Consider the following 53,974-nt stretch of genomic DNA (forward strand, 5'->3'; position numbering starts at 1 on the left):
GTGTCAGTGGAACTTTGGCAGCAGTGCGTGGAGCTTCTGCGTGATGAGCTGCCTGCCCAACAATTCAACACTTGGATCCGTCCGCTACAGGTCGAAGCCGAAGGCGACGAGTTGCGTGTCTACGCACCGAATCGTTTCGTTCTCGATTGGGTCAATGAAAAGTACCTGGGCCGCGTGCTCGAGTTGCTGGATGAACACGGCAACGGTATGGCGCCGGTTCTTTCCTTATTAATAGGCAGCAAGCGCAGCTCGGCTCCGCGTGCCGCGCCCAATGCGCCGTTGGCTGCAGCTGCTTCCCAGGCGTTGCAGGCAGCTGCTGCGGCCAAAGCGGCTGCCGAGCCTGTAGCGCCAGCTCCGGCACCGACTCCTGCCCCGGCCAAGAAGGCCGTCGAGCAGAAGGCCGAGGAAACCAGCGAAGAACCCTCTCGAGACAGCTTCGACCCCATGGCGGGGGCCAGTTCGCAACAGGCTCCGGTACGCACCGAACAGCGCACCGTCCAGGTGGAAGGCGCGCTCAAGCACACCAGCTACCTGAATCGCACCTTCACTTTCGAGAACTTCGTCGAGGGCAAGTCCAACCAGCTGGCCCGTGCTGCGGCCTGGCAGGTAGCGGACAACCCCAAGCATGGCTACAACCCGCTTTTCCTTTATGGGGGCGTCGGCCTGGGTAAGACCCACTTGATGCACGCTGTGGGTAACCACCTGCTGAAGAAGAACCCAAATGCCAAGGTCGTGTACCTGCATTCCGAGCGCTTCGTGGCTGATATGGTCAAGGCGTTGCAGCTCAACGCCATCAACGAATTCAAGCGCTTCTACCGTTCGGTGGACGCACTGCTGATCGACGATATCCAGTTCTTCGCGCGAAAAGAGCGTTCCCAGGAAGAGTTCTTCCACACGTTCAACGCCCTTCTTGAAGGCGGCCAGCAGGTGATTCTCACCAGCGACCGTTATCCGAAGGAGATCGAGGGCCTGGAAGAGCGCCTCAAGTCCCGCTTCGGCTGGGGCCTGACGGTGGCGGTAGAACCGCCGGAGCTGGAAACCCGGGTGGCGATCCTGATGAAGAAGGCCGACCAGGCCAAGGTCGAGCTGCCTCACGATGCGGCGTTCTTCATCGCCCAGCGGATCCGTTCCAACGTCCGTGAACTGGAAGGCGCGCTCAAGCGGGTGATTGCCCACTCGCACTTCATGGGCCGCGATATCACCATCGAGCTGATTCGCGAATCCCTGAAGGACCTGCTGGCATTGCAGGACAAGCTGGTGTCTGTGGATAACATCCAGCGTACCGTCGCCGAGTACTACAAGATCAAGATTTCCGATCTGCTGTCCAAGCGGCGTTCGCGCTCTGTCGCCCGCCCGCGCCAGGTGGCCATGGCCTTGTCCAAGGAACTGACCAACCACAGCCTGCCGGAAATCGGCGATGTGTTCGGCGGTCGCGACCACACCACGGTCCTGCACGCCTGCCGCAAGATCAATGAACTTAAGGAATCCGACGCGGACATCCGCGAGGACTACAAGAACCTGCTGCGTACCCTGACCACTTGATGATTCCAACGCAGCTTATTAAGGCAAGGGACTAGACCATGCATTTCACCATTCAACGCGAAGCCCTGTTGAAACCCCTGCAACTGGTCGCCGGCGTCGTCGAACGCCGCCAGACCTTGCCGGTGCTTTCCAACGTGCTGCTGGTTGTCGAAGGCCAGCAGTTGTCGCTGACCGGTACCGACCTGGAAGTCGAACTGGTCGGTCGCGTGCAACTTGAAGAACCAGCCGAGCAAGGGGAAATAACCGTTCCCGCGCGCAAACTGATGGACATCTGCAAGAGCCTGCCCAACGACGCCCTGATCGACATCAAGGTCGACGAGCAGAAGCTGGTGGTGAAGGCCGGCCGTAGCCGCTTCACCCTGTCGACCCTGCCGGCCAACGACTTCCCTACCGTGGAAGAAGGCCCAGGCTCCCTGACCTGCCAGCTGGAGCAGAGCAAGCTGCGCCGCTTGATCGAACGCACCAGCTTCGCCATGGCCCAGCAGGACGTGCGCTACTACCTCAATGGTATGTTGCTGGAAGTCTCCGCGGGGATCATCCGCGCGGTGGCCACCGATGGCCACCGCCTGGCCATGTGCTCGATGCAGGCCGACATCGGCCAGCAAGATCGTCACCAGGTGATCGTGCCGCGCAAAGGTATCCTGGAGCTGGCCCGCCTGCTCACCGAGCCGGATGGCAACGTCAGTATCGTCCTGGGCCAGCATCACATCCGCGCCACCACCGGTGAATTCACCTTCACCTCCAAGCTGGTGGACGGCAAGTTCCCGGACTACGAGCGCGTGCTGCCCAAAGGCGGCGACAAGCTGGTACTGGGTGACCGCCAGGTCCTGCGCGAGGCCTTCAGCCGTACCGCGATCCTCTCCAACGAGAAGTACCGCGGTATTCGCCTGCAACTGGCCAGCGGTCAGTTGAAGATCCAGGCCAACAACCCGGAACAGGAAGAAGCGGAAGAAGAAGTAGGCGTGGAGTACAACGGAGGCTCGTTGGAAATCGGCTTCAACGTCAGCTACCTGCTGGACGTGCTGGGCGTGATGACCACCGAGCAGGTTCGCCTGATCCTGTCCGACTCCAACAGCAGCGCACTGCTGCAAGAGTCCGACAATGACGACTCGGCTTACGTTGTCATGCCGATGCGCCTGTAATCATGCTCAGCAGAAGCTAGATGTCCCTCAGTCGCGTCTCGGTCACCGCGGTGCGCAATCTGCACCCGGTGACCTTCTCCCCCTCCCCCCGCATCAACCTCCTCTACGGCGCCAACGGCAGTGGCAAGACCAGCGTGCTGGAAGCCATCCACCTGCTGGGGCTCGCCCGCTCGTTTCGCAGTGCGCGCCTGTTACCGGTAATCCAGTACGAGCAGCTGGCTTGCACGGTATTCGGCCAGGTCGAGTTATCCGAGGGAGGTCACAGCAACCTGGGGATATCCCGTGACCGCCAGGGGGAATTCCAGATCCGCATCGACGGCCAGAATGCCCGCAGCGCGGCGCAGTTGGCGGAAATCCTGCCACTGCAGTTGATCAACCCCGACAGCTTCCGCCTGTTGGAAGGGGCGCCGAAGATCCGCCGACAGTTCCTGGATTGGGGAGTGTTCCATGTGGAACCTCGCTTCATGTCCACCTGGCAGCGCTTGCAGAAGGCCCTGCGGCAGCGGAACTCATGGCTGCGGCATGGTACACTTGACGCCGCTTCGCAAGCGGCCTGGGACCGGGAACTGTGCCAGGCCAGCGCTGAAATCGATGAATACCGCCGCGCTTATATCAAAGCCTTGAAACCAGTCTTTGAGCGGACCTTGAGCGAACTGCTGGAGCTCGAGGGCCTGACGCTTAGCTATTACCGTGGCTGGGACAAGGACCGCGAGCTGAGTGAAGTCCTCGCGACCGCCCTGCACCGTGATCAGCAAATGGGCCATACCCAGGCCGGCCCGCAACGCGCTGATTTGCGCTTGCGGCTAGGTGGACACAACGCCGCGGACATCTTGTCCCGGGGCCAGCAGAAGCTGGTGGTCTGCGCCTTGCGCATCGCCCAGGGGCACCTGGTCAGCCAGGCCCGCCGCGGTCAGTGTATTTATCTGGTGGACGACTTGCCGTCCGAGTTGGACGAGCAGCACCGCCGCGCACTTTGCCGCTTGTTGGAAGACTTACGCTGCCAGGTGTTCATCACCTGTGTAGACCACGAATTATTGAGGGAAGGCTGGCAGACGGAAACGCCAGTTGCTTTGTTCCACGTGGAACAAGGCCGTATCACCCAGACCCACGACCATCGGGAGTGAAGGCATGAGCGAAGAAAATACGTACGACTCGAACAGCATCAAGGTGCTGAAAGGTTTGGATGCCGTACGCAAACGTCCCGGTATGTACATTGGCGACACCGATGACGGCAGCGGTCTGCACCACATGGTGTTCGAGGTGGTCGACAACTCGATCGACGAAGCTTTGGCCGGCCATTGCGACGACATCAGCGTCATCATCCACCCGGACGAATCCATCACCGTACGCGACAATGGTCGCGGTATCCCGGTGGATGTGCACAAGGAAGAAGGCGTTTCCGCAGCCGAGGTCATCATGACCGTACTGCACGCCGGCGGTAAGTTCGACGACAACTCCTACAAGGTTTCCGGCGGCCTGCACGGCGTGGGTGTGTCGGTGGTGAACGCCCTGTCCGAGGAGCTGGTGCTCACCGTACGTCGTAGCGGCAAGATCTGGGAGCAGACCTATGTCCATGGCGTACCCCAGGAGCGGATGAAGATCGTTGGCGACAGCGAGACCACCGGTACCCAGATCCACTTCAAGCCTTCGGCCGAGACCTTCAAGAACATCCACTTCAGCTGGGATGTCCTGGCCAAGCGGATCCGTGAACTGTCCTTCCTCAACTCTGGCGTCGGCATCGTCCTCAAGGACGAGCGCACCGGCAAGGAAGAGCTGTTCAAGTACGAGGGCGGCTTGCGCGCCTTCGTCGAATACCTGAACACCAACAAGACTGCGGTGAACCAGGTATTCCACTTCAACGTCCAGCGTGACGACGGCATCGGCGTGGAAGTCGCCCTGCAGTGGAACGACAGCTTCAACGAAAGCCTGCTGTGCTTCACCAACAACATTCCCCAGCGCGACGGCGGTACCCACCTGGTGGGCTTCCGTTCAGCCCTGACCCGTAACCTGAACAACTACATCGAACAGGAAGGCCTGGCCAAGAAGCACAAGGTCGCCACCACCGGTGACGACGCCCGTGAAGGTCTGACCGCGATCATCTCGGTGAAGGTGCCGGATCCGAAGTTCAGCTCCCAGACCAAGGACAAGCTGGTGTCTTCCGAAGTGAAGACCGCGGTCGAGCAGGAGATGGGCAAGTACTTCTCCGACTTCCTGCTGGAAAACCCCAACGAAGCCAAGCTGGTGGTCGGCAAGATGATCGACGCCGCCCGGGCTCGTGAAGCCGCGCGCAAGGCTCGTGAAATGACCCGCCGCAAAGGCGCCCTGGATATCGCCGGCCTGCCAGGCAAGCTGGCTGACTGCCAGGAGAAGGATCCAGCGCTGTCCGAACTCTACCTGGTGGAGGGTGACTCCGCGGGCGGTTCTGCCAAGCAGGGCCGTAACCGCAAGACCCAGGCGATCCTGCCGCTCAAGGGCAAGATCCTCAACGTCGAGAAGGCCCGCTTCGACAAGATGATCTCTTCCCAGGAGGTCGGCACCCTGATCACCGCCCTGGGCTGTGGCATTGGGCGTGAAGAGTACAACATCGACAAGCTGCGCTATCACAACATCATCATCATGACCGATGCTGACGTCGACGGTTCGCACATCCGTACCCTGCTGCTGACCTTCTTCTTCCGCCAGCTGCCGGAGCTGATCGAGCGCGGCTACATCTATATCGCCCAGCCGCCGCTGTACAAGGTCAAGAAAGGCAAGCAAGAGCAATACATCAAAGACGACGACGCCATGGAAGACTACATGACCCAGTCGGCTCTGGAAGATGCCAGCCTGCACTTGAATGAAGACGCCCCTGGTATTTCCGGCGAAGCCCTGGAGCGCCTGGTCAACGACTTCCGCATGGTGATGAAGACCCTCAAGCGCCTGTCGCGCCTGTACCCACAGGAGCTGACCGAGCACTTCATCTACCTGCCGCCGGTGAGCCTGGAGCAACTGTCCGACCACGCCGCCATGCAGGAATGGCTGGCCAAGTACGACGCCCGCCTGCGTAACTCCGAGAAGTCTGGCCTGGTCTACAAGGCCAGCCTGCGCGAAGACCGCGAGCGTAATCTCTGGCTGCCAGAGGTCGAGCTGATTTCCCACGGCCTGTCGAGCTACGTCACCTTCAACCGCGACTTCTTCGGTAGCAATGACTACAAGACCGTCGTATCCCTTGGCGCTCAGCTGAGCACCTTGCTGGATGAAGGCGCCTACGTGCAGCGTGGCGAGCGCAAGAAGCCAGTGACCGAGTTCAAGGAAGCCCTGGACTGGCTGATGGCCGAAAGCACCAAGCGCCACACCATCCAGCGATATAAAGGTCTGGGCGAGATGAACCCTGACCAGCTGTGGGAAACCACCATGGACCCGACCATGCGCCGCATGCTCAAGGTTACTGTGGAAGACGCCATCGCCGCTGACCAGATCTTCAACACCCTGATGGGTGATGCGGTCGAACCTCGTCGCGACTTCATCGAAAGCAACGCCCTGGCGGTGTCCAACCTGGACTTCTGATCAGGGGACGCAGCTGAAAATAAAAAGGCCGACGCTTGCGTTGGCCTTTTTTATTGGCAGGTTGTTCAATCCCACATCCATTTATCCAGCCAAGGCAGGCATGGCGAATGCTCAAGAAAATCATTGAAGATGAACATGCCGGTAACCGTTGCCACTCCCATGAATGGTTAAATCCCGACTCGGCGCAGGTGCTGTCCGCGCTCAACCGCCTCGACGGAAAAGCTTTCAGCTCGACGGTTTTTTTCTTCAGCGACGAGGCCCTGATGCATATCGGGGGCGGTGCGGCCGATCGGTATGTGGTCTTCATTGCCCAGGGTGTCGACCAATCGCAGCAGACCCTACTCAGCGCAGACAGCCCCGACGACCAGTGGGTCGACTTGGTCGCGGGCGGCCAATCCGGCAGTTACCCGCGGTGTCAGTGTGTGACTAAAGAGCAGGCGAGACAGGCCCTGGTTTATTTCTCGGCTTGTGGCGCGACTGATCCCGGTCTGGCCTGGCAAGTGGAAGACTAATTGGATAATGGACGTCGACCTTGGCAGGTACTGCCTCGGCCCTTGTCACCCTTTTTTAAAACAGTAATCGCTCGGAAATTTGTTATGGATGATCAAAGCCAGGAAATATCGATCAGGGTTGTCGCGGGGCAAAACGACCGCGGCCCGGTCTATGAACCGCTGCATGTACGGCGGATTGATGAGCACAGTTACGAGATTCTCTACTCACCGGGGCTCACGCTCAACCTGGCCAAGGGCGACATTATTTCGATCAAGGACCCACAGGCCCCGGCGGTGGTACTCAAGCGTGGCGGCAACTTCTGCATCCACATTTATTCGGATTACATTCCGGAACAGCACATCAGTGCCCTGGAGGCAGATGTGGCGACCGAATTGGGCGGCATGCTCGACGGGCGCTACAAGGGCAATCTGACATTGTCGGTGCCAGCTCGAAACGGCATGGATAGGATCGCCCTGTTCTTCAACCGCTTCCGCGAGACCACGGGCATCGAGTGGTACTACGCCAACATCTATAAGAACCTCGATGACAGCGATGATGAGACGTTGCTCAATTGGTGGCTGGATAGCTGATCGCGAACGGAGTGCAGGCGAGCATGAGCTACGAATATCGGTTGGTGTTTGATGAGCCGCTGGGCGCGCGGCAGGTCATGGATAAGCTGCGCGGCAGAGCGGACTGTGTGCAGGCGGCAGAGCAGGTAGTCGAGTTCAAGGATCCTGGCCTGGGCAGCAGCGCCGACTATGATCTGCGCCTGACCTTCGAGAACGACCAGGCGCTCTGGATGGAGCTGCTGTTCCGAACCGCGGCATTGCACGAGTGTCTGGACCGGGCAATGCAGGGGCACCGTTGCAGATGTTTCGAGGACGGTGACAGCCACGACGAGGTAACACTCGAACAGGTCTTTGCGCTGGGCAGGACCTCCCCTATTTCCCCTTGATGGTTGGGCCAATGAACGAAAGACAGCAGCTTATCTGTGAACGCTACGACCTCGCTCCCCAGGCGCCGGAGCCGATGATTGCACTGGCCACCGGCTCCCTTGCGCACTCGCCCATCTATGGCACAAGGATCGAGTTGCCGCAGAACGGTACGGTCAGTTGGTTTATCCACTGCGGCGAACATTCCACCGCTGTAGATTTCTACCAACCCTTGTGTACCGAACACCTGGCCGAGCTGTTGCCGGAGGTGATCGATTATCTGTATTTGCCGAGCGGGACGTGTTTCATCATCGACCGCGCCGGTTATGAAGATGTCTGGCAGGGCCCGGAATGATATCGAGCCGCTTATGGCGGCCCGCAGTCAGTTGTCCTGCTCGCCAGGGGACGTGACGCTTTCCAGGCGGTAGCCATAACCGTAGATGGTCAACAACTGCCAGCCCCGTTCCGCAGTCAGCCCCAGCTTGTTACGCAGCCGGTAGATGTGGGTATCCAGAGGCCTGGAGGAAAGAATTTCCTCATGGGTCCAGAACCGCTCGTACAAGTATTCTCGGGACAACGGCCGGCCCAGGTTGGCGAACAGGCAACGGGCCAGGCGGTACTCGCGTTCGGTGAGGCTGATGGGCACCCCGGCGCGGGTCACCGTCAGCTCGGCGTCGTCGAATGAAAGGTCGTTGAAGTTCAGCACTTCCTCGCTGTTGCTGCGCTGCAGGCCATGGCGGCGTAGCACCGCGTTGACCCGGGCCTTGAGCTCGTTAGGACGGAAGGGCTTGCTCAGGTAGTCGTCAGCGCCGGTGTTGAGGGCCTGGACGATATCGCTCTCGGCATCGCGGCTGGTGAGCATGATGGCGGCCGGTGGCGAGTCCATGTGCTCCCGGGTCCAGCGCAAGAGCGACAGGCCGCTGAGGTCCGGTACTTGCCAGTCGAGGATCATCAGGTCGAAGGTTTCCCGCCGTAACTGGCGCAGCAGGTCTTCGCCGCGCTCGAAACGGTGCAGGGTCCAGGGCTGTTCGCCCGGCCCGGGTATATCTCGCAGTGTCTGTTCCACCCGCGCCAGTTCTGCGGGTTCGTCATCCAGTATCGCGACACGCATGCGAGGCAGGTCCTTAGGGGTGTGAATGCGGTCCGAGGCAAGCCTCGGGCTGGGGAGAAGTTTAGGCGCCGGGGGCGAATCTGAACAATTGTGGCGAATTGCTCTAGGGGCGCTGCTCCCTCGGTACGCTGATATCAAATAGCCGGTAGCTGTTGGGAGCATCCCCAGCGCCGAACTCCTTGAAGGACGATACCGGCTCGAACGAGCAAGGAAAAGGGCAATGGGCAACATGTCGGGGATGATGAATATGGGGTGGGAAAAAATCTCCAAAGGAGCGGATCTGGCGAAGTTCGTCACCCTGTCTCTTGCTGCGCTCTTGGGTTTCGAAGCTTTTTCTACAGCTGCCGTCGTTCCGCCACCCCCGCACTACACCCTTCCGGTGCAGCGTTATTTCAGTCCCTCGGTGGATCAGGTCGGCTTCAGTGACTCACGGGGCTTCGCCCCCGCGACCATTGCGCCGTCGGTGCCATCGGTGGTGTACCAGGACCAGCAACGGTGGGTGTTCTAGCCATGGGGCCGAACATTCTGAAGAAATATTGCAAAGCGACACCAGGCTGCGTCCTACCGGTAAATTCGCACTCGCTGAGTGGCACACGGGGGCAATCGGAAGTGCTCCGACACAGGGAGTGTCATCCGCCGGTTTGGCGGCTGCGGACCGAAGCTCGCTTCGATTCACTGTACAGGGGAAAACAGGGAGTGCCTCCTCAGGACGTAATGCTCGACACAAGGATGTGTCTCCCTCCTCCGCTGGTTGTCGGCGATCTCGACACTCTCCCTCTCATTTCGAACATCTGTGAAGGCCTCTGATGAAAACACTCGGCGCGGAATTCTTTGGTACGTTCTGGTTGGTGCTGGGCGGCTGCGGCAGTGCCGTACTGGCTGCCGGCGTTCCACAATTGGGTATTGGCTACCTGGGCGTCGCCCTGGCCTTTGGCCTCAGCGTCTTGACCATGGCCTATGCCGTGGGGCCGATTTCCGGCGCGCACTTCAACCCTGCAGTGTCGCTGGGCTTGTGGTTGGGCGGACGCTTCCCAGGTAACCGCCTGTTGCCGTACATCGTCGCCCAGGTGCTCGGTGGCCTGGCAGCCGGTGCGGTATTGTTCCTGATCGCTTCGGGCAAGGCTGGCTTCGACGCTTCGGCCGGTTTTGCCGCCAACGGCTATGGCGAACACTCGCCCGGTGGTTACTCGATGCTCGCGGCCCTGCTGTGTGAAGTGGTGCTGACGGCGATGTTCCTGCTGGTCATCCTGGGCGCCACCTCCAAGCGTGCCGCTCCAGATTTCGCCCCGATCGCCATTGGCCTGACCCTGACGCTGATCCACCTGATCAGCATTCCGGTCACCAATACTTCGGTCAACCCGGCTCGCAGTACCGCAGTGGCATTTTTTGCCGGCGAGTGGGCTGTGTCCCAACTCTGGCTGTTCTGGGTTGCTCCGCTGTTGGGTGCGAGCCTGGGAGCCCTGGCCTATCGTCTGATCGCTACTGGTCGGGACTGATCCGTAGCGCTGGAGGGCCCCAGGCCCGACCGGTGACCCAAGGCTATGCACGCACAACCGCTCTTGAGCGGTTGTGCCGTTCCCACAGGGATGAATGGCTATAGACCGGTTTCGGTCGAGAGCTATGGCCAGCACGCCAACAATCTAGTTCTAATGTCACGGACTTCAGCAGAGCGCGACCACGGATCCGATGATTTCATGACGTACTTATCTATTCGCCACCGGGCCATGTTCGTCCCGCTCCTGTTCGGCGTGGTGCTGGCCTTGTCCGACTCGATGGCCAATGCCGCCGTTTCTCCAGCCAAGCGCCTGCCCTATATCGACGATAACCAGCAGTGCCGTGGCCAACCGTTGCCGGCGACGGTCGAGCACCTGACCGGTGAAGCCTGGAAGCTGGACGCCAAGGGCCGCGAGACCGCCCTGGAAGAAGGCATGGATATCGACGAGAAGGAAAGCGTGAAGACTTCGCCCTCGGCGTTCGTCAGCCTGTCCCTGGGCGATGGCTCGCGGGTGGTGTTGCCATCCAGCTCCCAGGTCACCCTGCGGTTGAACGAGCAGTACGCCATTCCCCAGTTGGTATTGGAGCAGGGCCAGATCGAGTCCTACGTGATCAAGCGCAACAGCGATCACGACCGCTTCCAGATCGTGACCCCGGTGGGAGTGCTGGGTGTACGCGGAACCCACTTCCGCGTGCGCAACGACGACCAGCAATCCCTGGTGGAGGTACTCAATGGCCAGGTGGCGGTGAACCGGGACGAGGAAGCCATCACCCCGCCCTCTCCTCGTTCGCGCAAGCGGGTTGTGGATAAACCGGCCGGCCCGCAGCCGGGAGAAGTGCAGGTGATGGCGCGCCAGGGCATGCGGGTGCGCAAGGAGGGTGAGCTCAAGCCGGTGCAATTGCTGGCCGCGCCCCGGTTGCTGGGGCAGGCTGGGCAAACCGGCGCCCTACCCGCCTGGCAACTGATCCTCGAGCCATTGCCCGGTGCCCGGCGCTATCGGGCCCAGGTGGCTACCGACAAGGATTTCCTGAACATCAAGCAAGAACAGTTCTCCAGTACCCCGCAAGTCAACTTCACTGGGTTGCAAGCGTTTTTCTATCATGTACGCCTCTCGGCATTCGACGAGCATGGCCTGGAAGGAGAAACCGGGGTCTATGACATTTTCTATTACCCCAGGAGCAGCCGTGTCCAGTAACCCGCCAACGGGTTGCCGATGAGCCTGTGGAGCCGTCGTCGCGACGGTCGTGAACTGTCCCTGGCCCAGCAGCTGTTCCATCGCCTGGTGCGCGAGTGGCTGTGGGTCAGCCTGCTCTTGTTGCCGCTGACGGCGGCACTGTCCCTGAGCCATGGGCTGGCGCTGAACAACCTGTTCTATGACCAGTTGCGCCGCTTTACCCCGCTGGCGGTGGATTCGCGGATCCTCTTGGTGACCATCGACGACTACAGCCTCCAGCAGTTGGGGCGCTGGCCCTGGCCAAGGGCGATCCATGGCCAGTTGCTCGACCGACTGACGACGGCCGGAGCCAAGGGCGTGTTGTTCGACGTGATCCTCAGCGAACCTGGCAGCACCGTGGAAAACGACACCCGCCTGGCCGCGGCCCTGTGCCGTGCCGGCAACGTGTTCCTGCCGGTACTGCGCGAAGGCGTGGCCCGTTATGGCCAGGACCTGGGCGAGCTGCTGCCGGTGGCGCCGTTGCGCAACTGCGCCCGTGGCCTGGGCCATATCAACGCCGAGGCCGACCCTGACGGTACGGTGCGCAGCGTCTACCTGCGCGAAGGGCCGCAACAGGCGCCCCGGGCGCAACTGACCTGGCTGATGTACCAGCTCACCGAAGCCGACTCGCTGGTGCCACGGATGCCGGGCAGCGGCGAGCCGGAGCTGACCCGGGGCTGGTTGCGGGCCAACCCGGTGCGCATCCCTTTCATCGCCAAGGCTGCGGGGTTTCCCAGCGTGCCCTACGTCAGCGTGTTGCGCGGTGAAGTCCCGCCGGAGCTGCTGCGGGATCGGCTGATACTGGTGGGGTCCACGGCCCCGGGCCTGGGAGATCGCTACGTGACCGCGCAATCCGGCAGCCAGGGCACCACCCCGGGCGTCGAGATCCAGGCCAACCTGCTCAATGGCCTGTTGCAGCACCGCACCGTGGTGGCGCTGGGGCAGTGGTCGGGAGTGCTGCTGTCGGTGATCCTGACCGCCGCCTTGCTCGGCCTGCTGCTCTGGCGCCCGCGTCATGCCCTGTGGATAACCCTGGGCTGCATGGGCCTGGCGTTGCTGGGCTCGGTATCGATGCTGCGCCTTGGCTACTGGTGGTCGCCGGTGGCCAGCTTGCTGGGCATGTTGCTGGCGTACCTGATCTGGAACTGGCGGCGCCTGCAGGTCATCTTGAGTTACTTCGGCTGGGAGCTGCAGCGCCTGGACAGCGAACCCAAGGTGTTGCCCGAACGCCGGCGCCCCCGGGAACCGGTGGGCGATGTGCTGCAAGGCCAGATCGTCGCCCTGGAACAGGCCCTGGGCCGGACCCGGGACACCCGGCGCTTTATCGCCGACGGCCTGGAATGCCTGCCGGTGGCGACCCTGATCAGTGATCCGGAGGGGCGGATCCTGCTGGCCAACCGCAATGCCCGCGAAGTGTTCGCGCATTCGCTGGTAGGGCATTCGTTGCTGGAACAACTGGCGGCCCTGGGGTATCCGGGGCTGGCCGAGCCGGCGCAGTATCCCGGCCTGGGGCAGTTGCCCATCGTGGAGTTCCGCGATATCCAGCAACGCAGCCTGCGGGTGGAACTGGCGCCGTTGTTGCCGGTGGACAGCGAGACGCCGCTTGGCTGGCTGCTGAGCCTGACCGACCTGAGCGTCGAGCGCGATGCCGAACAGCAGCGCGGGGTGTTGTTGCGGTTCCTGTCCCATGACCTGCGTGCGCCCCACTCGGCGATCCTCGCCTTGCTGGATGTGCAGCAGCGCCAGCCGTCGCTGCCCAAGCAGGTCTACGGCCAGATCGAGCAGCAGGTGCGCCGGGCCCTGACCCTGACCGAGGCTTTCGTGCAGTTGGCCAAGGCCGAGTCGGAGGTCTATCAGTTCGAGCCGAGCATGTTCGCCATGCTGGTGCTGGATGCCTTCGACCAGGCCAATACCCTGGCCCAGCTCAAGCACATCCAGCTACGCCATAGCCTGGACGAGCAGGCCGAGAGCCTGGTGCTGGCGGACCAGTCGTTGTTAACCCGGGCGTTGTTCAACCTGCTGGAGAACGCCATCAAGTACAGCCCGGAAGGTTCCACCGTGAGCGTCGGGGTCAGTTGCGCTGAAGGCTGGCTGCGTTGTGAAGTCCGCGATGAAGGCCAGGGTATCGCTGCTGCGGACTTGCCCCAGCTGTTCGGCCAGTACCAGCGCTTTGCCTCGGCCCGGGGCATCGACGGGCTGGGCCTGGGCTTGTCGATGGTCAAGGCGGTTATGGACCGCCACCAGGGGCGGATCAGTTGCCAAAGCGTGGTGGGCCAAGGCTCCTGCTTCATCTTGGAGCTGCCTCTGCTGGAGGAATAGCACCGGAGGAAATAACGAGAAGAAAAAACCGGCACAAAAGCCGGTTTTTTTCTTTAGGCGTAAAACTTATGCACCTTTTTCCATATTTTATGAGCTTCTGAAATATGCATATAAATCAGTGATTTATATCTTTGTTTCAAGCGTCCTAGGAAAATTCGTGCACAGGTTATCCACAGTTGCTCATACAGCAAGCTTATCCGTGGCAGAGTCCAATGGTGGCAATGAGCCCATTTCCCGCTGGGCCTGCTCGTTCCAGGCTGCCACCCGGTCGTTGAGATCGGCGATGGCCCGTGGGCCGCTGCCTTCGGCGTACATGGGCGCGCCAATGGTCACGGTGATGGTTCCAGGGCGCTTGCTCCAGCCAGTCTTGGGCCAGAACTTGCCGGCATTGTGGGCCACCGGCAGGACTGGCAAGTCGGCGTTCACCGCCAGGGCGCTGCCACTGCGGGAGAACTTGCCGACCTGGCCATAGGGCACGCGGGTGCCTTCGGGGAAGATCAGCACCCAGACATTGTCCTTGAGCAGTTCATCGCCCTTGCTCGCCACTTGCTTGAGGGCGGCCTTGGGGTTGTCCCGGTCGATGGCGATGGGGCGCAGCATGGCCATGGCCCAACCGAAGAACGGCACATACAGCAGTTCACGCTTGAGTACTTGGCTCAAGGGTTGGAAGTAGGCCGAGAGGAAGAAGGTCTCCCAGGTGCTCTGGTGGTTCGAGACGATCACGCATGGGCGTTCCGGAACATTGTCCGCGCCCTTCACTTCCACGCGGATGTCGAGCAATACCTTGGTCAGCCACAGGGCACAGCGACACCAGTAGACATTGATAAAGCGATAGCGCGCCTTGAAAGGCAGGAACGGCGCGATGAAAAAGCTCAGGGAGCACCACAGCAAGGCGCTGGTGCTCAACAGCAGGTAAAAGAAGAAGGTTCTGATGGCCTGCAGGATCGACATAGCGGCATTTACCATTGCGGGCATGCCCGCTTTAAAAAGCGCTCTCCCGAACGGTCCTTGGTCAGGATGCCAGAAGGGGCCTAATTGTGGATAAGTTCAGCGGCAACGGCCGCCAAGTCGTCAAAAATCAAGGTGCCTACCGGCAGGGTTTTCCCCAGGGTCTTTTCGCCTTTTCCGGTCTTTACCAATACGGGCTGACAGTCGACGGCTCTTGCCGCCTCCAGGTCACTGAGACTGTCGCCTACGAACCATAGATGGCCGAGATCGGCCTGGTAGTGTTCGGCGATGGTCCGCAGCATTCCCGGCTTGGGCTTGCGGCAGTCGCAGCCTTCATCCGGACCATGGGGGCAATGGACGATCAGCCCGACTTCGCCGCCCTGCTCCGCCACCAGCTCGCGCAGGCGCGCGTGCATGGCGTCGAGGGTGGCCAGGTCGTAGTAGCCGCGGGCAATGCCGGACTGGTTGGTGGCCACCGCCACCGTCCAGCCGGCCTTGCTCAACTGCGCAATGGCTTCGATCGATCCGGGGATCGGTATCCACTCCTGCACCGATTTGATATAGGCATCGGAGTCGTGATTGATCACGCCGTCGCGATCGAGTATCAGCAGTTTCACAGCAGTTCCCTATCCGCTCAGCTCAGTACCGAAATGTCGGCCACGCCCAGGAACAGGCCACGCAGGCGCGCCAGCAGCGCATAGCGGTTGGCCCGTACGTTGGCGTCCTCGGCATTGACCATCACCGCCTCGAAGAAGGCGTCCACCGGCTCGCGCAGGGCGGCCAGGCGGGCCAGGGTCTCGCTGTACTGGCGGGCTGCGGCCATTGGCTGGACAGCCTGGTCCGCCTGCTGGATCGCCGAGTACAGGGAGAACTCGTTGGCATTGTCGAAGTATTTGGCTTCGATGGTGGTCGGCACGTTGCCTTCGATCTTGCTCAGCAGGTTCGACACGCGCTTGTTCACCGCTGCCAGCGCCGCGGCTTCCGGCAGCTTGCGGAAGGCCTGCACGGCCTGTACGCGCTGGTCGAAGTCCAGGGCCGAGCCCGGTTTCAGGGCCCGTACCGACAGGTAGGTGGCCACGTCCACGCCTTCGTCCTCGTAGCGTGCGCGCAGGCGGTCGAAGATGAACTCCAGCACCTGCTCGGCCAGGCCGGCGGCCTTGACCTTGCTGCCGAAGGCGCTGACGGCAGAGGCCACCGCTTCGTTCAGGTCCAGGTCGAGCTTCTTCTCGATCAGGATCCGCAGCACGCCCAGGGCCGCACGGCGCAGGGCGTAAGGGTCCTTGCTACCGGTAGGCAGCATGCCGATGCCGAAGATGCCCACCAGGGTATCGAGCTTGTCGGCGATGGCCACGGCGGCACCGGTCAGGGTGCTGGGCAGCTCGGCACCGGCGCCACGAGGCATGTATTGCTCGTTGAGGGCCAGGGCCACGTCTTGCGGCTCGCCGTCATTGAGGGCGTAGTAGTAGCCGGCGATGCCTTGCATCTCGGGGAACTCGCCGACCATCTCGGTGGCCAGGTCGCACTTGGAGAGGATGCCGGCACGGGCTGCGCGCTGGGCGTCGCCACCGATGCGCGGGGCAATGAAGGCGGCCAGCTTGGAAACGCGCTCGGCCTTGTCGTAGACGCTGCCCAGCTTCTCCTGGAAAACCACGTTCTGCAGGCGCTGGTTGAAGTCCTCGAGCTTCTGCTTCTTGTCTTGCTTGAAGAAGAACTCGGCGTCGGTCAGGCGTGGGCGCACGACTTTCTCGTTGCCCTCGATGATCTGGCGCGGGTCCTTGCTCTCGATGTTGGCCACGGTGATGAAGCGCGGCAGCAGCTTGCCATCCACGTCCAGCAGGCAGAAGTACTTCTGGTTGTCCTGCATGGTGGTGATCAGGGCTTCCTGGGGCACTTCCAGGAACCGCTCCTCGAACGAGCACACCAGCGGCACTGGCCATTCCACCAGGGCGGTGACCTCGTCCAGCAGGTCGGCCGGGACGATGGCGGTGCCTTCTTGCATGCGCGCCAGCTCTTCGGTGCGCTTGCTGATCAACTCGCGGCGCTCGTTGGCATCGGCCAGCACGTAGGCAGCACGCAGGTCGGCCAGGTAGTTGGCCGGCGCGGTGATGCGCACGTTTTCCGGGTGGTGGAAACGATGGCCACGGGAGTCGCGGCCGGCCTTCTGGGCCAGGATGGTGCAGTCGATGACTTCATCGCCCAGGAGCATGACCAGCCACTGGGTCGGACGCACGAACTCTTCCTTGCGCGCGGCCCAGCGCATGCGCTTGGGAATCGGCAGGTCGTTGAGCGAATCCTCGACTATGGTCGGCAGCAGGCTGGCGGTAGGCTTGCCCTTGATGCTCTGGCTGTAGCGCAGTTTCGGGCCGCTCTGGTCGATCTCGCTCAGGTCCACGCCGCACTTCTTGGCGAAGCCCAGGGCGGCCTGGGTCGGGTTGCCCTCGGCATCGAAGGCCGCCTGGCGTGGCGGGCCGTCGAGGTTGATGCTGCGGTCCGGCTGCTGGGTGGCCAGCTGGGTGATCAGTACCGCCAGGCGCCGTGGCGCGGCGTAGACGTGCTTGGCTTCAAAGCTCAGGCCAGCGCTCTGCAGGCCTTTTTCGATGCCGGCCAGAAAGGCTTCGGCCAGGGTCGCCAGGGCCTTGGGCGGCAGTTCTTCAGTGCCCAGTTCAACCAGAAAATCTTGCGCACTCATTGTGCCGCCTCCAACTTAGCCAACACTTCATCACGCAGGTCCGGGGTCGCCATCGGGAAGCCCAGCTTGGCCCGGGCCAGCAGGTAGGCTTGCGCGACGGAACGCGCCAGGGTGCGCACACGCAGGATGTACTGCTGGCGCGCGGTCACCGAGATGGCCCGGCGTGCATCCAGCAGGTTGAAGGTGTGCGAGGCCTTGAGGACCATTTCATAGCTCGGCAACGGCAGCGGCTGGTCCAGTTCGATCAGGCGCTTGGCTTCGCTTTCATAGAAATCGAACAGTTCGAACAGCTTGTCGACGTTGGCGTGCTCGAAGTTGTAGGTCGATTGCTCCACCTCGTTCTGGTGGAACACATCGCCATAGGTGACCTTGCCGAACGGGCCGTCGGCCCAGACCAGGTCGTAGACCGAGTCCACGCCCTGCAGGTACATGGCCAGGCGTTCCAGGCCATAGGTGATTTCGCCGGTCACCGGGTAGCACTCGATGCCGCCGGCCTGCTGGAAGTAGGTGAACTGGGTCACTTCCATGCCGTTGAGCCAGACTTCCCAGCCCAGGCCCCAGGCGCCCAGGGTCGGCGATTCCCAGTTGTCCTCGACGAAACGGATGTCGTGCACCAGTGGGTCCAGGCCCACATGCTTGAGCGAGCCCAGGTACAGCTCCTGGAAGTTTTCCGGGTTGGGCTTGAGGACCACCTGGAACTGGTAGTAGTGCTGCAGGCGGTTGGGGTTCTCGCCGTAGCGGCCGTCAGTGGGGCGGCGGCTTGGCTGCACGTAGGCGGCGTTCCAGGTTTCCGGGCCGATGGCCCGCAGGAATGTGGCGGTGTGGAAAGTGCCGGCGCCTACTTCCATATCGTAGGGCTGAAGTACCACACAACCTTGCTCGGCCCAGTACTGCTGGAGGGCGAGGATCAAGTCTTGGAAGGTACGCACGGCTGGCGTAGGCTGGCTCACGAAATTCACCTGTTACTTGGGCTGCGATTTAAGGAGCGGGAGTATACCCGATTCGGTCCTGCGCACGCCCCCTGGAGCCTTATGCCACGCTGCTTTTGGTGTACCGAAGATCCGTTGTACATGGCTTATCACGATCAGGAATGGGGCGTACCGCTGCGCGATGGGCAGCGCTTGTTCGAGTTGTTATTGCTCGAAGGGTTCCAGGCCGGGTTGTCATGGATCACCGTGCTGAAGAAGCGCGAGCGCTATCGGCAGGTGCTGTTCGGCTTCGATGTGCAGCGGGTGGCACAGATGAGCGATGCCGAGATCGACGAGCTGATGCTCGATCCGGGCATCATCCGCAACCGCCTCAAGCTCGAGGCCGCGCGGCGCAATGCCCAGGCCTGGCTGGAGCTGGACGATCCGGTGGCGTTCCTCTGGTCCTTCGTCGGCGGTGTGCCGAAGATCAACCATTTCGCCGATCGCAGCGAGGTCCCGGCGGTGACGCCCGAGGCCGAGGCCATGAGCCGTGGCCTGCGCAAGGCTGGTTTCACCTTCGTCGGCCCGACCATCTGCTACGCCCTGATGCAGGCTTCGGGCATGGTCATGGACCACACCCGCGACTGCGATCGCTACTCCAGCCTGGGCTCGCCGGCGCCATGAGCGCCACGGTAGGCGCTTTCGCACAGGCGCCGATGGCCGGTTAGAATAGCCGGCTGCGACTAGGCCATGACCAAGAGATCAGGAGTCATCTGTGGATAAGTTCAAAGGCGCCCTGCTGGTGGGAGCCCTGCGGTTGTTTGCCCTGCTGCCCTGGCGCGCGGTGCAGGCGGTCGGCGCGGCCATCGGCTGGATCATGTGGAAGACTCCCAACCGCTCCCGCGACGTGGTGCGGATCAACCTCGCCAAGTGTTTTCCCCAGATGGACCCCGCCGAGCGCGAGCGTCTGGTCGGCCAGAGCCTAAAGGACATCGGCAAGTCCCTGACCGAAAGCGCCTGTGCCTGGATCTGGCCGGCCGAACGCTCCATTGCCCTGGTGCGCGAAGTCCAGGGCCTGGAAGTGCTCCAGCAGGCCCTGGCCTCGGGCAAGGGCGTGGTGGGCATCACCAGCCACCTGGGCAACTGGGAAGTGCTCAACCACTTCTATTGCAGCCAGTGCAAACCGATCATTTTCTATCGTCCGCCCAAGCTCAAGGCGGTGGACGAACTGCTGCGCAAGCAGCGGGTGCAACTGGGCAACCGCGTGGCAGCCTCCACCAAGGAAGGCATCCTCAGCGTCATCAAGGAAGTGCGCAAGGGCGGCTCGGTGGGCATTCCCGCCGACCCGGAACCGGCCGAATCCGCCGGGATCTTCGTGCCCTTCTTCGCCACCCAGGCCCTGACCAGCAAGTTCGTGCCCAACATGCTGGCCGGCGGCAAGGCCGTTGGCGTGTTCCTGCATGCCCTGCGCCTGCCCGACGGCTCGGGCTACAAGGTGATCCTCGAGGCGGCTCCGGAGGACATGTACAGCACCGACACCGAAGTCTCCTGCGCGGCCATGAGCAAGGTGGTCGAGCGTTACGTGGCCGCCTACCCGAGCCAGTACATGTGGAGCATGAAGCGTTTCAAGAAGCGCCCTCCTGGCGAGGCGCGCTGGTACTGACAGAGCTGGCACGATCTGTGGATAACCTCGCTCGAGGATTATCCACAGGACACTGGACAAGGGCGCAGAAGATGTCCGATCACCGCAAGTCGTTCCGTATCAAGATTTCCCACGAGAGCATCGGCGAATGCCTGGGGCAGACCCGCAACCTCTCGGCCAGCGGGGTCTATGTGCAAAGCCCGCATCTGGCGCGGTTGCCCAAGGGCGCCGTGGTCTATGGCCAGGTGCAGGGCTTGCCGGTGGCCGCGCCGCGGGTGCGCATGGAAGTGGTGCAGGTGGACGCCGAGGGCATCGCCCTGCGTTATCTCTGAGCCCGGCCCTGTAGCCGCTGCCGATCCCGCGAGGCGGCGAAAAGGACCGCAGGGCCTCGCTTGGCGGTCTCTTGTCGAGCCTCGCTGGTCTTCAGAGCCTCGCGAGCGTTGCGCTCGTTCGCAGCCTGCGGCAGCGGTTACAGGGTGATGGTCAGCCTTGGGACTGGCGGTCGAGTTTTTTCAGGAACACGGTCATTTCCTTTTCCGCCTGCTTGTCGCCCTGGCTCCGGGCCGCCTCCAGGCCCTGCTCCCAGGCCTGGCGCGCCGCTTGTAGCTCGCCCTGCCCTTGCAGGGCCTTGCCCAAAAGCTTCCAGGCCGCGGAATACTTCGGGTCCAGGGTCACGCACTGTTGCAGGTGGGTGGCGGCCCGGGCGTGTTCGCCCTGGTCCAGGTAACCCTTGCCCAGGCCGAAGCGCAGCAGTGGGTTATCCACACCCTTGGCGAGCATTTTTTCCAGCGATTCCAGCATTGTCGTCACTCCTGTGGACAAGACAGCGTTCGATCAGAAGAAGCTCAGGCCCACGTGGAACAGCTTCTCCACATCGCGGATATGTTTTTTATCCACAAGGAACAGGATCACGTGGTCCCCGGCCTCGATCACCGTATCGTCGTGGGCGATCAGCACCTCTTCATCACGGATGACCGCGCCGATGGTGGTCCCCGGTGGCAGGCCGAGGTCGCCGATGGCCCGTCCGATCACCTTGCTCGACTTGGCGTCGCCATGGGCGACGGCCTCGATGGCTTCCGCCGCGCCCCGGCGCAGGGAATGCACGCTGACGATATCGCCACGGCGCACGTGGGCCAGCAGGGTGCCGATGGTGGCCAGTTGTGGGCTGATAGCGATGTCGATATCGCCACCCTGGATCAGGTCGACGTAGGCCGGGTTGTTGATGATGGTCATGACCTTCTTCGCCCCCAGGCGCTTGGCCAGCAGCGAGGACATGATGTTGGCCTCGTCGTCGTTGGTCAGGGCCAGGAAGATGTCGGCGTCGGCGATGTTCTCTTCCAGCAGCAGGTCGCGGTCCGAGGCGCTGCCTTGCAGGACCACGGTGCTGTCCAGGGTGTCGGAGAGATAGCGGCAGCGGGCCGGGTTCATCTCGATGATCTTGACCTGGTAGCGGCTTTCGATGGCCTCGGCCAGGCGCTCGCCGATCTGCCCGCCACCGGCGATGACGATGCGCTTGTAGGACTCCTCGAGCCGGCGCATCTCGCTCATCACCGCGCGGATGTGGGCCTTGGCGGCGATGAAGAACACTTCGTCGTCGGCCTCGATCACCGTGTCGCCGGTGGGCATGATCGGCCGGTCGCGGCGGAAGATCGCCGCCACCCGGGTGTCGACGTTGGGCATGTGTTCGCGCAGTTGGCGCAGTTGCTGGCCGACCAGCGGGCCGCCGTAGTAGGCCTTCACCGCCACCAGCTGGGCCTTGCCCTCGTAGAAGTCGATCACCTGCAGCGAACCGGGGTGTTCGATCAGGCGCTTGATGTAGTTGGTCACCACCTGTTCCGGGCTGATCAGCACGTCCACCGGAATGGCATCGTTGTCGAACAGGCCGGCACGGGTCAGGTAGGCGGCCTCGCGCACCCGGGCGATCTTGGTCGGGGTGTGGAACAGGGTGTGGGCGACCTGGCAGGCCACCATGTTGGTTTCGTCGCTGTTGGTCACGGCCACCAGCATGTCGGCATCGTCCGCCCCGGCCTGGCGCAGCACCGTGGGAAAGGAGCCGCGGCCCTGCACGGTACGGATGTCCAGGCGATCGCCGAGATCGCGCAGGCGTTCGCCATCGGTGTCCACCACGGTGATGTCGTTGGCTTCGCTGGCCAGGTGTTCGGCCAGCGTGCCGCCTACTTGGCCGGCGCCGAGGATGATGATCTTCATCCACTACTCCCTAGATTCTTGTGCTTACCCGCGCGATGCGGCGATCTTGATCAGCTTGGCATAGTAGAAGCCGTCGTGGCCGCCCTCCTGGGCCAGCAGCTGGCGGCCGTGGGGCTGGCGCAGGCCGGCTTCAGTGGCCAGGTCCAGCTCCCGGGCGCCCGGGGTACGGGCGAGGAAGGCGCCGATCACCTCGGTGTTCTCGGTGGGCAGGGTCGAGCAGGTGGCGTAGAGCAGGATGCCGCCCACCTCGAGGGTTTGCCACAGGGTATCCAGCAGCTCGCCTTGCAGCTGCGCCAGGGCCGCGATGTCGTCGGGCTGGCGGGTCAGCTTGATGTCCGGATGCCGGCGGATCACCCCGGTAGCCGAACAGGGCGCGTCCAGCAGGATGCGCTGGAACGGCTTGCCGTCCCACCAGGCCTGGGTGTCGCGGCCGTCGGCGGCGATCAATTGAGCGTCCAGCCCCAGGCGCTCGAGGTTTTCCCGCACGCGGACCAGGCGCTTGGCTTCCAGGTCCACGGCCACCACGCCGGCCAGGGCCGGCTCGGCTTCGAGGATGTGGCAGGTCTTGCCGCCAGGGGCGCAGCAGGCGTCCAGCACCCGCTGCCCGGGGGCCAGGTCCAGCAGGTCGGCGGCCAGTTGCGCGGCTTCGTCCTGCACGCTCACCCAGCCATCGGCGAAGCCTGGCAGGCCGCGCACGTCGCAGGCCTCGGCCAGCACGATGCCGTCTGGGCTGTACTGGCAGGCGCTGGCGCCAACGCCCGCTTCGGCCAGCAGCGCCAGGTAGGCATCGCGGCTGTGGTGGCGGCGGTTGACCCGCAGGATCATCGGCGGATGGGCGTTGTTGGCGGCGCAGATGGCTTCCCACTGCTCGGGCCAGAAGGCCTTGAGCGATTTCTGCAGCCAGCGCGGGTGGGCAGTACGCACCACCGGGTCGCGCTCCATGCCGGCGAGCAGTTCCTCACCCTCACGCTGGGCGCGGCGCAGCACGGCATTGAGCAGGCCCTTGGCCCAGGGTTTCTTGAGCTTGTCGGCACAACCGACGGTCTCGCCGATGGCGGCGTGGGCCGGGATGCGGCTGTAGAACAGCTGGTACAGGCCCACCAGCAGCAGCGCCTGGACATCGGCGTCGGCCGCCTTGAAGGGCTTCTGCAGCAATTGCGCGGCCAGCAGTTCGAGGCGCGGTTGCCAGCGGGCGGTGCCGAAGGCCAGGTCCTGGGTCAGGCCGCGATCACGCTCCTCGACCTTGTCCAACTGCGCGGGCAGTGAGCTGTTGAGCGAGGCCTTGCCGCTGAGTACGGCGGCAAGGGCACGGGCGGCAGCCAGGCGTGGATTCATTGGCCGAGTACCTTGCCGCTGGCGAACTTCTCGCGGCGACTGTTGAACAGGTCGCTGAAGGCCAGGGCCTTGCCACCGGGCAATTGCAGGCGAGTCAGGCTCAGGGCGCCGGCACCGCAAGCGACGACCAGGCCGTCCTTGCTGGCGGACAGGACTTCGCCTGGGGTGCCCTGGCCTGTGGATATGTTGGCGGCCAGTACCTTCACGCTTTCACCATCGAGGGTGCTATGGCACACCGGCCATGGGTTGAAGGCGCGGACCAGGCGTTCCAGTTCCACGGCGGGACGGCTCCAGTCGATGCGTGCCTCGTCCTTGTTCAGCTTGTGGGCGTAGGTGGCCAGGCTATCGTCCTGCACTTCGCCTTGCAGGGTGCCGGCGGCCAGGCCGGCGATGGCTTGCACCACGGCACCCGGGCCCATGGCGGCCAGGCGGTCGTGCAGGGTGCCGCCGGTGTCTTCGGCGTTGATCGGGGTGACTACCTTGAGCAGCATCGGCCCGGTGTCCAGGCCCGCTTCCATGCGCATCACGGTCACGCCGCTCTCGGCGTCGCCGGCCTGCACGGCGCGCTGGATCGGCGCCGCACCACGCCAGCGTGGCAGCAGCGAGGCATGGCTGTTGATGCAGCCCAGGCGTGGGATATCCAGCACCGCCTGGGGCAGGATCAGGCCGTAGGCCACCACCACCATCAGGTCCGGCTTGAGTGCGGCCAGTTCGGCCTGGGCCTCGGCGTTGCGCAGGGTCTGCGGCTGATAGACCGGGATCGCATGCTCCACGGCCAGGGCCTTGACCGCACTGGGCATCAGCTTCTGCCCACGGCCGGCCGGGCGATCGGGCTGGGTATAGACGGCCACGATCTCGTAGGGGCTGGCGAGCAGGGCCTTGAGGTGTTCGGCGGCGAATTCGGGAGTGCCGGCAAAGACGATGCGCAATGGCTCAGTCATGGAGAATCTCGCTTGCTGAAGATGCGAAAAAGAAAAAGGCTTGCCATGGCAAGCCTTTGCAAGACGGCTATCAAGCCTGCTGGCGATGCTGCTTTTCCAGCTTCTTCTTGATCCGGTCGCGCTTGAGCGTGGACAGGTAGTCGACGAACAGCTTGCCGTTCAGGTGGTCGCACTCGTGCTGGATGCACACCGCCAGCAGGCCTTCGGCGATCAACTCGTAGGGCTTGCCGTCGCGGTCCAGGGCCTTGACCTTGACCCGCTGCGGGCGGTCGACGTTTTCGTAGAAGCCGGGTACCGACAGGCAACCTTCCTGGTACTGGTCCATTTCGTCGGTCAGGGGTTCGAACTCGGGGTTGATGAAGACCCGGGGCTCGCTGCGGTCTTCGGACAGGTCCATGACCACGACGCGCTTGTGCACGTTGACCTGGGTCGCCGCCAGGCCGATGCCCGGGGCCTCATACATTGTTTCAAACATGTCGTCGACCAACTGACGCACTTCGTCGTCCACTACGGCCACGGGTTTGGCGATAGTGCGCAGGCGCGAATCGGGGAATTCGAGGATGTTTAAAATGGCCATAGGCGTAATTGCTACACGTGTGAAATGAGGGCGGATCCGGCGTCCTGGCAGGTCCTGGACCTGGGCCGCCGATGTAAAACGTGCTCTGCAAGGGAGCGAGCCGTGCAGGCTCTGGCGTTTCACGCGAACGCACATGATAAAGGGATTCAGCCCCTGAGGAAATCACTGTTCGCCTTGCTGTCCCTGGGCTGCAGGCGGATCGTCGGCGCTTTTCCCCATCCATGCGCATCCGTGCCGGCCTGGCTTGGCCAAGAGTGCCCGGGCAAGCGCCCGGGGTCTTGAGGGAAGGCGTTCCTCAACAAGTTACCAACAGACTTATCCACAGGTTGTTCCGGTATTCGCCGGAGCCATGACGATCAAGGATGATCCATGTCGCACCCGACCATTGGCGCCATTTCCCCAGCGGAACTGGAGGCTCGTCTACGTTTGCATGGCCTGCCTGGCCTTGGCCCCATGCGTTTCAAGCGCCTGTTCCAGGCTTTCGGTGGTGCGGCCAAGGCCCTCAGCGCCCCGGCCGCTGCCTGGCAGTCCCTGGGGCTGCCGGCGGCCTGTGCCGAGGCCCGGCGCAGCGCTACGGTGCGCGAGGGCGCTCGGCGCGCGTTGGCCTGGATAGACGGCCAGACCAGGCACTTGCTGATGTGGGACCAGCCCGGCTACCCGGCGTTGCTGGCCCAGTTGGAGGATGCCCCGCCCCTGCTGTTCGTGGCCGGCGATCCGACGATCCTCGAGTCGCCGCAGTTGGCGCTGGTGGGCAGCCGGCGTGCCTCGCGGCCCGGCCTGGATACTGCGGCGGCGTTTTCCAGGAGCCTGGCCGAGGCCGGTTTCGTCATCACCAGCGGCCTGGCCCTGGGCATCGACGGGGCCGCGCACCGGGCTGCGCTGGAGGTCGGCGGGCGCACCGTGGCGGTGCTCGGCACCGGCCTGGAAAATTGTTATCCACAGCGTCACCGGGAGCTGGCCCGGGCGATGGTCGAGCAAGGCAGTGCGCTGGTGTCCGAGTTCGCCCTGGATACCGGGCCGCGCCCGGAGCATTTTCCCCGGCGCAACCGGATCATCAGCGGCCTGTCCCTGGGGGTGCTGGTGGTGGAGGCCAGTGTCGCCAGCGGCTCGCTGATCACTGCCCGGCTGGCGGCGGAGCAGGGGCGCGAGGTGTATGCCATTCCCGGTTCGATCCATCACCCCGGGGCCCGCGGTTGTCACCAGCTGATCCGCGATGGCGCGGTACTGGTGGAAAGCGTCCAGCACATCCTCGAGACGTTGCAGGGCTGGCAACGCTTGCCGCCGTCAGTCGAGCCGGTCGCCACCGATTCCCATCCGCTGCTGGTCCTGCTGCACGCCGCTCCCCAGGGTAGCGAGGCCCTGGCGCTGGCCAGTGGCTGGCCCCTGCCCCGGGTGCTGGCGAGCCTGACCGAGCTGGAGGTCGATGGTCGCGCGGTCAATGAAAACGGGCGCTGGTTTGCGCGCCTGAGCTAGGTTTTATAAGCAGGATCGGTAAACTGCGCACAGCTTTTATCTGGAGAGTCGGCAATGGTCAGCAGTTGGCGTGTGCAACAAGCCGCACGAGAGATTCGCGCAGGGGCGGTGATTGCCTATCCAACCGAAGCGGTCTGGGGCCTGGGGTGCGATCCGTGGAACGAAGAGGCGGTGGATCGCCTGTTGGCGATCAAGTCGCGGTCGGTGGATAAGGGCTTGATCCTGATCGCCGACAATATCCACCAGTTCGACTTCCTGTTCGAGGATTTCCCCGACACTTGGATCGAACGCATGGCCAGCACCTGGCCGGGTCCCAATACCTGGCTGGTGCCCCATCAGAACCTGTTGCCCGAATGGGTCACCGGGCTCCACGACACCGTGGCCCTGCGGGTCAGCGACCATCCGTTGGTGCGTGAGCTCTGTGCCCTGGTGGGGCCATTGATCTCTACCTCGGCCAACCCCCAGGGGCGCCCGGCGGCGCGGACCCGGTTGCGGGTCGAACAGTACTTCCGGGGGCAGCTGGACCTGGTCCTGAGCGGCAGCCTGGGCGGGCGCAAGAACCCCAGCCTGATCCGCGACCTGGCCACCGGCAAGGTGATCCGGCCTTCCTGAGCCGCGCTGGCGAGGGCTGCGGCGCCGATTGGAGCGCGCCACCCTCGCCCACTGTTTCCCCTGACTAGGGCAGCAGTACCGTGGAGCCGGTGGTGCGCCGCGCCGACAGCTCGACGTGGGCCTTGGCCGCGTCCGCCAGGGCGAAACGCTGGTTGATCTCGACCCTGATGTGGCCGCTGGTGATCATGCCGAACAGGTCGTCGGCCATGCGTTGCAGGTTCTCGGCGCTGTTGGCGTAGCTGCCCAGGGTCGGCCGGGTCACGTACAGCGAACCCTTGGCCGCCAGGATTCCCAGATTCACCCCTTCCACCGCCCCCGAGGCATTGCCGAAGCTGACCATCAGGCCGCGTGGCGCCAGGCAGTCCAGGGAAGTCAGCCAAGTGTCCTTGCCGACGCCGTCATAGACCACCGGGCATTTGCGTCCGCCGGTCAGTTCCAGCACCCGCTGGGCCACGTTCTCATGGCTGTAGTCGATGGTTTCCCAGGCGCCGAGGCCCTTGGCGAGGGCGGCTTTTTCCGGCGAGCTGACAGTACCGATCAGCTTCACCCCCAGGGCCTTGGCCCACTGGCAGGCCAGGGCGCCGACGCCACCTGCCGCCGCGTGGAACAACACGGTCTCGCCGCCTTTGAGTTCGTAGGTCTGGCGCAGCAGGTACTGCACGGTCAGGCCCTTGAGCATCACCGCCGCCGCTTGTTCGAAACTGATGCCCTCAGGCAGCAGCACCAGGTTGGTTTCGGGCAGTACATGCACATCGCTGTAGGCGCCCAGCGGGCCGCTGCCGTAGCCCACTCGGTCGCCAACCTTGAAGCGGGTCACCGCGCTGCCCACCGCCTCGACCACCCCCGCGCCTTCGAAACCCATGCCCGAGGGCAAGGCCGGTGGCGCATACAAGCCACTGCGGTAGTAGTTGTCGATGAAGTTCAGGCCGATGGCCCGGTTGCTGACCCGCACTTCCTGCGGGCCCGGCTCGGCCGGCTGGTAATCCACATACTCAAGTACTTCGGGGCCGCCATGGGCGCGGAACTGGATACGTTTGGCCATCTTTCCTCTCTCCTCGATCGCATGTTGAACAGGACGTTGAAAAACTACCTGCGTTGCCATCGCTGCGTTGAAAACAGGCTGGTGCGCCAGCCCGGTCAAAATGCTCATTTACACTTGTAAACTGCGTTTTTTTCGTCTGTTTTCGCCTTGCGCTGGCTGCCCGCCTACATTTTTGAACGGCCTGTTAAAAGTGCCCTATCGGACTCCTCTGCTTGACCTTCGTCAACTGCGGCAGGCCCCGGCGCGGTGTTATGCTACGCGCCCATTTGCGCCGGCCTGCGCGTCATCCCTAGCGCCGCGTAGCTTTGCCCGACCCAAGGTGATGCCATGACTACCCGCACCGAGGCCGTGAAGGCCTACCTGCTCGACCTGCAAGACCGTATCTGTGCCGCACTGGAAACCGAAGACGGCGGCGCCCGTTTCATCGAGGACGCCTGGACCCGCCCTGCCGGCGGTGGCGGTCGTACCCGGGTGATCGGCGATGGCGCGGTGATCGAAAAAGGCGGGGTCAACTTTTCCCATGTGTTCGGCAGCGGCCTGCCGCCATCGGCCAGTGCCCACCGGCCTGAACTGGCCGGTCGCGGTTTCGAGGCCCTGGGCGTGTCCCTGGTGATCCATCCGCATAACCCCCATGTACCCACTTCCCACGCCAACGTGCGCTTCTTCATCGCCGAGAAGGAAGGCGAGGAAGCGGTCTGGTGGTTCGGCGGCGGCTTCGACCTGACCCCCTATTACGCCAACGAGGAAGACTGCGTGCACTGGCACCGGGTCGCCGAACGCGCCTGCGCGCCCTTCGGGCCCGATGTCTATCCACGCTACAAGGCCTGGTGCGACAGCTACTTCCACATCAAGCACCGCAACGAGCCGCGGGGCATCGGCGGCCTGTTCTTCGACGACCTGAACGAATGGGACTTCGACACCAGCTTCGCTTTCATGCGCGCCATCGGCGATGCCTACATCGAGGCCTACCTGCCCATCATCCAGCGCCGCAAGGCCACCCCCTACACCGAGCAGCAGCGCGAATTCCAGGAGTTCCGCCGGGGCCGCTACGTGGAATTCAACCTGGTCTACGACCGTGGCACCCTGTTCGGCCTGCAATCGGGCGGCCGCACCGAGTCGATCCTCATGTCGCTGCCGCCGCAGGTGCGCTGGGGTTATGACTGGAAGGCCGAGCCGGGCAGCGAGGAAGCGCGCCTGACCGAGTACTTCCTCAAGGATCGCGACTGGCTGGCCGGCGCCAACTGAGCGGACCGGGCGGATGAATCGGCATTGCACAAAGGGGGAAGAGATGGACCAGTACGTTGTCTTCGGTAATCCGATCGGCCACAGCAAGTCGCCGTTGATCCACCGGCTGTTCGCCGAACAGACCGGCCAGCAGCTGGAATACGCCACCCTGCTGGCGCCCCTGGACGATTTCGCCGGCACCGCCCGGCGCTTCTTCGCCCACGGGCGCGGGGCCAACGTCACCGTGCCGTTCAAGGAAGAAGCCTATCGCCTGTGCGACAGCCTCACCCGTCGAGCGCAGCGCGCCGGCGCAGTGAACACCCTGTGCAAGCAGGACGATGGCAGCTTGCTGGGAGACAACACCGACGGTGCCGGTCTGGTGCGCGACCTCACGGTCAATGCCGGGGTCGGCCTCAAGGGCAAGCGCATCCTGCTGCTGGGCGCCGGTGGCGCGGTGCGTGGTGCCCTGGAGCCGTTGCTGGCCGAGCAACCGGCCTCGGTGGTGATCGCCAACCGCACCGTGGAGAAGGCCGAGCAACTGGCCGCGGCCTTCGCCGACCTGGGGCCGGTATCGGCCAGCGGTTACGACTGGCTGGAAGAGTCGGTGGACCTGATCATCAACGCCACTTCCGCCAGTCTTTCTGGCGAGTTGCCGGCGATCTCCGGCAGCCTGGTCGAGCCGGGCAGGACGGTGTGCTACGACATGATGTACGGCAAGGAGCCGACCACCTTCTGCCGTTGGGCCAGCGCACAGGGCGCGGCCCAGGTGCTCGATGGCCTGGGCATGCTCGCCGAGCAGGCGGCAGAAGCCTTCTTCCTGTGGCGTGGCGTGCGCCCGGACAGCGCCCCGGTACTGGCCGAGCTGCGGCGCCAGCTGGCGCTCTGACCGATCGCCTCATCGTTAATAGCGATAGCCGGCTGGCGATGGGCTCGTCGCTATGACCCCACAGCAACCCATGCTCAATCCTCAAAGCGGATCGGGCATTGCTCCGCGCCTTCGAGCTTGCGCAATTCCTCGATCACCGAGGCCCGAGCCCGGCGCAGGGTCAGGCTGCCACCCTGGCGCCTGAGCCGGCGCGCCTCCTGGTGCAGCATCGCCACTCCCGAATAGTCGATGAAGTTGATCTGCCGCGCGTCGATCACCAGTTTCGCCCCGTGGCAACGCTGCATGCGTACCTGCAGGTAATGGCTGGCGCCGAAGAAGATCGAGCCGCCGACCCGCAGGACGTCCTCGTCGCCTTCGCGGCTGTACTGCACCCGGGGTTGCGAGGTGCGCTTGAGGTAGAAGAACAGCGACGCCAGGACCCCGGCATAGATCGCGGTCTGCAATTCCAGGAGCAAGGTGGCGACGAAGGTCAGGCTCATCACGGCGAATTCGGCGCGACTGACCCGGAACAACGCACGAATCGCCCGGTGGTCCACCAGGCCCCAGCAGATCAGCAGGATGCTGCCGGCCATGGCGGGGATCGGGATATGGGCGATCAGCCCGGCGCCGGCCACTGCGAACAGCGCCACCCAGAGCGCCGAGAACACCCCGGCCAGGGGAGAACGGGCGCCGGCCTCGTAGCTCAGCCCTGAGCGGGTGAAGGAGCCGGAGGACAGATAGCCGGAGAAGAAGGCGCCGACGATGTTCGACAGGCCCTGGGCGCGCACTTCCTGGTTGGCGTCGAGCAGCTGCTCCGAGCGGGCCGATAGCGAGCGGGCGATCGATAGGCTGGTCACCAGCCCCAGCATGCCCACCGCCACGGCGCTGGGCAGCAGCCGCAGGACCAGCTCCAGGTCCAGCGGCAGGGGGCTCAGGGGCGGCAAGTGGCCGGCGAAGGCGCTCACCAGCCGTACCTGGCCGAACAGTCCCGGCAGCAGCCAGACCGCCAGCGCACTGAGTACCAGGCTCAGCAGTAGGCCTGGCCAGCGCGGGGCCAGCAGCTTGAAGCCGACCCCCAGCGCCAGGGTGCCGAGCCCCAGTAGCAGGGACGGCCGGTCGAGGTTGCCCAGGTGCTGCAACAGCAGGCCCAGGCTGCCAAGGGCGGTGGCCTGGTTCGGCAAGTCCAGGCCCATCAGGTTGGGCAGTTGGCCCAGGGCGATGACCACCGCCGCGCCGAGGGTGAAGCCCAGTACCACCGAATGCGAGACGAAGTTCACCAGGGCGCCGAAGCGCAGCATCCCCAGCAGCCACTGGAAGATCCCGGCCAGCAGGGTCAAGAGCAGGATCAGCGTGATGTAGTCCGCCGAAGCCGGCACCGCCAAGGGGCTGACGCTGGTGTAGAGAACGATGGAAATGGCCGCCGTGGGGCCGCAGATCAAGTGCCAGGACGAGCCCCACAGGCAGGCCACCAGCACCGGGACTATGGCCGCGTACAGCCCGTACTCCGGCGGCAGCCCGGCGATCAGGGCATAGGCGATCGATTGCGGTAGCGCCAGGATCGCCCCGCTCAGGCCCACCAGCAGGTCGCGGCCGGCACTGGCGCGGGTCTGGCGTGGCAGCCAGCTCAGGAACGGCAGCAGTGAATGGCGGTCGGGCCAGGCCATGGGTCCTCGCGTTCAGCGTGTTCAGAGGCGTCAGGGTAAAGCATTGCCGCAGGGCTTACCCCATCCCTGTAGGAGCAAGGGGGCGCCCACCCCTCGCTCCTACGATGGATGCTAGAGGCGGGCTTGCACGGCTGGCAGCGCATCCTTGCCATCGAGGGTCGTCACACCGTCCAGCCATTGGCCCAGCACCGCCGGGTTGGCCTTGATCCAGGCCCGGGCGGCCTCGGCATGGCTGACCTTGCGGTTGGCCACCTCGGCCATGATGCCGTTCTCCATGTCCTGGGTGAACCGCAGGTTGCCCAGTAGCTTGCCGACGTTCGGGCAAGCCTGGGCATACCCCTTGCGTGTCAGGGTGTAGACGCTGCCGCTGGCGCCGAAGTATTTCTCGCCCCCGGTGAGGTAGCGCATGTTCAGTTGCACGTTCATCGGGTGCGGCGTCCAGCCGAGGAAGGTGACGAACTTGTGTTTTTTCACCGCCCGCGACACCTCGGCGAGCATCGCCTGCTCGCTGGATTCCACCAGCTTCCACTGGCCGAGGGCGAAGTCGTCGTGCTTGATGATCTCCTGCAACGACAGGTTGGCCGGAGCTCCGGAGCCGATGCCGTAGAGCTTCTTGTCGACTTCCCGGGGATGCTGTTCGGCGTATCTGTTCAGGTCGTTGAAGTCATGTACCCCGGCGTCCCATACATAGTCCGGCACGGCCAGGGTGAACTGGGTGCCCTCCAGGTTCTGCGCCAGCCGGGTGACATCGCCGTTGGCCACGAACTTGTCATGGAAGCCCTGTTGCGCCGGCATCCAGTTGCCCAGGAACACGTCCACCCGGCCGTCCTTGAGTCCGCCGAAGATGATCGGCACCGCCAGGGTATCGACCTTGGGTTTGTAGCCCAGGCCCTCGAGCAAGAAGCCGGTGATGGCATTGGTGGCGGCGATGTCGCTCCAGCCCGGGTCGGCCATCTTCACTGTCTCGCATCCAGGCTCGGCCCAGGCCGGTGCGCTGGCCAAAAGCACCAGCGTGGCGATCGCTGCTGTGGATAACTTCTGCATGCTCTTCCCCTTGGGTTTTTGTCATTGGTCTTGGCAGGGTTGTGGATAACGAGCCTTGCGCTCCAGGTCATCGAGGTCGATATGGTTGCGCATGTACTGCGCGCTGGCGTCCACCAGCGGCTGGTGGTCCCAGCTCTTGAGCTTGCCGATGCCCAGGGCCGTGGCGACGAAACGCCGGCGCCGCTGGCTGGCGAGCACTTGTTGGTGGATCCGAGGCATGTCCCAACGGTTGCGGGCCTCCTGGAGGAAGTCGGCGAACAGCTGGCGATGCTCCGCCGAGCGGGACAGTTCCTCGCGTTCGTGTGGGTCGTTGGCCACGTCGAACAACAGGCATGGGTCGTCCTCGCTGTAGATGAACTTGTAGGCGCCACGGCGGATCATCATCAGCGGGCCGATGGTGCCTTCGGCCATGTATTCGCCGAATACCTCGTCATGCCCGCCCTGCCCTTGCAGGTGCGGCAGCAACGAGCGCCCGTCCAAGGGCAGGTCAGGTTCAAGGGCGCCACCGGCCAGTTCCACCAGGGTCGGCAGCAGGTCGGCGGTGGACACCGCCTGGCTGACCCGGCCGGCGGCGAATTGCCCGGGGGCATGGATCAGCAGCGGTACCCGGGCGGCCATTTCGAACCAGTGCATTTTGTACCAGAGGCCACGCTCGCCCAGCATGTCGCCGTGGTCGCCGGAGAACACCACGATGGTGTCGTCCGCCAGGCCGGTCTCCTCCAGGGTCTGCAGCAACTGGCCAACGTTATCGTCGATGTAGCTGCAGGCGCCGAAGTAGGCCCGCCGGGCATCGCGGACCTTGTCCTCGGGCAGTGGTTTGTCCCACAGGTCGTAGACCTTGAGCAGGCGTTGGGAATGCGGGTCCTGCTGGTCCTGGGGCAGCGCCTGGGGCATGGGGATCGGCGTATCGCGGTACAGGTCCCAGTAGGCCTTGGCGATGGTGTACGGATCGTGGGGGTGGGTCATCGACACGGTCAGGCAGAACGGCTGGTCGCCGGCCTCGCGGACATGGTCGAACAGGTACTGCCGGGCCTTGAACAGCACCTCCTCGTCGAAGTCCAGCTGGTTGGTGCGCACGCAGGGACCGGCCTGCAATACCGAGGACATGTTGTGGTACCAACTGGGGCGCACGCCTGGCTGGTCCCAGTTCACCGCCCAGCCGTAGTCGGCGGGGTAGATGTCGCTGGTCAGGCGCTCTTCATAGCCGTGCAGCTGGTCCGGGCCGCAAAAGTGCATCTTGCCCGACAGCGCCGTGCGGTAGCCCAGGCGCCGCAGGTAGTGGGCGTAGGTCGGTACATCGGCGGGAAAGTCGGCGGCGTTGTCGTAGGCGCCGATCTTGCTGGGCAACTGCCCGCTGACCAGGGTGAAGCGCGAGGGTGCGCACAGCGGGCTGTTGCAGTAGGCCGCCTCGAACACCACGCCCTCGGCGGCCAGGCGCGCAAGGTGCGGCAAGCGGATCGGCGATGGACCGTAGAACGGCAGCAAGGGCGCGGCCATCTGGTCGGCCATGATGAAAAGAATGTTCTTGCGCTTCATGGGATCGCGGCATTCCATAGTCGATGGTTATGCGAGATTGCTGCGATCGAGGATGGGTCCCATGCCGGTGGCGGTAAAGCCCATGCACGACAATGACTAGGATAAGCACAGCTTATGTATGAAGCCCTGGGTGACCTGTCCCTGGACCTGCTGCGGGTGTTCGAAGCGGCGGCCCGCCTGCGCAGCTTCACTGCCGCCGCCCTGGAGCTGGGCACCACCCAGCCGGCCATCAGCCAGCAGGTCAAGCGGCTGGAAGAACAGCTGGGGGTGCGGCTGTTCGACCGGATCTACCGTGGCATCGAGCTGACCGACTCCGGCAGCCTGCTGTTGGAGCAGGTCCAGGTCGGCTTGCAGAGCATCGACGCCGGTCTGGGTGCCCTGCGCCAGCAGCATCAGCATGAGGTGCTGCAGGTCGCCACCGATTTCGCCTTCGCCGCCTACTGGCTGATGCCGCGCCTGCATCGTTTCCATGAAGCCAATCCCCAGGTGGATGTCAGCCTGGTCACCAGCGAACGCAGCCACGCCACCTTGCGCAGCGATATCGACGTGGCGGTGCTGTTCGGCGATGGCCGCTTCAAGCATGGGCAAAGCCACTGGCTGTTCAGCGAAGAAGTGTTCGCGGTATGCAGCCCGGCCTTGCTCGGGGGGCGCACTGCGCCCCTGCCCGTCCAAGTGCTTTTGCAGTTGCCGTTGCTGCACCTGCGCGGCGAGGCCAGCAGCCACTGGTTCGACTGGAGCGGGGTGTTTCGCGAACTGGGCATCGCTGCCGCGCCAGCCCCAGGGCAGTTGCGTTTCGACAATTACACCCTGCTGATCCAGGCGGCCATCGCCGGCCAGGGGGTAGCCATCGGCTGGCGCCACTTGGTGGACAGCCTGCTGGCCCAGGGCCTGTTGTGCCGGCCTATCGCCGAGACGGTGATCTCCAGCTACGGCTATTACGTAGTGCTGCCCCAGCGTAAGCGCCGGGGGCCATTGATCCAGCGTTTCGTCGACTGGCTGATGGCCGAGCAAGCCACCAGCGCCCAGACCCTCAAGGGGTTGGCGTTGCCGTCCATTGCCCTTTGACCGGGGCCTTGAACAATCCGGCCAGGGACAGCGCGCCGTTGCCCAGGCAGACCAACGCCAGCGACACCACGGCCAGGAAGGCCAGGTATTCCCAGCCACCGCCCGGGCTGGTGTAGATCCAGCCGTGGGCGCCATGGACGAACGCGATGGCCCCCAGCAGCATCGGCAGCAGCGCCAGGGCCACCCAGCGCACGCCAATCCCCAGGATCAGCAGCAAGCCGCCCAGCAGTTCCGCCGCCACCGCCGGGTAGGTCAGCCACTCGGGCATGCCGGTGAGGCTGAACAGCTTGATCGTCCCCGGCCAGCCCAGCACCAGGATCTTGAACAGTGCGTGGGCACAATACATGGCCCCCAGGGCCAGGCGCAGCAGCAGGGTCGCCCACTGTTGCGGCGGGTTGCCGGAGGTTGGCGAGGGCATTGCGGGGGCGAACGAACGGGCAGGCATATGACAAATCCTTGTGTAGTTGGAGGTCGTGGTTGTTGCGGGTATGGCGAAAGCCGTGGCTAGACGATGGCCACCGAGGCCCCGGCCAGCAGCAGGACGCCGATATGGCAGTTGCTGCGGAACAGGTGGTTGCAGGGCCCCGGATCGTCGGGGCTGAACAGGCTGAGCTGATAGGCCAGGGATAGCCCGATCGGCAGCAGCAGGATGAAGAATCCGGGATTGGCCCCGGCCAGCAACCCTGCCGCGCCCCAGCACAACAGCGTCATGGTGTAGAAAGCGCCGATCCAGGCCTTGCCTTGGCCAGCGAACAGGGTCGCGGTGGAGCGCAGTCCCATCTTCAGGTCGTCTTCACGGTCGCTGTAGGCATACAAGGTGTCGTAGCCCAGTTGCCAGAACAGGCAACCGAGCCACAACGCCAGGGCGCCGGGTTGCAGGGCGCCGGTGGTCTCCACGCTGGCCATCAGCACGCCCCAATTGAACACCGCGCCGAGGAACGCCTGGGGCCAGTGGGTGAAGCGCTTGAGCAGCGGATAGACCAGGGTCAGGGGCACGCAGCACAGGGCCAGCAGCACCGTCAGCGGCTGCAGGGTCAACAACAAGGCGGCGGCCAACAACAGCTGGATCGCGAGGCAGGCCAGGGCTTGATGCAGGCTCAACGAGCCGTTGGCCAGGGGGCGCTGGCGGGTGCGGTTGACCTGGGCATCGAAGCGCCGGTCGAGGATGTCGTTGATGCTGCAACCGGCGCTGCGCATCAGCAGCGCGCCGAGGCAGAACACCAGCACCAGCCAGGCCGGGGGCACCTGCCCGGCAGACAGCACCAGCGAAGCCAGGGCCGGCAGCAGGGTCAGCCAGATACCGATGGGCCGGTCCAGGCGCATCAGCCGGGCGTAGGGTTGCCAGGTGCGAGGCAGCCGGGTGGCGACCCAGTCCCGGGCCGGGATGTCGTTGAGATCGGGGGCGTTCATGTTCGGTTCCAGGGTGGTCTTCCATGGCCGCTGCAGCGCCCTGCAATCCAGGGGGCGCAGCGGGCTTTCAGCGAACTTCGGGCAAGCCGCCAGCGTGATCGCCGGGCGTGGTCGCGGGGCGTTCTGGGTGCGGGTCGGATGCTGCTAAAGTTGCCCGCGCCCGCCCCCGGCGGCAAGCGAACAATCCGCAATAGCCTCCTGCAGGATATGCAATATGCTCCGTGACGAAGTGCCCGGCCTCCCGCGTTTCGACCTCAACCTGCTGCGGGTTTTCGCTGCCATCTACGAGGACCGCAGCATCCTCCTGGCCAGCAAGCGCTTGCATTTGAGCCAGTCGGCGGTCAGCCATGCCCTGACCCGGCTGCGCGAATCCCTGCAGGACGAGCTGTTCATCCGGACCGCTCGGGGCATGCAGCCCTCGGCCCGGGCCGAGGCGATCGCCGGCCCTTTGCGCGAAGCGTTGCTGAGCATCCAGCGCACCGTGGGCGTGGAGGCCTTCGACCCGGCTAGTGCCGTGCGCACTTTCACCCTGGCGAGCAACGACTACCTGAGTTCGGTGCTGCTGGCGCCATTGCTGCAGCGCCTGGCCCGGCAGGCACCGGGAGTGGACCTGGTGGTCCGGCCCTCGACCCGCCTGGACCTGGCCGAACAGATCGATGTCGGGCGCATCGACCTCGCCATCGGCATGTTCGCCGAGTTGCCGCGGCGGGTGCACAGCGCCTGCCTGTGGGAGCAGCGCGATGTATTGCTGATGTGCCCCGGTCACCCGCTGCTCGACCTGCCGCAGGTGACGCTGCCGGTCCTGGCGGACTGCCCCTTGGTCATCCTTTCGGTCGGTGGCCAGGAGGAAGGCGCGGTCAACGGCTACATCCTCGAGCGCGGCATCGCCCGGCAATCGGAGATGTTCCATCGCCAGCAGCTGGAACAGGCCATGGCGGCGATCGGTCGCCGGCCCCGGTACAAGCTCACCCTGCCCCATTCCCTGGTGCTGCCGCAGTTGCTGGAGCAGTCGCCGTTGGTGGCGATCGTGCCGCAACCCCTGGCCCGGGATCTTGAGCAGCGCTTCGGCCTGTGCCAGCGGCCCTTGCCGCTGGCGCTCGAGCCATCGCCGCTGCTGGCGATCTGGCATGGGCGCAACGACCCCGATCCGGCCCACCTGTGGTTGCGCCGCCAGTTGCTGGACGTGGCGGCGACCCTGGTCTGCCAGCCCTGAGGGTCAACCGTTTTCGTGGATGCCGACGAACTCCACATGCTCGCGCAGGTGCAGATTCAGGCGCAGTTCGTCGTTGATGCCCACGGCCACGCCATTGAGCCGCCGCAGAGGCTCGGCGAGCCCGGGCTCGAGGTTGTCGCCCACCTGGTTGAAGTGTTCGATACCCAGCCCGGCCACGGAGCGCGGGGCGTTGACCAGGGTCCAGTCCAGGGGGCTGCTGTGCAGGGCTTCGAGGATCTCCTCGGCAGCGTGATGGGGCAGGCTGGTATAGACGGGCGGGTCGTCGAGAATGGCGAAATTGCCCACCAGGACCAGCCGCTGGACCTTGGCTGCTTGCAGGCCTGCAACCAGCGCATCGGCCGCCTGCACCTGGGCCAGCGGATCGGCGACCCGGCCCGGCATCGCACTGCCCGGCAGGCCGGGAGCATCCAGCAGGCAGATCACCGCCGAGCAGCCGGCCACGCTCTGCTGCACCCCGTCGGCATCGAACAGGTTGCCGCCCTTGGTGCGCAAGCCAGGGCGCGGGGCCAGGGCGGTGAGATCGTCGAGAATGGCGATGACTTCGTGCTGGCGCCTCAAGCTTTCCGCCATCAGCGCACTGCCCAGGCTGCTCGTGGCACCATAGAGCGCCAGCTTGACCACTGGGGTTTCGGCATTTTTCATGGCCGGGCCTCCTCTTGTTTCCTACAGGTAGGCTTGTGACCTGTGGCGGGCCCTGAGGGTTCGTCTTATATCGCGAGGGTTTGCATGCAACGAATCAAGGGCTACCACGCCCACGTCTATTTTGACGCCAGCACCATCGAGCAGGCCCGGGCCCTGTGCGAGCAGGCGGCGCAGTTGTTCGACCTGCGCATGGGTCGGGTCCACGAGCGGCAAGTCGGGCCACATCCGGACTGGAGCTGCCAGCTGGCCTTCGGACCGGAACTGTTCGGCCAGGTGGTGCCCTGGTTGGCGCTCAATCGCCAGGGACTGGTGGTGTTCCTGCACCCGGAAACCGGCGACGAGCTACAGGACCACACTGACCATGCGATCTGGATGGGAGCGCTGCGGCCTCTGGACCTGAGCGTGTTCTGAGGCGCCCAGCAATGAAAAAGGGTTCCAGGACTGCTCCTGGAACCCTTTTTCGCTGCGGGCCCGGTCTTAGCCGAGCCGGGCCTTGCGCACGCCCTCGGACAGCGCCGAACACAGGCTCAGCACGCCATCCACCGCCTGGGCGGGGGATTCGGCGCTGGCGATGTGGTCGATCAGCGCCGAACCCACCACCACGCCGTCGGCCAGGCGGGCGATGGCCGCGGCCTGATCCGGGGTACGGATGCCGAAACCGATGCTGATGGGCAGGTCGGTATGCCGGCGCAGGCGGGCCACGGCTTGCTCCACATGTTCCAGGGTCGCGGCCCCGGCGCCGGTCACCCCGGCCACCGACACGTAGTAGACGAACCCCGAGCTGCCATCGAGCACCTTGGGCAGGCGCGCGTCGTCGGTGGTTGGCGTGGTCAGGCGGATGAAGTCGATGCCCGCGGCCTGGGCCGGGTCGCACAGCTCGCTGTTATGTTCGGGCGGAATGTCCACCACGATCAGGCCATCGACCCCGGCGGCCTTGGCATCGGCGATGAAGCGCGGTACGCCGTAGTGGTGGATCGGGTTGAAATAGCCCATCAGCACCAGTGGCGTGTCGCTGTTGTCCACGCGGAACTCGCGGACCATCTGCAGGGTTTTCGCCAGGTTCTGTTTGGCCCCGAGGGCTCGGATGTTGGCGAGCTGGATCGCCGGGCCGTCGGCCATGGGGTCGGTGAAGGGCATGCCCAGTTCGATCACGTCGGCGCCAGCGGCCGGCAGACCCTTGAGAATCGCCAGGGACGTGTCGTAGTTCGGGTCACCGGCGGTAATGAAGGTCACCAGGGCGGCGCGGTTCTGTTCCTTGAGTTCGGCAAAGCGCGTTTGCAGGCGGCTCATCAGTGTTTCTCCTGCTGGGACTGTTGCATGTGGTGCATCACGGTCTGCATGTCTTTGTCACCACGGCCCGAGAGGTTGACCACCATCAGGTGGTCCTTGGGCAGGTTGGGTGCGCGCTTGAATACCTCTGCCAGGGCATGGGAGGACTCCAGCGCCGGGATGATGCCTTCCAGGCGGCAGCACTGGTGGAATGCCTCGAGGGCCTCGGTATCGGTGATCGAGGTGTACTCGACCCGGCCGATGTCATGCAGCCAGGCGTGTTCCGGGCCGATGCCGGGATAGTCCAGGCCGGCGGAAATCGAGTGGGCGTCGATGATCTGGCCATCGTCGTCCTGCAGCAGGAAGGTGCGGTTGCCGTGCAGTACGCCGGGCACCCCGCCGTTGAGGCTGGCGGCATGCTTGCCGGTCTCGATGCCGTGGCCCGCGGCCTCGACGCCGATGATCTGCACGCCCTGGTCATCGAGGAACGGATGGAACAGGCCCATGGCGTTGGAGCCGCCGCCGATGCACGCCACCAGGCTGTCCGGCAGGCGCCCTTCGTGGGCCTGCATCTGCTCGCGGGTTTCCTTGCCGATCACTGCCTGGAAGTCGCGGACCATGGCGGGGTAAGGGTGGGGACCGGCCACGGTGCCGATCAGGTAGAAGGTGTTGTCGACATTGGTCACCCAGTCGCGCAGGGCTTCGTTCATCGCATCCTTGAGGGTGCCGGTGCCGGCCACGACCGGGATCACCTCGGCGCCCAGCAGCTTCATGCGAAACACGTTGGCCTGCTGGCGCTCGATGTCGGTGGTGCCCATGTAGATCACGCATTGCAGGCCGAAGCGCGCGGCCACGGTGGCGGTGGCCACGCCGTGCATGCCGGCGCCGGTCTCGGCGATGATGCGCTGCTTGCCCATGCGCTTGGCCAGGAGAATCTGGCCGATGCAGTTGTTGATCTTGTGCGCGCCGGTGTGGTTGAGCTCTTCACGCTTGAGGTAGATCTTGGCGCCGCCGCAGTGCTCGGTCAGGCGCTCGGCGAAGTACAGCGGGCTGGGACGGCCCACGTAGTCGCGCTGGAAATAGGCCAGCTCTTCGAGGAACTTGGGGTCCTGCTTGGCCTTTTCGTATTCACGGGCCAGGTCGAGGATCAGCGGCATCAGGGTTTCTGCGACATAACGGCCGCCGAACCCGCCGAACAGGCCGTTTTCGTCAGGACCATTACGCAATTGGGACTGGGTCATTGGAGCGCTCCCGGATGGATTCGTGGAAGAAAGCGTGGAAACAATGGAGCTCACTCTACCCCTGCCACCGGGCCCTGAAAACCGATAAGATCGCCACAACCTGTCAGGAAAACTCACAAATCAAATGAGCCGCGACCTGCCCCCCCTCAATGCCCTGCGGGCCTTCGAAGCCACCGCCCGGTTGAACAGCGTCAGCCAGGCCGCCGAGCAGCTGCATGTCACCCACGGCGCGGTCAGCCGACAATTGAAGGTGCTCGAGGAACACTTGGGGCTGAGCCTTTTCAGCAAGGATGGGCGCGGCATTAAACTCACAGATGCCGGGGTCCGCCTGCGGGACGCCAGCAGTGAGGCCTTCGAACGCTTGCGGGATGTCTGTGCCGAGCTCACTCAAGGCAGCGCCGATGCGCCTTTCGTCCTCGGTTGCTCCGGCAGCCTGTTGGCGCGCTGGTTGATTCCGCGCCTGGGCCGGCTGAATGCCGACCTGCCGGACCTGCGCCTGCACCTGTCCGCCGGCGAAGGCGATCTGGACCCACGGCGGCCGGGGCTGGATGCCCTGCTGGTATTCGCCGAGCCGCCCTGGCCGGCGGATATGCAGGTGCATGAGCTGGCCAGCGAACGTATCGGCCCGGTGCTCAGCCCGCGCTACGCCGGCTATCCGCGCCTGCACCAGGGGCCGGCGTCGGCGCTGGTGGCCGAGCCGTTGCTGCATACCACCTCGCGGCCCCAGGCCTGGCCCAGTTGGGCACGGCGCAACGGCATCGCTCCCGAGGCACTGAAATACGGCCAGGGGTTCGAGCATCTGTATTACTTGCTGGAAGCGGCGGTGGCCGGGCTGGGAGTGGCGATCGCTCCGGAACCCTTGGTGGCCGAGGACTTGCTGGCGGGGCGGCTGGTGGCGCCGTGGGGCTTTTGCGATACCCCGGGGCAGCTGGCGTTATGGTCGCCCAAGCGCGCCGCCGACGGGCGCGCCCGGCAGCTGGCGCAGTGGCTGAAGACCGAGCTGCGCCAGCCGGTTTGAGTTCTGCTGTGAAGAGCCGGACTCAGTTGTTGCGCTTGCACAGCAGGTAGGCGGCCAGCAGGCCGATGGCCCCGACGGCGACGCCGGCGGTGGTCCAGGGGTGTTCCTGGGCGTAGTCACGGGTGGCGATCCCGGTTTCGCGGGTTTTCACCTTGACCTCTTCATAGGCGTCGCTGAGCAGGCTGCGCGAATGTTTCAGCGCGCTTTCGGCATTGCTCTTGAGCGTCTTGAGGGTTTTGCGCGACTCCTCGGAAGCATCATCCTTGAGGCTTTCCAGGGATTTGAGCAGGCTCTCGATCTCGGCTTCCATACTTTCCAGCGAGGCTTTGCGTAACGACGAATTGGCCATGTGGGCTCTCCTGCAACGTGGTGATGAAGTGTGTAGGTTCCGACTGCACGGCCTTGGGAAAGTGCAGAAAATCTGAACTTCCCCCTGAGACAAGGCGCCACAAGTGCAGCGGGCAATCACTGCTAGGCTTTAGTTCATCACCGGAAAAGGAGAGTGCCATGAGTGATCATCACACCTACAAGAAGGTCGAACTGGTCGGTTCTTCGCCCAACAGCATCGAAGACGCGATCAACAACGCGCTGGCCGAGGCGCACAAGAGCATCAAGCATCTGGAGTGGTTCGAAGTGACTGAAACCCGTGGCCATATCAAGGACGGCAAGGCGGCGCATTTCCAGGTCACCCTCAAGGTCGGCTTCCGCATTGCCAATAGTTGAGGGCTTGAGCTAGGCTCTGGAACTTGTGCGCTGGCCGAGTGCCATAGGAAATGGCAAAGCGCTACAACTGTCTTGAGCCTCTGTCAGGCTGGCGTCCACGCCGCCTCTTTTGATCCGACCAGGGAATGTGACCGATGAAAAAACTAGTTTTAGCTGCTGCTTTGTTCAGTCTTGCGGGAACTGCCCTTGCCGCCGGCAAGCCATGCGAGGAGCTCAAGGGCGAAATCGCCGCGAAGATCGATGCCAATGGCGTCCCTCACTACTCGCTGGAAGTGGTCGACAAGGGCGCTGCGGCGGATGGCAAGGTGGTCGGCTCCTGCGAAGCCGGTACCAAGGAGATCGTCTACAAGCGCGGTTGACCCCTTGTAGCCTCCGGAAAGAACCAAGCCGACGCCAGGCGTCGGCTTTTTGTGCCCGTGATCCAGGTCCGCTCAGCCCTTCATCACCTGGGACAGCAGCTCGTAGGAGTGCAGGCGGTCGGCGTGCTCGTAGAGGTCGCAGGTGAAGATCAGCTCGTCGGCGCCGGTCTGCTCCACCAGCACTTCCAGCTTGGCGCGGATCTTCGCCGGGCTGCCGATCATCGCCAGGCCGAGGAAACTCCCCACCGCTTCCTTCTCATGGGGCAGCCACAGGCCGTCCATGCTCTTGACCGGCTTACGCTGGACCAGGCTCTGGCCGCGCATCAGGGCGAGGATGCGCTGGTACACCGAGGTCGCCAGGTAATCGGCCTGTTCGTCGGTATCGGCGGCCACCAGCGGTACGCCGAGCATCACGTAGGGTTTGTCGAGTACCGCCGAAGGCTTGAAGTGATTGCGATATACGCGGATCGCCTCATGCATGTAGCGCGGTGCGAAGTGCGAGGCGAAGGCGTAGGGCAGGCCCCGCTCCCCGGCCAGCTGCGCGCTGAACAAGCTGGAACCCAGCAGCCACACCGGCACGTTGCTGCCGGTGCCGGGCATCGCGATCACCCGCTGCTCCGGGGAACGTGGGCCCAGGTAGGCCATCAGCTCGGCCACATCCTCGGGGAAGTCGTCGGCGCTGCCGGAACGTTCCCGGCGCAGGGCCCGCGCGGTCATCTGGTCCGAGCCCGGAGCCCGGCCCAGGCCCAGGTCGATGCGTCCCGGGTACAGGCTCTCCAGGGTGCCGAACTGCTCGGCGATCACCAGTGGCGCATGGTTGGGCAGCATGACTCCACCGGAGCCGACGCGGATGGTCGAGGTGCCACCGGCCAGGTAGCCGATGAGCACCGAAGTGGCGGAGCTGGCGATGCCGTCCATGTTGTGGTGCTCGGCGACCCAGAATCGGGTGTAGCCGAACTTCTCCACATGCTGGGCCAGGTCCAGGGAATTGCGCAGGGATTGGGCCGGGCTGGCGTCTTCACGCACGGGCACCAGGTCGAGGGTCGAGAACTTCACAGCGGACAGCGATTGCATAAGCCTGCTTCTCCTTGGGGTGTGCAGGCTTTTACACGCGCAAAACCTGCCGAAATCTGTCAGTCAGGACTATGCAATGTGGGCATATACCCGAGTTTCAATAGCCAGAGTGAATTTGTCGGGTAAATGGTCGCTGCAGACCGGCTGAACTTTGCCCGCGGATCTGTCCTCAGAACCCTTGAGGCGCGGGAATTCCCCTGCACCGCTTCCTCGAGGAGAGATACATGGCTATCAAGAAAAAAGCTTCGGCCCATTGGCAAGGCGACCTGAAAACCGGCGTGGGATCGATCTCCACCGAAACCGGGGTCCTGCGCGACGCCCCCTACGGCTTCACGGCGCGCTTCGAAGGCGGCAAGGGCACCAATCCCGAGGAGTTGATCGGCGCGGCCCATGCCGGCTGCTTCTCCATGGCGTTTTCCATGATCCTCGGCGAGGCCGGGCTCAAGGCCGAGAGTATCGATACCCAGGCCGAAGTGACCCTGGACCAGGTCGACGGCGGTTTCGCCATCACTGCCGTGCACCTGGTCCTCAAGGCCAGGATCCCGGGAGCCAGCCAGCAGCAGTTCGACGAACTGAGCCGCAAGGCCAAGGAAGGTTGCCCGGTATCCAAGGTGCTCAAGGCCAGTATCACGCTGGACGCGACCCTGGTCGGTTGAACGTGGCCGCCGGCTTCCGCATCGGGAGCCGGCAGGCCCAGGCTGTGTGCCAGTTCAGAACCGGGTCATGGAAAATGTGGTCGAATACCTGACTGCGGCTTGAGTGTGCGTTCGCACGCGCCGCAACAAGGGAGTTTGCAATCATGAAACGTTTTGCCTTGGCGGTAGCAAGTTGTGCGCTGGCCACATCGGCCCTGGCCGCGCCCAAGCCCTGCGAGGAACTCAAGGCCGAGATCGAAGCCAAGATCCAGGCCCGGGGCGTCTCCTCCTACACCCTGGAAATCGTCACCAATGACGAGGTCCACGACGACAACATGGTGGTCGGCAGCTGCGAGAACGGCACGAAGAAGATCATCTACCAGAAGAACGATCGCTGAACCGGCTCAGGGTACGCAGTTGATCATCCGCTCTTCGGCGACGATCTCGCGCTGGGCGTTGTACAGCCTGGCGCTGGGGGTGAACCCCAGGTTGCGGGCCTCCAGCCGGTAGCGCTGGCCGGCCTGGAAGTGGTCGTAGCGCAGGCTCAGGTAGCACAGCCGCTCCTGTGGGTCGGTGGTCATGCCCATGCCGCCGGCGAACACCTCGAAGTCAAAACGCACCATCAGCTCGTGGCTGCCGGGTGTGACCTGGAAGAACCGGCCATCGCCCAGGCGCTGGTTGTCCAGGCGCTCGGCCATCAGCAGCCGGCCTCCTGGCGCTGGGGTGGCCAGGTCGATCCAGGCCTGTTGCGGGTCGACGCTGGGCAGTGGCGTGCTGCAGGCAGTGAGGGTGGCAAGGGCGAGGATCAGCAGTGGCAGGCGCATGAACAAGGGGCCAGGTCAGCGAAGGGGCTCCAGCATAGCGCCGATCAGCTGCGCTGGCAGCCTGCCGGTTGCGCCTTGCCCAGCAGGGTGTGCTGTTCGTCGTAGAGCCTGGCCCAGGGATGGAAGCCGATGTTGCCGGCCCGTACCTGGTAGCGCTGGCCAGCGCTGAAACCGGTGAATTTCACGTTCAACTGGCAGTCGCGCCACAGCGGCTCCTCCACATCGGCGCCGATGTTGCCCGGGGCTACGGCGAACTGGTAGCGCAGGGTCAATTCATGGGTACCGGGCTGGACCTGGAAGTAGCGCGGGTCCCCGGCGCCCTTGGCGTCCACTTCCACGGCTTGCAAGGTGGTGTCCTGGGGTGGCGCGAGGTCGATCCAGGCTTGCGCCGGGTCGGGATCGGGCAGGCTGGCGCAGCCATTCAGGGCCAGCAATCCGGTGGTCAGCAGCAACACGCGCATGGCGAAACTCCAGGCAGGCGAGATAGTCTTGCGGGCAGACTCTCTGTGGATGATTCGATTTGACTAGGCCGTGTCCAAGCCATGGGGTACTTGATCGCGTTTTGCGCGTTTGGTTTCCGATCCTGGTGCTTTTGCTGCTCAACGGTTGCAGCAGCGCCGGCTATTACAGCCAGCTGGCCAGTGGCCAATTACAGTTGTTGCGGGCTCGTACACCGGTAACCCAGGTGTTGGCCGATCCATCCCGCGATGCCACCCTGCGTGCCCACCTGGCCCAGTCGCAGCGGGCCCGGACCTTCGCCAGCGAGCACCTGCACCTGCCGGACAACCGCAGCTATCGGTTGTACGTCGATATCGGCCGGCCTTACGTGGTGTGGAACGTGTTCGCCACGCCGGAGTTTTCCCTGGCCCCGCAAACCCATTGCTTTCCCATCGCCGGTTGCGTGGCCTATCGCGGCTACTACAGCCAGGGCGCGGCCCGGGGCGAGGCCGCACTGTTGCAGCTAAAGGGCCTGGACGTGGCCGTTGGCGGGGTGGAGGCCTATTCGACCCTGGGCTGGTTCGACGATCCGATCATCAGTTCGATGCTGCACTGGGGCGACGAGCGCCTGGCGACCCTGATCTTCCATGAACTGGCCCACCAGCGCTTCTACGTGAAGGACGACACCGAGTTCAACGAGTCCTTCGCCACCTTCGTCGAGCAGGAAGGTACCCGGCAATGGCGGGCCTATCGCGGCTTGCCGCCGGCTACCGATGGCCAGCTGCGTCAGCGCGACCAGTTCACCCAGCTGGTGCTCGACACTCGCAAGCGCCTGGAACAGCTCTATGCCCTGCCCTTGCCCGCTGAGCAGATGCGCCAGCGCAAGGCCCAGGAGTTCGAGCGCATGCGCCAGGACTACCGCCAGCTACGGGACAGCCAGTGGGCCGGCTCCAATCGCTACGACGCCTGGATCAACACCCCGTTGAACAACGCCCGGCTCTTGCCCTTCGGCCTGTACGACCAGTGGGTGCCGGCCTTCGCCGCGTTGTTCAAGCAAGTGCACGGCGACTGGCCGGCCTTCTATGGGGCGGTTGAAAAGCTCGGCCGCCAGCCGGTCGAAAAACGCAAGGCGGCGCTGACAGCCTTGATGGGTGGCCTCTAGAAGCACGCCAAGGAATACGCTTGCTTTCGTAGGAGCGGGGCTTGCCCGCGATGAGGTCGGATCGTCAAATCCAGATCGCATCCCAAAGCGCGTAGTCGCCAACCCGCTTCACCAATCCCGCGCGTAACGGGTTGGCCACGGGTAGGCGTGCTGGCCCGCGATGCACTCGGTTCAGCGCGGCAGGAAGGCCTGGTGCAGTTGCTCCAGGGTCTGGAAGTGATAGGCCGGTGCTTCGGCGCTCAGTTCCTCGTGGCTGCCGAAGCCGTAACCCACCGCCGCTGCGTCCAGGCCATTGCGCCTCGCGCCGATCAGGTCGTGCTTGCGGTCGCCGATCATCAGGGTGTCGGCCGGATCCAGGCGTTCCTGTTCCAGCAGGTGGGCAATCAACTCCACCTTGTCGGTACGGGTGCCATCCAGCTCGCTGCCGTAGATCACCTTGAAGTGCTTGGCGAAGTCGAAGTGGCGGGCGATCTCCCGGGCGAACACCCAGGGCTTGGAGGTGGCGATGTACAGCTGCCGGCCCTGGCCGCCGAGGGTCTCGAGCAGCGGCATGACGCCGTCGAAGACACGGTTCTCGTACAGGCCGGTGACCTTGAAGCGTTCGCGATAGAAATTCACCGCGTCCCAGGCCCGGGCTTCGTCGAAGCCATAGAACTGCATGAAGGCCTGCAGTAGCGGCGGGCCAATGAAGTGTTCGAGCTTGGCAAGGTCCGGCTCGTCGATGCCCAGCTTGCCCAGGGCGAACTGGATCGAGCGGGTGATGCCTTCGCGAGGGTCGGTGAGAGTGCCGTCGAGGTCGAACAATACGGTTTGGTAATGCATGGGAATTCCTGGGCTGTGCAACGGTTGATCAGGGCCGGTCGTAGCCTTCGGCCAGGTGCTGGTCCTTGAGCTTCACGTAGTTGCCGGCGCTGTAGGTGAAGAACGCACGTTCCTTTTCGGTCAGGGCGCGCACCTGCTTCACCGGGCTGCCGACATAGAGGAAGCCGCTGGCCAGGCGCTTGCCCGGCGGCACCAGGCTGCCGGCGCCGACCATCACGTCATCCTCCACCACCGCGCCGTCCATGACGATGCTGCCCATGCCGATCAGGACCCGGCTGCCGATGTTGCAACCATGGAGCATGACCTTGTGGGCGATGGTCACGTCATCGCCGATCAACAGCGGGAAACCCTCGGGGTTGAAGGGGCCGGCGTGGGTGATGTGCAGCACGCTGGCATCTTGCACGCTGGTGCGGGCGCCGATGCGGATGCGGTGCATGTCGCCGCGGATCACGGTCAGGGGCCAGACCGAGCTGTCGGCGCCGATCTCGACGTCGCCGATGACTACCGCCGAGTGGTCGACGAAGGCCCGTTCGCCGAGTTTCGGCCTGTGGTCCTGATAGGTGCGGATGGCCAAGTGCGGGTCCCTCTCTAGGATTATTAATAGGGGCTATAGCTGCCATGGCTGTCGATTGTAATTAAGATGGTGCTACGTTTCCCAAGCATGTTTCTTCCAGCCAAGGTGCCCACCGTGAGTGTGAACAACCCTCTTCTGCAGCCCTATGACCTGCCGCCGTTCTCGGCGATCCGTGCCGAACACGTACAGCCGGCCATCGAACAGATCCTGGCTGACAACCGCGCCGCCATTGCCGAGATCCTCAAGACCCAGGCCACTGCGCCGACCTGGGCCGGCCTGGTGCTGGCCATGGACGAGCTCAACGATCGCCTGGGCGCCGCCTGGAGCCCGGTCAGCCATCTCAATGCCGTGTGCAACAGCGCCGACCTGCGCGAGGCCTATGAGGCCTGCCTGCCGGCATTGAGCGCCTACTCCACCGAAATGGGCCAGAACCGCGAGCTGTTCCAGGCCTTCGACGCCCTGGCCAAGAGCCCGGAGGCGGCGGGTTTCGACGTGGCGCAAAAGACTATCCTCGAACACTCCCTGCGCGATTTCCGCCTGTCGGGCATCGACCTGCCGCCGGAGCAGCAGAAGCGCTACGCGCAAGTGCAGAGCAAGCTGTCCGAGCTGGGCAGCCGCTTCTCCAACCAGTTGCTCGATGCCACCCAGGCCTGGACCAAGCACATCACCGACGAAGCGGCGCTGGCCGGCCTGACCGACTCGGCCAAGGCGCAGATGGCCGCCGCGGCCCAGGCCAAGGACCTGGACGGCTGGCTGATCACCCTGGAGTTCCCCAGCTACTACGCAGTCATGACCTACGCCCAGGACCGCGCCCTGCGTGAAGAGGTCTACGCCGCCTACTGCACCCGGGCCTCCGACCAGGGCCCCAACGCCGGCCAGCATGACAACGGCCCGGTGATGCAGGAGATCCTCGACTTGCGCCAGGAACTGGCCAAGCTGCTGGGTTTCGCCAGCTTCGCCGAGTTGAGCCTGGCCACCAAGATGGCCGAGTCCAGCGACCAGGTGCTGGGCTTCCTGCGGGACCTGGCCAAGCGTAGCAAGCCGTTCGCCGCCCAGGACCTGGTACAGCTCAAGGCCTATGCCGCCGAGCAAGGTTGCCCTGACCTGCAAAGCTGGGACAGCGGCTTCTATGGCGAGAAGCTGCGCGAGCAGCGCTACAGCGTGTCCCAGGAAGCCCTGCGCGCCTACTTCCCCATCGACAAGGTGCTGTCCGGCCTGTTCGCCATCGTCCAGCGCCTGTATGGCATCGAGATCGCCGAGCAGAAGGGCTTCGATGCCTGGCACCCGGATGTACGCCTGTTCGAGATCAAGGAGAACGGCCAGCACGTCGGGCGTTTCTTCTTCGACCTCTACGCCCGCGCCAACAAGCGTGGCGGTGCCTGGATGGATGGCGCCCGCGACCGTCGGCGCACCGCCGGCGGTACCCTGCAGAGCCCGGTGGCCAACCTGGTGTGCAACTTCACTCCGGCCGCGCCTGGCAAGCCTGCGCTGCTGACCCACGATGAAGTCACCACCTTGTTCCACGAGTTCGGCCACGGCCTGCACCATTTGCTGACCCGCATCGAGCATGCCGGCGTCTCCGGGATCAACGGCGTGGCCTGGGATGCCGTGGAGCTGCCGAGCCAGTTCATGGAGAACTGGTGCTGGGAGCCCGAGGGCCTGGCGCTGATCTCCGGTCATTACGAAACCGGCGAAGCCCTGCCCCAGGACCTGCTGGACAAGATGCTGGCGGCCAAGAACTTCCAGTCCGGGATGATGATGGTGCGCCAGCTGGAGTTCTCGCTGTTCGACTTCGAACTGCACGCCACCCACGGCGATGGCCGCAGCGTGCTGCAGGTGCTGGAGTCCGTGCGCGACGAGGTCTCGGTGATGCGTCCGCCGGCCTACAACCGCTTCGCCAACAGCTTCGCCCACATCTTCGCTGGTGGTTATGCCGCCGGTTACTACAGCTACAAGTGGGCCGAAGTACTGTCGGCCGACGCCTTCTCGCGTTTCGAGGAAGAGGGTGTGCTCAACGCCGCGACCGGTCGTGCTTTCCGCGAGGCGATCCTGGCCCGTGGCGGTTCCCAGGAGCCGATGGTGCTGTTCGTCGATTTCCGCGGACGGGCCCCGTCGATTGACGCACTCTTGCGCCACAGCGGCCTCAGCGAGGACGCGGCAGCATGAGTGAAGCCCCCGTGAAGACCAAGAAACGCTTTATCGCCGGCGCGGTTTGCCCGGCGTGCAGTGAGCAGGACAAGCTGATGATGTGGAGCGAAGACGACGTGCCCCATCGCGAATGCGTGGCCTGCGGTTACTCCGACACCTTGAACGAGCAGGGACTGTCGGTACCCAAGGAATTGAGCACGCGGGTGAACACCGCGGCCCTCAAGGTGGCGGATGCCAAGGTGCAGTCGGTGCAGTTCTTCCCCAACCCCAAGTTGAAGAAGAAAACCGACGAACCCCAGTAACCGGGAACCCCTGTAGGAGTGCAGCTTGCGCGCGATAGCGGTGTGTCAGACACATCGCGGCGCACAAGCTTGGCTCCTACGGGAAAGCCTTCTCCCGCGTCGCAATCAGTTCGCCGGCTTGCCGGCGCTGACCGTCTCGAACCAACTCTTCACCGAACAGGTGGCGAACACGCTGGTGCTGCAGTCGCCGTTGGCCAGTGCCGTGCGCAGCTTCTCCACATCGGCCTGCATCATGTAGCGAATGCCGTCCTTGAAGTGGGCGCTGTCGCCGAATCCGCCCTGGGTCATTTCACTCAAGGCTTCCTCTTTGCTCCAGCCCTGGACCACCACCCGGTACATCGCCGACATCAGCCCGGTGCGGTCCGAGCCATGCTTGCAGTGCATCAGCACCGGGCCCTGGGCTTCGGCGCTCTGGATCGCGCGCAAGGCCTTGAGCACATCGGCGTCATCCACGTGGTTGGTGCGATAAGGCAGCTGTACCTGATGGATGCCTGGCGCCGCCAGCCAACTGCTGTCCGATTCGGGCAGGAAGTTGATCACCGTCCCCACCTTGAGTTTTTCCAGCAACGGCACGGCGTCTTGGTCCGGCAGGGCGCTGCGATACAGGGTCGGTGACATCTGGTACAGGTTGTACTGTTTTTCCACCGGTTGGGCCCAATGCTCGGGACGGCCGGCGGCCTGCGCCAAAGGAGCGAGCAGGGCCAGCAATGCCAGGCAAAGAGCGGGAAGCAAGCGAGTTCTCGACATGGACGGTCACGGGTGAGGGATCGATGGCCGGCAGTCTCGGTCTGTGCCGGTCAATGCCCCGTGAGGCCTGTGTCAAAGAATCGTGAAGCTGGTCTGATCCTGTCTTTTTTGAGGCAGCTGATCTTTTTTTTGGAACTGAAACGATTCACCTCGATACTTAGGCTGCTATCATTTGTAACTATTGTTTGCTGATGTGTTCATAAAACCGGGTTTTGCCCGGCTTTTTGCGTTGCCAAAACACAAAGTCGCGCCATGACGCGGCTGAAATCCATCAATGCCTGATGAGGTGCATCCATGTCCGATCAAGATCGAGACAACCCGCGGCGTGAGTTTTTGCGTAAATCCCTGACCTTGATCCCGGTAGTCACCGTGGTCAGCACCGGCCTGGGCAGCAGCATGCTGGCCGTGGCTCCCGAGGCTGTCGCCGCCGACAAGCCCGCTGCGCCGAGCAAGCAGGCGAGTGGCAGCCACTATGAGCCCAGCTACTTCAGCGCCGAGGAATGGGCCTTCATCAAGGCGGCGGTGGAACGCCTGATCCCGGCGGACGACCTGGGCCCGGGCGCCCTGGAAGCCGGCGTGCCGGAATACATCGACCGGCAGATGAACACCTCCTACGCCGCCGGTGCCCTGTGGTACATGCAAGGCCCGTTCAAGGCCGATGCCGCGCCAGAGATGGGCTGGCAGAGCAAGCTGGTGCCCAAGGAGATCTATCGCCTGGGCATCGCCGCCACGGACGCCTGGTGCAAGCAGCTCAAGGGCCAAGCATTTGCTGCTCAAGACAGCGCTACCCGAGACGATCTGCTCAAGCAGCTGGAGGCGGGTACGCCGCAGTTCGACACGGTTCCGGCCAAGCTGTTCTTCAACCTGCTGTTGCAGAACACCAAGGAGGGTTTCTTCAGCGACCCGATCCACGGTGGCAACAAGGGCCTGGTGGGCTGGACCCTGATCGGCTTCCCCGGCGCGCGCGCTGATTTCATGGATTGGGTGGAGCGTAACGAGCAGTACCCCTTCCCGGCAGTATCGATTCGCGGCGAGAGGGCTTGAGCATGGCGACAGTGATGAAGAAGGTCGACGCAGTGATCGTCGGGTTTGGCTGGACCGGCGCCATCATGGCCAAGGAACTGACCGAGGCGGGGCTCAACGTGCTGGCGCTGGAGCGCGGGCCGATGCAGGACACCTACCCGGACGGCAGCTATCCCCAGGTGATCGACGAGCTCACCTACAGCGTGCGCAAGAAGCTCTTCCAGGACATTTCCAAGGAAACCGTGACCATTCGCCACAGCGTCAACGACGTGGCCCTGCCCAACCGCCAGCTGGGCGCGTTCCTGCCGGGCAATGGCGTGGGCGGCGCCGGCCTGCATTGGTCTGGCGTGCATTTTCGTGCCGACCCCATCGAGTTGCGCATGCGCAGCCACTATGAAGAACGCTACGGCAAGAATTTCATCCCCAAGGACATGACCATCCAGGACTTCGGCGTCACGTACGAAGAGCTGGAGCCGTTCTTCGACTATGCGGAAAAGGTCTTCGGCACCTCGGGCCAGGCCTGGACCGTGAAGGGCCAGCTGGTGGGCGAAGGCAAGGGCGGCAACCCCTACGCGCCGGATCGCTCGGACCACTTCCCGCTGGAATCGCAGAAGAACACCTATTCCGCCCAGCTGTTCCAGAAAGCTGCCAATGAAGTGGGCTACAAGCCCTACAACCTGCCGTCGGCCAATACCTCGGGACCCTACACCAACCCCTATGGCGCGCAGATGGGGCCGTGCAACTTCTGCGGTTTCTGCAGTGGC

59 protein-coding genes and 1 pseudogene (1 of these 60 cut by a window edge) are annotated in these 53,974 nt (G+C 64.0%); 33 read left to right on the top strand and 27 right to left on the bottom strand.

The features are described from left to right. The 8 genes from dnaA to C4K40_RS00040 all read left to right on the top strand — a co-directional run bounded on the left by dnaA (position 1) and on the right by C4K40_RS00040 (position 8,009). Positions 1-1,542, top strand: coding sequence for a chromosomal replication initiator protein DnaA (dnaA, locus tag C4K40_RS00005; protein ID WP_053137797.1), 1,542 nt, complete (start codon positions 1-3; stop codon positions 1,540-1,542). Between the two features lie 38 nt (positions 1,543-1,580). After that, a complete protein-coding gene (gene dnaN, locus C4K40_RS00010; protein WP_022638827.1) occupies positions 1,581-2,684 on the top strand; it encodes a DNA polymerase III subunit beta in 1,104 nt (367 codons plus the stop codon). A 20-nt stretch (positions 2,685-2,704) separates the two neighbouring features. Then, complete coding sequence (recF, locus tag C4K40_RS00015) at positions 2,705-3,808, top strand: DNA replication/repair protein RecF (protein ID WP_022638828.1); 1,104 nt, start codon at positions 2,705-2,707, stop codon at positions 3,806-3,808. Positions 3,809-3,812: 4 nt separating this feature from the next. Further along, on the top strand, positions 3,813-6,230 hold the full coding sequence (gene gyrB, locus C4K40_RS00020; protein ID WP_053137799.1) for a DNA topoisomerase (ATP-hydrolyzing) subunit B: 2,418 nt from the start codon (positions 3,813-3,815) through the stop codon (positions 6,228-6,230). A 107-nt stretch (positions 6,231-6,337) separates the two neighbouring features. Next, a complete protein-coding gene (locus tag C4K40_RS00025; RefSeq protein WP_053137802.1) occupies positions 6,338-6,742 on the top strand; it encodes an Imm1 family immunity protein in 405 nt (134 codons plus the stop codon). Positions 6,743-6,826: 84 nt separating this feature from the next. Beyond that, entirely contained in the window at positions 6,827-7,312 is a 486-nt protein-coding gene (locus C4K40_RS00030; protein ID WP_053137805.1) for a DUF4265 domain-containing protein, read from the top strand. Positions 7,313-7,335: 23 nt separating this feature from the next. Continuing rightward, on the top strand, positions 7,336-7,677 hold the full coding sequence (locus tag C4K40_RS00035) for a hypothetical protein (protein ID WP_053137808.1): 342 nt from the start codon (positions 7,336-7,338) through the stop codon (positions 7,675-7,677). Positions 7,678-7,688: 11 nt separating this feature from the next. After that, positions 7,689-8,009: a hypothetical protein gene (locus C4K40_RS00040; RefSeq protein ID WP_172681687.1), complete on the top strand. Its 321-nt coding sequence runs from the start codon at positions 7,689-7,691 to the stop codon at positions 8,007-8,009. 27 nt (positions 8,010-8,036) lie between these two features. On the opposite strand, the gene C4K40_RS00045 is transcribed toward C4K40_RS00040, so the two are convergent. Then, positions 8,037-8,765, bottom strand: a complete 729-nt coding sequence (locus tag C4K40_RS00045) for a response regulator transcription factor (protein ID WP_053137814.1) — start codon at positions 8,763-8,765, stop codon at positions 8,037-8,039. 220 nt (positions 8,766-8,985) lie between these two features. Between C4K40_RS00045 and C4K40_RS00050 the strand changes: the two genes are divergently transcribed. From C4K40_RS00050 to C4K40_RS00065, 4 genes are all read left to right on the top strand, one after another. Further along, entirely contained in the window at positions 8,986-9,273 is a 288-nt protein-coding gene (locus C4K40_RS00050; RefSeq protein WP_053137817.1) for a hypothetical protein, read from the top strand. Positions 9,274-9,571: 298 nt separating this feature from the next. Further along, the gene (gene aqpZ / locus C4K40_RS00055) at positions 9,572-10,261 is read left to right on the top strand and encodes an aquaporin Z (protein ID WP_053137820.1); all 690 of its coding nucleotides are present in this window, start codon (positions 9,572-9,574) and stop codon (positions 10,259-10,261) included. 198 nt (positions 10,262-10,459) lie between these two features. Then, positions 10,460-11,455, top strand: a complete 996-nt coding sequence (locus tag C4K40_RS00060; RefSeq protein WP_031320653.1) for a FecR domain-containing protein — start codon at positions 10,460-10,462, stop codon at positions 11,453-11,455. Positions 11,456-11,473: 18 nt separating this feature from the next. Next, a complete protein-coding gene (locus C4K40_RS00065; protein ID WP_053137823.1) occupies positions 11,474-13,792 on the top strand; it encodes a CHASE2 domain-containing protein in 2,319 nt (772 codons plus the stop codon). A 180-nt stretch (positions 13,793-13,972) separates the two neighbouring features. Here C4K40_RS00065 and C4K40_RS00070 read toward each other — a convergent pair whose 3' ends face one another. The 4 genes from C4K40_RS00070 to glyQ form a co-directional block, all read right to left on the bottom strand. Next, positions 13,973-14,743, bottom strand: a complete 771-nt coding sequence (locus tag C4K40_RS00070; RefSeq protein ID WP_022641563.1) for a 1-acyl-sn-glycerol-3-phosphate acyltransferase — start codon at positions 14,741-14,743, stop codon at positions 13,973-13,975. An 80-nt stretch (positions 14,744-14,823) separates the two neighbouring features. After that, a complete protein-coding gene (gmhB, locus tag C4K40_RS00075; protein ID WP_053137825.1) occupies positions 14,824-15,357 on the bottom strand; it encodes a D-glycero-beta-D-manno-heptose 1,7-bisphosphate 7-phosphatase in 534 nt (177 codons plus the stop codon). Positions 15,358-15,374: 17 nt separating this feature from the next. Then, a complete protein-coding gene (gene glyS / locus C4K40_RS00080) occupies positions 15,375-17,429 on the bottom strand; it encodes a glycine--tRNA ligase subunit beta (RefSeq protein ID WP_022641564.1) in 2,055 nt (684 codons plus the stop codon). Beyond that, a complete protein-coding gene (glyQ, locus tag C4K40_RS00085; RefSeq protein ID WP_022641565.1) occupies positions 17,426-18,379 on the bottom strand; it encodes a glycine--tRNA ligase subunit alpha in 954 nt (317 codons plus the stop codon). Before glyQ ends, glyS begins: the two co-directional genes overlap by 4 nt. Before the next feature lie 81 nt (positions 18,380-18,460). On the opposite strand from glyQ, the gene tag reads away from it, so the two are divergent. The 3 genes from tag (at position 18,461) to C4K40_RS00100 (ending at position 20,311) form a co-directional block, all read left to right on the top strand. Next, entirely contained in the window at positions 18,461-19,021 is a 561-nt protein-coding gene (tag, locus tag C4K40_RS00090) for a DNA-3-methyladenine glycosylase I (RefSeq protein ID WP_022642212.1), read from the top strand. A 91-nt stretch (positions 19,022-19,112) separates the two neighbouring features. Continuing rightward, positions 19,113-20,000, top strand: coding sequence for a lysophospholipid acyltransferase (locus C4K40_RS00095; RefSeq protein WP_022642213.1), 888 nt, complete (start codon positions 19,113-19,115; stop codon positions 19,998-20,000). A gap of 71 nt (positions 20,001-20,071) precedes the next feature. Next, positions 20,072-20,311, top strand: coding sequence for a PilZ domain-containing protein (locus tag C4K40_RS00100; protein WP_053137828.1), 240 nt, complete (start codon positions 20,072-20,074; stop codon positions 20,309-20,311). A gap of 151 nt (positions 20,312-20,462) precedes the next feature. Here C4K40_RS00100 and C4K40_RS00105 read toward each other — a convergent pair whose 3' ends face one another. The 5 genes from C4K40_RS00105 to def form a co-directional block, all read right to left on the bottom strand. Further along, entirely contained in the window at positions 20,463-20,780 is a 318-nt protein-coding gene (locus C4K40_RS00105) for a tetratricopeptide repeat protein (RefSeq protein WP_022642215.1), read from the bottom strand. Positions 20,781-20,813: 33 nt separating this feature from the next. Next, on the bottom strand, positions 20,814-22,187 hold the full coding sequence (trkA, locus tag C4K40_RS00110) for a Trk system potassium transporter TrkA (protein WP_053137831.1): 1,374 nt from the start codon (positions 22,185-22,187) through the stop codon (positions 20,814-20,816). A 24-nt stretch (positions 22,188-22,211) separates the two neighbouring features. Next, positions 22,212-23,522 carry a 16S rRNA (cytosine(967)-C(5))-methyltransferase RsmB gene (gene rsmB / locus C4K40_RS00115; RefSeq protein ID WP_053137835.1) on the bottom strand — a complete coding sequence of 437 codons (1,311 nt, stop codon included), beginning with the start codon at positions 23,520-23,522 and terminating at the stop codon, positions 22,212-22,214. After that, positions 23,519-24,463: a methionyl-tRNA formyltransferase gene (gene fmt / locus C4K40_RS00120; RefSeq protein WP_031320859.1), complete on the bottom strand. Its 945-nt coding sequence runs from the start codon at positions 24,461-24,463 to the stop codon at positions 23,519-23,521. The genes rsmB and fmt overlap by 4 nt, the downstream gene beginning before the upstream one ends. 70 nt (positions 24,464-24,533) lie before the next feature. Next, complete coding sequence (gene def / locus C4K40_RS00125) at positions 24,534-25,040, bottom strand: peptide deformylase (protein ID WP_022642219.1); 507 nt, start codon at positions 25,038-25,040, stop codon at positions 24,534-24,536. 369 nt (positions 25,041-25,409) lie between these two features. On the opposite strand from def, the gene dprA reads away from it, so the two are divergent. Together dprA and C4K40_RS00135 are read left to right on the top strand one after the other, a co-directional pair. Beyond that, complete coding sequence (gene dprA, locus C4K40_RS00130) at positions 25,410-26,513, top strand: DNA-processing protein DprA (protein ID WP_053137838.1); 1,104 nt, start codon at positions 25,410-25,412, stop codon at positions 26,511-26,513. A gap of 54 nt (positions 26,514-26,567) precedes the next feature. Next, on the top strand, positions 26,568-27,125 hold the full coding sequence (locus tag C4K40_RS00135; RefSeq protein WP_022642221.1) for an L-threonylcarbamoyladenylate synthase: 558 nt from the start codon (positions 26,568-26,570) through the stop codon (positions 27,123-27,125). A gap of 64 nt (positions 27,126-27,189) precedes the next feature. Here C4K40_RS00135 and C4K40_RS00140 read toward each other — a convergent pair whose 3' ends face one another. Beyond that, positions 27,190-28,167 carry an NADPH:quinone reductase gene (locus C4K40_RS00140; protein WP_053137840.1) on the bottom strand — a complete coding sequence of 326 codons (978 nt, stop codon included), beginning with the start codon at positions 28,165-28,167 and terminating at the stop codon, positions 27,190-27,192. A gap of 327 nt (positions 28,168-28,494) precedes the next feature. Here C4K40_RS00140 and hemF point away from each other — a divergent pair, with 327 nt between their 5' ends. Next, positions 28,495-29,412, top strand: coding sequence for an oxygen-dependent coproporphyrinogen oxidase (gene hemF / locus C4K40_RS00145; protein WP_053137843.1), 918 nt, complete (start codon positions 28,495-28,497; stop codon positions 29,410-29,412). 43 nt (positions 29,413-29,455) lie between these two features. Then, positions 29,456-30,277: a shikimate dehydrogenase gene (gene aroE / locus C4K40_RS00150; protein ID WP_053137846.1), complete on the top strand. Its 822-nt coding sequence runs from the start codon at positions 29,456-29,458 to the stop codon at positions 30,275-30,277. A 74-nt stretch (positions 30,278-30,351) separates the two neighbouring features. Here aroE and C4K40_RS00155 read toward each other — a convergent pair whose 3' ends face one another. The 3 genes from C4K40_RS00155 to betC form a co-directional block, all read right to left on the bottom strand. Then, a complete protein-coding gene (locus C4K40_RS00155) occupies positions 30,352-31,920 on the bottom strand; it encodes a SulP family inorganic anion transporter (RefSeq protein ID WP_053137849.1) in 1,569 nt (522 codons plus the stop codon). Positions 31,921-32,031: 111 nt separating this feature from the next. Further along, a complete protein-coding gene (gene choX / locus C4K40_RS00160; protein WP_053137852.1) occupies positions 32,032-32,964 on the bottom strand; it encodes a choline ABC transporter substrate-binding protein in 933 nt (310 codons plus the stop codon). Positions 32,965-32,985: 21 nt separating this feature from the next. Beyond that, positions 32,986-34,500 carry a choline-sulfatase gene (gene betC, locus C4K40_RS00165; RefSeq protein WP_053137855.1) on the bottom strand — a complete coding sequence of 505 codons (1,515 nt, stop codon included), beginning with the start codon at positions 34,498-34,500 and terminating at the stop codon, positions 32,986-32,988. A gap of 114 nt (positions 34,501-34,614) precedes the next feature. On the opposite strand from betC, the gene C4K40_RS00170 reads away from it, so the two are divergent. Next, the gene (locus C4K40_RS00170) at positions 34,615-35,565 is read left to right on the top strand and encodes a LysR family transcriptional regulator (protein WP_053137858.1); all 951 of its coding nucleotides are present in this window, start codon (positions 34,615-34,617) and stop codon (positions 35,563-35,565) included. Here the strand turns inward: C4K40_RS00170 and C4K40_RS00175 are convergent. Then, positions 35,531-36,010, bottom strand: a complete 480-nt coding sequence (locus tag C4K40_RS00175) for a DoxX family protein (RefSeq protein WP_022642228.1) — start codon at positions 36,008-36,010, stop codon at positions 35,531-35,533. The two genes, C4K40_RS00170 and C4K40_RS00175, sit on opposite strands and share 35 nt — an antisense overlap. 59 nt (positions 36,011-36,069) lie before the next feature. Then, entirely contained in the window at positions 36,070-36,975 is a 906-nt protein-coding gene (gene ubiA, locus C4K40_RS00180; protein ID WP_053137861.1) for a 4-hydroxybenzoate octaprenyltransferase, read from the bottom strand. On the opposite strand from ubiA, the gene C4K40_RS31760 reads away from it, so the two are divergent. Together C4K40_RS31760 and C4K40_RS00185 are read left to right on the top strand one after the other, a co-directional pair. After that, positions 36,974-37,123 carry a hypothetical protein gene (locus C4K40_RS31760; RefSeq protein WP_157064376.1) on the top strand — a complete coding sequence of 50 codons (150 nt, stop codon included), beginning with the start codon at positions 36,974-36,976 and terminating at the stop codon, positions 37,121-37,123. The genes ubiA and C4K40_RS31760 overlap by 2 nt on opposite strands. Before the next feature lie 66 nt (positions 37,124-37,189). After that, positions 37,190-38,188, top strand: coding sequence for a LysR family transcriptional regulator (locus tag C4K40_RS00185; RefSeq protein ID WP_053137864.1), 999 nt, complete (start codon positions 37,190-37,192; stop codon positions 38,186-38,188). 3 nt (positions 38,189-38,191) lie between these two features. Here C4K40_RS00185 and C4K40_RS00190 read toward each other — a convergent pair whose 3' ends face one another. After that, the gene (locus C4K40_RS00190; RefSeq protein WP_053137867.1) at positions 38,192-38,851 is read right to left on the bottom strand and encodes an NAD(P)-dependent oxidoreductase; all 660 of its coding nucleotides are present in this window, start codon (positions 38,849-38,851) and stop codon (positions 38,192-38,194) included. Positions 38,852-38,935: 84 nt separating this feature from the next. On the opposite strand from C4K40_RS00190, the gene C4K40_RS00195 reads away from it, so the two are divergent. Further along, on the top strand, positions 38,936-39,262 hold the full coding sequence (locus tag C4K40_RS00195) for a DOPA 4,5-dioxygenase family protein (RefSeq protein ID WP_053137869.1): 327 nt from the start codon (positions 38,936-38,938) through the stop codon (positions 39,260-39,262). 66 nt (positions 39,263-39,328) lie between these two features. On the opposite strand, the gene trpA is transcribed toward C4K40_RS00195, so the two are convergent. Continuing rightward, on the bottom strand, positions 39,329-40,141 hold the full coding sequence (gene trpA / locus C4K40_RS00200) for a tryptophan synthase subunit alpha (protein WP_053137872.1): 813 nt from the start codon (positions 40,139-40,141) through the stop codon (positions 39,329-39,331). After that, positions 40,141-41,361: a tryptophan synthase subunit beta gene (gene trpB, locus C4K40_RS00205; RefSeq protein WP_022642233.1), complete on the bottom strand. Its 1,221-nt coding sequence runs from the start codon at positions 41,359-41,361 to the stop codon at positions 40,141-40,143. Before trpB ends, trpA begins: the two co-directional genes overlap by 1 nt. A gap of 124 nt (positions 41,362-41,485) precedes the next feature. Between trpB and C4K40_RS00210 the strand changes: the two genes are divergently transcribed. After that, positions 41,486-42,379 (top strand): LysR family transcriptional regulator, encoded by an 894-nt coding sequence (locus C4K40_RS00210; RefSeq protein ID WP_022642234.1) that lies wholly within the window; start codon positions 41,486-41,488, stop codon positions 42,377-42,379. A gap of 22 nt (positions 42,380-42,401) precedes the next feature. Here C4K40_RS00210 and C4K40_RS00215 read toward each other — a convergent pair whose 3' ends face one another. Further along, positions 42,402-42,728, bottom strand: coding sequence for a YqjD family protein (locus tag C4K40_RS00215; protein WP_022642235.1), 327 nt, complete (start codon positions 42,726-42,728; stop codon positions 42,402-42,404). A 158-nt stretch (positions 42,729-42,886) separates the two neighbouring features. On the opposite strand from C4K40_RS00215, the gene C4K40_RS00220 reads away from it, so the two are divergent. Together C4K40_RS00220 and C4K40_RS00225 are read left to right on the top strand one after the other, a co-directional pair. After that, complete coding sequence (locus C4K40_RS00220) at positions 42,887-43,102, top strand: dodecin (RefSeq protein WP_022642236.1); 216 nt, start codon at positions 42,887-42,889, stop codon at positions 43,100-43,102. Between the two features lie 134 nt (positions 43,103-43,236). After that, positions 43,237-43,461 carry a DUF1161 domain-containing protein gene (locus tag C4K40_RS00225; protein WP_031320863.1) on the top strand — a complete coding sequence of 75 codons (225 nt, stop codon included), beginning with the start codon at positions 43,237-43,239 and terminating at the stop codon, positions 43,459-43,461. Between the two features lie 72 nt (positions 43,462-43,533). Here C4K40_RS00225 and C4K40_RS00230 read toward each other — a convergent pair whose 3' ends face one another. Continuing rightward, positions 43,534-44,535 (bottom strand): LLM class flavin-dependent oxidoreductase, encoded by a 1,002-nt coding sequence (locus C4K40_RS00230; RefSeq protein ID WP_022642238.1) that lies wholly within the window; start codon positions 44,533-44,535, stop codon positions 43,534-43,536. Between the two features lie 224 nt (positions 44,536-44,759). On the opposite strand from C4K40_RS00230, the gene C4K40_RS00235 reads away from it, so the two are divergent. Both C4K40_RS00235 and C4K40_RS00240 read left to right on the top strand, forming a co-directional pair. Beyond that, a complete protein-coding gene (locus C4K40_RS00235) occupies positions 44,760-45,191 on the top strand; it encodes an OsmC family protein (RefSeq protein WP_022642239.1) in 432 nt (143 codons plus the stop codon). 143 nt (positions 45,192-45,334) lie between these two features. After that, positions 45,335-45,568 (top strand): DUF1161 domain-containing protein, encoded by a 234-nt coding sequence (locus C4K40_RS00240; protein WP_022642240.1) that lies wholly within the window; start codon positions 45,335-45,337, stop codon positions 45,566-45,568. A gap of 6 nt (positions 45,569-45,574) precedes the next feature. On the opposite strand, the gene C4K40_RS00245 is transcribed toward C4K40_RS00240, so the two are convergent. Then, the gene (locus C4K40_RS00245) at positions 45,575-45,994 is read right to left on the bottom strand and encodes a hypothetical protein (protein WP_022642241.1); all 420 of its coding nucleotides are present in this window, start codon (positions 45,992-45,994) and stop codon (positions 45,575-45,577) included. Positions 45,995-46,038: 44 nt separating this feature from the next. Further along, positions 46,039-46,455 carry a hypothetical protein gene (locus C4K40_RS00250; RefSeq protein ID WP_053137875.1) on the bottom strand — a complete coding sequence of 139 codons (417 nt, stop codon included), beginning with the start codon at positions 46,453-46,455 and terminating at the stop codon, positions 46,039-46,041. 59 nt (positions 46,456-46,514) lie between these two features. Here C4K40_RS00250 and C4K40_RS00255 point away from each other — a divergent pair, with 59 nt between their 5' ends. After that, complete coding sequence (locus tag C4K40_RS00255) at positions 46,515-47,594, top strand: aminopeptidase (RefSeq protein WP_053137879.1); 1,080 nt, start codon at positions 46,515-46,517, stop codon at positions 47,592-47,594. A 64-nt stretch (positions 47,595-47,658) separates the two neighbouring features. On the opposite strand, the pseudogene C4K40_RS31820 reads toward C4K40_RS00255, so the two are convergent. From C4K40_RS31820 to C4K40_RS00270, 3 genes and pseudogenes are all read right to left on the bottom strand, one after another. Continuing rightward, a pseudogene (locus C4K40_RS31820) lies at positions 47,659-47,745 on the bottom strand (transposase); the annotation flags it as partial. Positions 47,746-47,765: 20 nt separating this feature from the next. Beyond that, complete coding sequence (locus tag C4K40_RS00265; protein WP_053137882.1) at positions 47,766-48,416, bottom strand: HAD family hydrolase; 651 nt, start codon at positions 48,414-48,416, stop codon at positions 47,766-47,768. Between the two features lie 28 nt (positions 48,417-48,444). After that, the gene (locus tag C4K40_RS00270) at positions 48,445-48,990 is read right to left on the bottom strand and encodes a gamma carbonic anhydrase family protein (RefSeq protein ID WP_022642246.1); all 546 of its coding nucleotides are present in this window, start codon (positions 48,988-48,990) and stop codon (positions 48,445-48,447) included. Between the two features lie 87 nt (positions 48,991-49,077). On the opposite strand from C4K40_RS00270, the gene prlC reads away from it, so the two are divergent. Together prlC and C4K40_RS00280 are read left to right on the top strand one after the other, a co-directional pair. Further along, positions 49,078-51,156 (top strand): oligopeptidase A, encoded by a 2,079-nt coding sequence (gene prlC / locus C4K40_RS00275; RefSeq protein WP_022642247.1) that lies wholly within the window; start codon positions 49,078-49,080, stop codon positions 51,154-51,156. After that, positions 51,153-51,440, top strand: coding sequence for a YheV family putative zinc ribbon protein (locus tag C4K40_RS00280; protein ID WP_022642248.1), 288 nt, complete (start codon positions 51,153-51,155; stop codon positions 51,438-51,440). The genes prlC and C4K40_RS00280 overlap by 4 nt, the downstream gene beginning before the upstream one ends. Before the next feature lie 105 nt (positions 51,441-51,545). On the opposite strand, the gene C4K40_RS00285 is transcribed toward C4K40_RS00280, so the two are convergent. After that, a complete protein-coding gene (locus C4K40_RS00285) occupies positions 51,546-52,187 on the bottom strand; it encodes a tyrosine-protein phosphatase (protein ID WP_053137884.1) in 642 nt (213 codons plus the stop codon). A 294-nt stretch (positions 52,188-52,481) separates the two neighbouring features. On the opposite strand from C4K40_RS00285, the gene C4K40_RS00290 reads away from it, so the two are divergent. Then, positions 52,482-53,231 carry a gluconate 2-dehydrogenase subunit 3 family protein gene (locus C4K40_RS00290; protein ID WP_053137887.1) on the top strand — a complete coding sequence of 250 codons (750 nt, stop codon included), beginning with the start codon at positions 52,482-52,484 and terminating at the stop codon, positions 53,229-53,231. Positions 53,232-53,233: 2 nt separating this feature from the next. After that, a protein-coding gene (locus tag C4K40_RS00295) for a GMC family oxidoreductase (RefSeq protein ID WP_031320868.1) crosses the window boundary here: on the top strand, positions 53,234-53,974 show its start. It continues 1,044 nt past the right edge of the window; only the first 741 of its 1,785 coding nucleotides appear in the window; the start codon lies at positions 53,234-53,236; the stop codon falls past the right edge of the window.

The sequence above is a fragment of the Pseudomonas sp. CMR5c genome, from assembly GCF_003850545.1.
In the GTDB taxonomy this organism is placed as follows: Bacteria; Pseudomonadota; Gammaproteobacteria; order Pseudomonadales; family Pseudomonadaceae; genus Aquipseudomonas; species Aquipseudomonas piscis.

Bases quoted from the DNA above. Each gene is read 5' to 3' on its own strand.
- dnaN (WP_022638827.1), top strand. From the start codon at position 1,581: ATGCATTTCACCATTCAACGCGAAGCCCTGTTGAAACCCCTGCAACTG.
- recF (WP_022638828.1), top strand. From the start codon at position 2,705: ATGTCCCTCAGTCGCGTCTCGGTCACCGCGGTGCGCAATCTGCACCCG.
- gyrB (WP_053137799.1), top strand. From the start codon at position 3,813: ATGAGCGAAGAAAATACGTACGACTCGAACAGCATCAAGGTGCTGAAA.
- C4K40_RS00025 (WP_053137802.1), top strand. From the start codon at position 6,338: ATGCTCAAGAAAATCATTGAAGATGAACATGCCGGTAACCGTTGCCAC.
- C4K40_RS00030 (WP_053137805.1), top strand. From the start codon at position 6,827: ATGGATGATCAAAGCCAGGAAATATCGATCAGGGTTGTCGCGGGGCAA.
- C4K40_RS00035 (WP_053137808.1), top strand. From the start codon at position 7,336: ATGAGCTACGAATATCGGTTGGTGTTTGATGAGCCGCTGGGCGCGCGG.
- C4K40_RS00040 (WP_172681687.1), top strand. From the start codon at position 7,689: ATGAACGAAAGACAGCAGCTTATCTGTGAACGCTACGACCTCGCTCCC.
- C4K40_RS00045 (WP_053137814.1), bottom strand. From the start codon at position 8,765: ATGCGTGTCGCGATACTGGATGACGAACCCGCAGAACTGGCGCGGGTG.
- C4K40_RS00050 (WP_053137817.1), top strand. From the start codon at position 8,986: ATGGGCAACATGTCGGGGATGATGAATATGGGGTGGGAAAAAATCTCC.
- aqpZ (WP_053137820.1), top strand. From the start codon at position 9,572: ATGAAAACACTCGGCGCGGAATTCTTTGGTACGTTCTGGTTGGTGCTG.
- C4K40_RS00060 (WP_031320653.1), top strand. From the start codon at position 10,460: ATGACGTACTTATCTATTCGCCACCGGGCCATGTTCGTCCCGCTCCTG.
- C4K40_RS00065 (WP_053137823.1), top strand. From the start codon at position 11,474: ATGAGCCTGTGGAGCCGTCGTCGCGACGGTCGTGAACTGTCCCTGGCC.
- C4K40_RS00070 (WP_022641563.1), bottom strand. From the start codon at position 14,743: ATGTCGATCCTGCAGGCCATCAGAACCTTCTTCTTTTACCTGCTGTTG.
- glyS (WP_022641564.1), bottom strand. From the start codon at position 17,429: ATGAGTGCGCAAGATTTTCTGGTTGAACTGGGCACTGAAGAACTGCCG.
- tag (WP_022642212.1), top strand. From the start codon at position 18,461: ATGCCACGCTGCTTTTGGTGTACCGAAGATCCGTTGTACATGGCTTAT.
- C4K40_RS00100 (WP_053137828.1), top strand. From the start codon at position 20,072: ATGTCCGATCACCGCAAGTCGTTCCGTATCAAGATTTCCCACGAGAGC.
- C4K40_RS00105 (WP_022642215.1), bottom strand. From the start codon at position 20,780: ATGCTGGAATCGCTGGAAAAAATGCTCGCCAAGGGTGTGGATAACCCA.
- trkA (WP_053137831.1), bottom strand. From the start codon at position 22,187: ATGAAGATCATCATCCTCGGCGCCGGCCAAGTAGGCGGCACGCTGGCC.
- rsmB (WP_053137835.1), bottom strand. From the start codon at position 23,522: ATGAATCCACGCCTGGCTGCCGCCCGTGCCCTTGCCGCCGTACTCAGC.
- fmt (WP_031320859.1), bottom strand. From the start codon at position 24,463: ATGACTGAGCCATTGCGCATCGTCTTTGCCGGCACTCCCGAATTCGCC.
- def (WP_022642219.1), bottom strand. From the start codon at position 25,040: ATGGCCATTTTAAACATCCTCGAATTCCCCGATTCGCGCCTGCGCACT.
- dprA (WP_053137838.1), top strand. From the start codon at position 25,410: ATGTCGCACCCGACCATTGGCGCCATTTCCCCAGCGGAACTGGAGGCT.
- C4K40_RS00135 (WP_022642221.1), top strand. From the start codon at position 26,568: ATGGTCAGCAGTTGGCGTGTGCAACAAGCCGCACGAGAGATTCGCGCA.
- C4K40_RS00140 (WP_053137840.1), bottom strand. From the start codon at position 28,167: ATGGCCAAACGTATCCAGTTCCGCGCCCATGGCGGCCCCGAAGTACTT.
- hemF (WP_053137843.1), top strand. From the start codon at position 28,495: ATGACTACCCGCACCGAGGCCGTGAAGGCCTACCTGCTCGACCTGCAA.
- aroE (WP_053137846.1), top strand. From the start codon at position 29,456: ATGGACCAGTACGTTGTCTTCGGTAATCCGATCGGCCACAGCAAGTCG.
- C4K40_RS00155 (WP_053137849.1), bottom strand. From the start codon at position 31,920: ATGGCCTGGCCCGACCGCCATTCACTGCTGCCGTTCCTGAGCTGGCTG.
- choX (WP_053137852.1), bottom strand. From the start codon at position 32,964: ATGCAGAAGTTATCCACAGCAGCGATCGCCACGCTGGTGCTTTTGGCC.
- betC (WP_053137855.1), bottom strand. From the start codon at position 34,500: ATGAAGCGCAAGAACATTCTTTTCATCATGGCCGACCAGATGGCCGCG.
- C4K40_RS00170 (WP_053137858.1), top strand. From the start codon at position 34,615: ATGTATGAAGCCCTGGGTGACCTGTCCCTGGACCTGCTGCGGGTGTTC.
- C4K40_RS00175 (WP_022642228.1), bottom strand. From the start codon at position 36,010: ATGCCTGCCCGTTCGTTCGCCCCCGCAATGCCCTCGCCAACCTCCGGC.
- C4K40_RS31760 (WP_157064376.1), top strand. From the start codon at position 36,974: ATGTTCGGTTCCAGGGTGGTCTTCCATGGCCGCTGCAGCGCCCTGCAA.
- ubiA (WP_053137861.1), bottom strand. From the start codon at position 36,975: ATGAACGCCCCCGATCTCAACGACATCCCGGCCCGGGACTGGGTCGCC.
- C4K40_RS00185 (WP_053137864.1), top strand. From the start codon at position 37,190: ATGCTCCGTGACGAAGTGCCCGGCCTCCCGCGTTTCGACCTCAACCTG.
- C4K40_RS00190 (WP_053137867.1), bottom strand. From the start codon at position 38,851: ATGAAAAATGCCGAAACCCCAGTGGTCAAGCTGGCGCTCTATGGTGCC.
- C4K40_RS00195 (WP_053137869.1), top strand. From the start codon at position 38,936: ATGCAACGAATCAAGGGCTACCACGCCCACGTCTATTTTGACGCCAGC.
- trpA (WP_053137872.1), bottom strand. From the start codon at position 40,141: ATGAGCCGCCTGCAAACGCGCTTTGCCGAACTCAAGGAACAGAACCGC.
- trpB (WP_022642233.1), bottom strand. From the start codon at position 41,361: ATGACCCAGTCCCAATTGCGTAATGGTCCTGACGAAAACGGCCTGTTC.
- C4K40_RS00210 (WP_022642234.1), top strand. From the start codon at position 41,486: ATGAGCCGCGACCTGCCCCCCCTCAATGCCCTGCGGGCCTTCGAAGCC.
- C4K40_RS00215 (WP_022642235.1), bottom strand. From the start codon at position 42,728: ATGGCCAATTCGTCGTTACGCAAAGCCTCGCTGGAAAGTATGGAAGCC.
- C4K40_RS00220 (WP_022642236.1), top strand. From the start codon at position 42,887: ATGAGTGATCATCACACCTACAAGAAGGTCGAACTGGTCGGTTCTTCG.
- C4K40_RS00225 (WP_031320863.1), top strand. From the start codon at position 43,237: ATGAAAAAACTAGTTTTAGCTGCTGCTTTGTTCAGTCTTGCGGGAACT.
- C4K40_RS00230 (WP_022642238.1), bottom strand. From the start codon at position 44,535: ATGCAATCGCTGTCCGCTGTGAAGTTCTCGACCCTCGACCTGGTGCCC.
- C4K40_RS00235 (WP_022642239.1), top strand. From the start codon at position 44,760: ATGGCTATCAAGAAAAAAGCTTCGGCCCATTGGCAAGGCGACCTGAAA.
- C4K40_RS00240 (WP_022642240.1), top strand. From the start codon at position 45,335: ATGAAACGTTTTGCCTTGGCGGTAGCAAGTTGTGCGCTGGCCACATCG.
- C4K40_RS00245 (WP_022642241.1), bottom strand. From the start codon at position 45,994: ATGCGCCTGCCACTGCTGATCCTCGCCCTTGCCACCCTCACTGCCTGC.
- C4K40_RS00250 (WP_053137875.1), bottom strand. From the start codon at position 46,455: ATGCGCGTGTTGCTGCTGACCACCGGATTGCTGGCCCTGAATGGCTGC.
- C4K40_RS00265 (WP_053137882.1), bottom strand. From the start codon at position 48,416: ATGCATTACCAAACCGTATTGTTCGACCTCGACGGCACTCTCACCGAC.
- prlC (WP_022642247.1), top strand. From the start codon at position 49,078: ATGTTTCTTCCAGCCAAGGTGCCCACCGTGAGTGTGAACAACCCTCTT.
- C4K40_RS00280 (WP_022642248.1), top strand. From the start codon at position 51,153: ATGAGTGAAGCCCCCGTGAAGACCAAGAAACGCTTTATCGCCGGCGCG.
- C4K40_RS00285 (WP_053137884.1), bottom strand. From the start codon at position 52,187: ATGTCGAGAACTCGCTTGCTTCCCGCTCTTTGCCTGGCATTGCTGGCC.
- C4K40_RS00290 (WP_053137887.1), top strand. From the start codon at position 52,482: ATGTCCGATCAAGATCGAGACAACCCGCGGCGTGAGTTTTTGCGTAAA.